This is a genomic window from Streptomyces sp. NPDC006197, assembly GCF_040613865.1.
Taxonomy (GTDB): Bacteria; Actinomycetota; Actinomycetes; order Streptomycetales; family Streptomycetaceae; genus Streptomyces.
Map to the genome: position 1 here is coordinate 1 of NZ_JBEXSZ010000039.1, position 55167 is coordinate 55167.

A 55167-nucleotide genomic window follows, 5' to 3' on the forward strand; every position below is an offset into this window, starting at 1 on the left:
TCGCTGAAGGAACCAGGATCGAGCAGCAGCTCGATGCGCTCACGCGCCGTCAGCTTGCCCTTCGCGTGCTGCGCCTCGGTCGCGCGCTCACTCGGGCCACGCAGCGCCTGCTCGCGCAGGACGTGCAGCTCGGCCACTCGGCCACGGGCGTCAGCGGGCTCGCTCGGGATCTGGTCCACAACGGTCATGTACCGACCCTACGAAGTCGCACAAGAAAACCCCGCCGTCGACTCCGTACAGTCTCGCGTGTCGAATCCTGGTGGGGCCGGACAGAACTCACACCCGTCCGGCCCGAGTCAACAGCCAGGTACCCCTCGTGTTTGTAGGGGTCCCACATAGACCTAGAGCAGAACCTCGCAACCATGGGTCGCACCCCCGGTGCCCGGGGTGATCCGCAGCCGCAGCGAGGACCCGGTGGCGAGGACCTCCACCGAGGGGTCGTGGCGGACCACCCGGCGGACCGGACGGTTCCACACCAGCTCCAGCGGCTGCCCCGTGCGCAGCGGCTCGGAGACCCTCAGGTCCAGGACGGAGCGGCGGCGCCGGACGAGGACGCTCGCGGGAGCGGTGACCGTGAGCGGTCCCACCGTACCGGCCTGCCAGAGGTTCGCGGCGGTCAGCCCGAGCGACGGGACGGCGATCGCCTGCCGCTCGGCGGTGTTGTCGAGAACGTGCAGCCAGTCGGGGTCGGCGGCGCGGGCGGCGAGCGTCCGCGGGGAGGCACCCGGCATCAGGAGGTACACGTACGAGGCGGCGACCGGGTCGGCGCCGTGGTCCAGCCAGAGGGTCTGGTAGCGGCGGGTCCGGCGCTCGGTGGAGCTGGTGGTGTTGATGTCGCTCCAGGCGCCGGTGCGGTCCTCGCGCAGGGTGCGCAGGTTCTCGGCCCCCTGTGGGAAGACCCAGCCGCCGTGGCCGTCCAGGTGCGCCCAGCCGTCGCCGGTGGTGAGCTCCGCCGCTCCGTTCTCGCCCAGGTTGCGGTTGTCGACGACCGTCTCGACGGGCACGCCGTCGGTCGCGGTGATCCCGGCGCCCAGGCAGACGACCGCGTCCGCCGCGCAGAACCAGGACTTGCGGGCCTCCAGGGTGGAGCCGAGGCCCTTGAGGTGCTGGCCGACGGCCGCGTACTCGCCGTCGGTGGTCCCGCCGACCCAGCGGACGGCGGGCCGGGGGGCGCCCCACTCGCCGCCCGCCCGGTCGGCGAGCCGCTTGGTGGAGACGGTGGTGCCGGGGAGGCGGTACGGGTCGACGGTGGGCCAGAACCAGTCGGTGTACTGGTCGCCGAGGTCCGGGGTCCACCAGGAGAGCATCCCGGCGCCGGTGTGCCAGCCGCGCGGGTTCTCGCCGTTCCCGCACTCGTAGTACGTGATCCGGTTCGAGGCCATGGAGAGGTTGGCGGCCCAGCCGGGGCGGCGGTGGACGGCCCGGTCCATGGCGGGGAAGAGCCGGTGGCCGGTGGGTTCGGGGGCGGCCGGGACGGGGGCCGCGGCCACGGCGTGCAGCCGGGCGAGGTCGGCGACGCCGAACTGGCGGGCGGCGAGGATCGGGGAGACCGTGTCGCGCTCGATCCACCCCTTCACGCGCGCGTGCCACCGGTCCCGCTCGGCGGCGGACGCCCCGCCCGCGAGGAGGGCGATGGCCGCGATGACGCCCTGGCCGTGGAAGTGGTCGGAGCGCATGATCCGCCGGTCGTCGTTCCTGAGGTATCCGCGGCTGATGGCGCGCCCGTTGACGCTGTCCATCATCAGGCCGTCGTAGATGAAGGGCGCGTAGGCCTTCTCGACGCTGTCGAGGACGATCTGCCGGTTCGGGTCGGTGACGGCCCAGCTGGAGCCGGCGAGGAGGGTGAAGAGCCGGCCGAGGCCGTCGAGCATGACCTGCCCGTAGGTGCCGGAGTAGGCGACCCAGGTGTGCTGGACGAAGGAGCCGTCGGCGTAGAGGCCGTCGCCCTGGGTGACGTACGGGAAGACGGGCGAGAGGGCGTCGCGGGCGAGGGCTATCTTGGCGGGGTTCGCGCCGAGGACGCCCCGCAGGGCGACCGAGCGGCAGAGGTCGACGCGGTTGGCGCCGGTGGAGGTGCCGGTGTAGCTCCGCAGGACCGAGTCGGGCACGAAGTGGTCGACGGCGGCGCAGGCGGCGGCGACGCGCTCGGCGCCGAGGCGGGGGTGGAGCGCGGCCACGATGTCCATGAGGAGGCGGGGGCTGCCGATCTGCCACTCCCACCAGTTGCCGTAGCGCGGGGCGCCCGCCCGGTAGACCGTGGCGGAGAGGTGGTCGAGGCCGCGCAGCACGTCGGCGAGCAGGCTCTCGTCGCCGGTGAGGCCGGTGCCGGGCTGGACGTACGCCTGGGTCATGGTCCACAGGCGGCCGTAGCTCTGGGAGATGCCGGCCGGCGGGTCGAAGGGGGCGTCGGGCCAGAGCGAGGCGGTCGTGGCGGACATGCCCGCGCGGAAGGCACGCGCGAGCGTGCCCGTCTCGGCGAGCCGGCCGGCGTAGGGCTCGGCCCCGGCGTCGAAGCCGGAGCCGAGCTGGAGGTCGAGCCAGCGGAGCCGCAGGGTCTCGAACTCGTCGGCCGGGTCGGCCGCGTGGGCGGTGGTGGGGACCAGCGCGAGGGCGGCCGCGGCGGCCGTGGTGCTCAGGAAGGTGCGGCGGGACCAGAGGGGCAGGGACACGGGAGCCTCCCGGGGGAAGTGGTGGAGACCGGTCGGCGCCCGGTGTAACACCCTGTTTCCGACGCAATCAATGAGCACGGCAGCACCTGGGGGCAAGCGCTTGCTGTCCGTCAGCTCCCGCAGTGGAAGCGGGCGCTCCCCCAGTCCGCATGGTCGTTGCCGTTCCCGTCGCCGCCGTCGCCGACCACCAGGTCGACGTAGGAGGCGCCGGTGACGTCGGCGGTGAGCGACCAGGCCGGGTCGGCGGCCCTGAGGACCGGGGACTTCGCCTTCTCCGCGCCGTCCGCGAGCACGCTGAACTGGACGCTGCCGCGGGTGGTCTGGACGTCGTCCACGCCGACCTCGGCGGTGAGCGAGGTGCACCGGCCGCCGAGGTAGTAGCGGACCTTCGCCGGGGCGTGGGTGCCCAGGCCCTTGGCGTACGTCACTCCGCCGATCCGCAGCGGGGAGCCGTCGCCGGCGCCGGTCTCGCCGTTGGAGAGGTCGCGCTCGACGGGTCCCCAGCCGTTGGCGGCCGAGGTCCAGTCGAGGTCGCTCGCCCAGCTGTCGGCGGTGGGCGGCGGGGGCAGGGTGCGGACGGTGGTGGCGGCGGTGAGCTTCCGGGGCCCGCCGTCCACGCCGTACGCGACGGAGGCGCCCAGCGGGTACGGCCGGTAGGCCGCGTCCACCGGCGGGGTCACCTGCCAGGTGGCGGTGGCCTGCGCGCCCGGGGCGACCGTGCCGAGGGCGACGGGCGCGGCGGGTTCGGCGGTCCAGCCCTCGGGGAGGGTCAGGACGGCCTGGGCGCCGGTGGCGTCGGCGGCCTCGTCGTTGGCGAAGGTGGCCGTGACCCGGTTCGGCCGGCCGGGCTCCAGGGTCTCGGGCGCGGTGACGGTGAGCGTGCCGCAGGCGGCACGCTCGGCGGCCGGGCCGAGGTCGGTGACGGTGAAGCCGTCGAGGACGAAGTCGGCACCGTCCGGGGCGTCCCCGCGCTTGCGCAGGCCGGTCCAGGTGTCGCCGCAGCCGGCGGTGACGGTCTCGGCGAAGTGCCCGGTGGTCCTCTGCTGCCCGAGGGGCGAGCGGCGGGTCTCCACGGAGGTGCCGTTCACGCGGTCGTAGCCGGTGACCCACTCGTACGCGCCCGCGTGGCTGGACTGGTAGTCGTACTCCACGCGGTAGCTGTGACCGTCCTCCATGGGGACGGTCCAGGGCGCGGTCCGGTAGACGAGTCCGCTGTTCTCGTCGTGGGACTTGAGGCTCTCGGCGCCGCCGATGACGTCGTCGATCGCCTTTCCGTTCCAGCCTGCCTGGGTGTACGGGGCGTGCAGCTGGGCGATGTGGGTGCGGGGGTCGGTCGTGCCGCCGGCGTCGCCCTTGAGGAAGGGGCCCCAGCCCTGGTCGACGGCCTCGAAGTCCTCGTACGCGACCGTGCCGGCCTTCGTCGCCGGGGCGTTGGCGACGATCCGCACGTCGTCGATCCGGACGCTCGCCGCGCTGCCGCTCGCGGCCTGGACGCGCAGCGGGACGGAGCCGTCGGCGGGGGCGGTGAAGGTGACCTTGGCGCGCTGGAAGCGGGTGCCGTTCCAGTCGGAGGCGGCGACCCGGTCCTCCAGTGCGGAGCGCTCGACGGTGACCGCCCGGCCGCCGGCGGACAGGGTGGTGGGGCGGGTCTTCCCGGGCTCGACCTCGATGAGGGCGGAGGCGGTGTACCGCTTGCCGGGGGTGAGGCCGGTGATCTGCTGCCGGACGGAGGCGGTGGCGGTGCCGCTGAGCCTCGCGCTGTTGCGGCCCTGGTCGTCGGTGTCGCGGGCGACGGTGCCGGCCTTGGTCCAGGCGCCGAGCCCGGCGTCGTTGAAGCCGGGGTCCTTCACCGGGGTGCCCTGGCCCCACTGCGGGGCGGTCTGGGCGGGGGCGCTGTCGGGGTAGAGGACGTAGGGCTGTCCGGCGGCGGCGTCGAGGGTGATCCGTCCGCCGGAGGGGCGCACGGTGGCGGTCTTCACGCGTCCGTTGTCGGTGAGCTTGTACACGGTGTACGCGCGCGTGCCGCCGGGGACGGCCCAGCTGGTCGTCCCGCCGGTCCTGTTGTAGTGGTAGAGCTTCTTGCCGCCGTCCCAGGGGAGCAGGTAGCTCTCGCCGTCGAGGACCTTGCGGCCGTTCTCGTAGAAGGTGCGGCGGCCGTTCTCGACGGTGCCGCGGACGCCTCCGGTGAAGGTGATGTCGTCGCCGTTCCAGCGGGTGATCTTCTGCTGCTGGAGGTACTTGGCGGGCAGGTTCCGCTGCCAGATGTTGGCGGAGAAGGCGTTCCAGTCGGTCTCGCCGGTCCAGCCCTCGAAGTCGACGAGGGCGGTCTGGCCGAGGACCGGGTGGTTGTTCCAGACGTCCTTCTCTCCGTTGCGGATGAAGCGGATGATCTGCGAGTTGAGGCCCTTGTTGGTCGCGCCGCCGTAGTCGAGGTCGTTGGCCCAGTGGGACCAGAGGGAGGCCCGCTCGAACTTCTCGGACCACTCGGTGGCGACGTTCCAGCCCTGGGCCCGGACGGCCTGCATCGTCTTGTCGGCGATCCAGCCATGCGTGTAGTAGACGTCGATGTAGAGCATCGACAGGTTGGGGTCGGTCTCGTCGCGGAGCTCCTTGAAGCGGCGGGCGAGGTCGCCGCTGTTCACGTCCCGGCGCTGGTCGATGTAGTAGCTCTGGTTGAGCCAGTTCCAGCCAGGTTTCGTCTTGTCGACGAGGGTCTCGCTGAAGTGGTGGGCCTCGGGGTACGACTCGGTGGCGTTGACGTGGACGCCGAAGCCGGCGCCCCACTTCTTGCCCTCGCGCAGGAGGGTGTTGAGGTCGGCGAGGCCGCCGGCCCGCTTGTTGTAGTTGCCGCCGTAGTCGGGGTGGGCGGAGTCGTGGCCCTCGGAGCCGTACCCCTTGAGCAGCGCGAACTGGCCGAGTCCGTCGGTGGAGAGCGAGATCCGCTTGACGTCGTCGAGGGTGCGCAGGAAGGGGTGGGTGGCCTGGGAGGCGAAGTTGAAGGGGATGTGGGCGACGACCCGGTTCGGCGTCCGGTCGCTGCCGGGGGCCTTGATCCCGATCGTGCGGAAGGCGACGGCGCCGTCCTGCCAGTCGGTGGTGCCGTCGCCGTTGGCGTCGGGGGTGACGACGACCTTCGCCCAGGGCAGGTCGTCGCCGGTCTCGGGCTGCGGGGCGCCGGCGCCGCGGTAGGTCCACTGGCCGGACCAGACTCCGACGCGGGTCTCCGTGCCGCTCCTGCGGGCCTGGTGCCAGAAGCGGGCGCCGTCGCGGGCGGAGGCGCCGGAGGGCTTGTCGTAGCTGGAGTTGGACTCGACGGCGGCGGCCAGCCGGCCGGTGTTGACGATCGCGTAGCTCGCGCCGACCGGGGCGGTGTCGGCGGCGGTGGCGTCGGTGACCTTCGCGAAGACGTCGGCGGTGCGGGTGGAGTCCGGGTCGAGGCGGGTGAAGGCGGTCGCGGCGCCGGTGTCCGAGGAGCCGACGGAGACCAGGTCGTGGCCGGGGATGTCGATCGTGCCGACGCGGAAGGTCTCGGTGTCGCGGACGGCGGTCACCTTGAAGGTGGTGGTCCGGTCGTCGACGCCGAGGCGGGCGTCGATCTCGACGCCGGGCAGGTCGGGGAAGACGAGGGTGTACGCGGCGGACGCGGCGGTCAGGACGGGGGCGCCCTTGGCCTGGACGGCGTGGGCGGTGCCGTTGAGCACGATCTGCGTCACCGGGGCCGTACTCCCGAGGAGGCGGGCTCCGCTCGCCCGGTCGGTGTACGACAGGACGCGGGGGAAGTCCTCGGCGACGGCGACGGAGAGCCGGTCGGAGCCGATGACGGCGCCGGTGGCTGTGGCGGCGGTCTCTTCTTCGGCGAGGGCGGGTCCGGACAGGGCGAACACGGTGGCCGACGCGGCGGCGAGCGCGCAGACCGCACGGATTCTTCGCGGGCTTCGCGGGCTTCGCGAGTGAGGGAGGGACATGCGCACTAGTTGGCCCCGCCCCGGCAGCACCGTCAACGAGATCGTGCCGCGCGGGCCCCTCCAGTCCAAGAACCCCCTCCGGTTAGTCCAAGTGACCGCCGGAGGGGGCGCTTTGGCAGCGGTACGGGTCAGCAGCCGCCGCAGTTGTAGAAGGTCACGTCCCAGTGGTTGCCCTCGTCGGCGTAGACGTTGCCCGCGCCGGACTTCCACTGCGGGGCTCCGTCGCCGCGCAGCCCGATGTAGGTGAAGGTGTTCTTGATGTAGCTCCCGAGGCAGGTGTACTTGCTGAAGTCCAGCTTGTAGCCGTTCCAGTGCGAGTACGTGCCGCTCGCGTGGCCGACCTCGGTGCCGCCGGTGATGTTGAGGGCGCAGCCGCTGGCGCTCTTGAGGGTCTGGGCGCCCTGGGCGGTGGCGAGGTTGAGCTGCTCGAAGGACGTGCAGGTGGAGTTGTAGCGGTCCGAGCAGTTGCCGGACGAGGACCAGGTGATCCCGGAGGAGCGGAACATCGAGGTCGCGGTGGAGTGGCTGATCTTGGTGACGGCGTGGGCGTCGGTGGCGGTGGTGAGGGCGCCGAAGCCGGGGGCGAAGAGGGCGCCCAGGACGAGGGCGACTGCGGTGAGGACGGAGCGGAGCTTCACGGGGGTTCCTCCTGCGGGTGACCGTGACGACTGGGGACGGCTGTGCAGGTGGTGCTCGTCGCGCAGGGAGATGGTGCCGCAGTTCTACGCGCGTCCGCCAGAGGGCGTCGGTGTCGGTGGGGCGCCGTCCGGATGAACGACTTCCACAGATGTTGAATGTTGAACGGAATGGGGTTACAGTCGTTCTCGTTGAAGGTTCAACAAACACCGACAAGGAGCATGTCATGGGTCTCTTCGGCCGCAAGAACACCGAGTCCGCCGTCGCCACCGCCACCCTCCCCGTGGACCCCGCCCTCGCCGCCCTGACCGGCGACTACACCATCGACCCGGCGCACAGCAGCATCGGCTTCACCGTCCGTCACGCGATGGTCACCAACGTCCGCGGCACCTTCGCCGAGCACGAGGGCGCGCTGAAGCTCGACGGCTCGAACCCGGGCGCCTCCACCGCCTCGATCGACGTCAGGATCGCCTCCATCGACACCGGCATCGGCGACCGCGACGGCCACCTGCGCAGCGGCGACTTCTTCGACGCCGAGCAGTTCCCGCTGATGTCCTTCCGCTCCACGGAGGCGGCGCAGCTGGGCGGCGACAAGTACCGGATCACCGGCGACCTGACCATCAAGGACGTCACCAAGCCGCTCTCCATCGACCTGGAGTTCAACGGCACCGCGACGGACGTCTACGGCAACGAGCGCGTCGGCTTCGAGGGCTCCGCCGAGATCCTCCGCTCCGAGTGGGGCCTGACCTGGAACGCGGCCCTGGAGACCGGCGGCGTCATGGTCAGCGACAAGGTCAAGCTGAACTTCGACATCTCCGCGATCAAGAACGCCGCCTGATCCTTCCGCCGGCCCCGTCCGGCCCCGTCCGGCCCGCCGGACACACGAGCGCGCCCGCCCTCCGCAGCAGCGGAAGGCGGGCGCTCGGCGTTTTCGGGGGCCGGGCCCGTCAGACGGCCTTCGCCGCCTCGACGACGGCCGGGATCAGGCGGTTGTTCTCGGGGGCGCCCGGGCCGGACAGGAAGCCGAAGCGGCGGCGGGCGTAGCTGTAGGCGAGGCCGGTGGCCGGGTCGGCGAAGGCCTGGGAGCCGGGGGCACCGCTGTGGCCGATCGCGGTGGGGCCGAGGGACGGGTGGCGGGTCGCGAGCGGGACGAAGCCGAGGCCGAAGGCGTTCTCCGAGCCCGTGACGAGGTCGGTGCCCTCGGAGTGGATCCGGGCGAACTCGGCCAGGGTCTCGGGGGCGAGCAGCGGGGGCCGGCCGTCGAGCTCGCCGGCGATCGCCGCGTACATCCGGGAGAGGCCGCGGGCGGAGCCGATGCCGCCGCCGGAGAGCGGCGCCTGCGCGCGGACGGCCCGGGAGTTGGCGTACCCGACCATGTCGAACGGCGGATCGGCGTGGAGGTTGAACGCGATCGCCGTCAGGCTGTCCGGGGCGACCGGGTTCGCGTCGAGGAACGCCTGCTCGGCGGGGGTGGGCCGGGCCGGCAGGGCCGTACGGAAGCGGGGTTCGAGCTCCTCAGGCAGGCCGAGGTAGTAGTCGAGGGCGTACGGGGCGCGGACCCGCTCCTCGAACAGTTCCCGGATCGTCCGGCCGGTGGCCCGGAGCACCACCTCGCCGACCAGGGCGCCGATGGCCAGGGCGTGGTAGCCGTGGCCGGTGTCCGGCTCCCAGAAGGGGCGCTGGCCGGCGAGGCGCGCGGCGATCAGGCGGTCGTCGGCGAGTTCCTCGGGCGAGAGGCCGCCGTCGGCGCCGATCACCCCGGAGCGGTGGGCGAGCAGCTGCCGCAGGGTGATCTTCCCCTTGCCCTCGGCGGCGAACTCGGGCCACCAGGAGGCGACTTCGCGGTCCAGTTCGAGGACGCCGTCCTGGACGAGGAGGGCGGCGACCAGGGCCATGGCGCCCTTGGAGGAGGAGTAGAGCCCGAGCAGGGAATCGCCGTCGACGCCGTCACCACCCCAGAGGTCGACGACGAGCCGGCCGTGGTGGTGGACGGCGAGCTGGGCGCCGCCGTCCCGCGCCTCGTCCGCGGCGATCCCCGCGAACACCTCCCGCACGGACTCGAATCCGGGCTCCACCGTGCCGTGGACGTCGGCCATGGTCGCTCTCCCCTTTGCGTGTCGCTGTCGCGGTCGAACAACAGAACGACCAGGGGAGCGTTTTCCTTCCCGCGCGGGGGAGTTCGGCTCGATTCCGCCCGCCTCTCCGAAGGGCACCCGAACCCGCTGGCCGGCGCCGTTGTCAGTGGTGGCCGTTAGCGTCGTCGGCATGGAACTCCGCATCGACAGCGCCGTGTTGTCCGACGCCGTGGCCTGGGCCGCGCGCGTCCTGCCGACCCGCTCCCCCCTGCCCGTCCTCGGCGGCCTGCTCCTGGAGGCGGCGGACGGCCGGCTGCGCGTCTCGGGCCTGGACCACGAGGCCTCGGCCCGCGTCGAGATCGAGGCCGACACGGTCGTCGAGGGCCGGGCCCTGGTCCTCGGCCGGCGTCTGCTCGACATCTGCAAGGTGCTCCCCCGGGGCGCCACCGAGCTCGCCGTGGAGGGCGCCCGACTCTCGGTGACCTCGGGCGACGCCCGCTTCGGCCTCTCCCTGCTGCCGCTCGACGACTACCCCGCCGCGCCCGCGCTGCCCGAGGTGCGCGGGCTGGTGGACGGGGACGCCTTCGCCGCGGCGGTCGGCCAGGTCGCCGTGGCCGCGGGCCGGGACGACTCGCTGCCCGTCCTCACCGGGATACGGCTGGCCCTGGACGGCACCACGATGACGCTGGCCGCCACCGACCGCTACCGGTACGCGGTCCGCACCCTGGAGTGGAAGCCGGAGGCCGGTGCCGACGCGGAGGGCGCGGACGTGGTCGTCCCGGCCCGTCGCCTCACCGAGATCGCCCGCTCCCTCGCGGGCGCGGGCCCGGCCCGCCTCGCCCTCGACTCCGGCTCCCTCGGCTTCGAGAGCGCCGGCACCCGCACCACCACCCGCCTGCTCGACGGCCGGCTCCCCCACCACGACAAGCTCTTCGCCCTCGGCGAGCACGCCCTCGCGGTCACCGAGCGGGCCCCGCTGACCGAGGCCGTCAAGCGGGTCGCGGTCGTCGCGGAGGGCGACAGCCCGGTCCAGCTGGCCTTCTCCCCCACCGCCCTCCACCTCCAGGCGGGCTACGAGGACGACGTGGCCTCCCAGCGCCTCCCCGCCGCCCTCACGGGCGCGGAGTCCCTGACGGTCGCCTTCAACCCGGGCTACCTCCTGGACGCGCTGAACTCCCTGGACGCCCCCGAGGTCCACTTCCACCTCCTGGGCCCGGGCCAGCGCGCCCTGCTCACCGACGGCCCGCAAGCGACCCACCGCCACCTGCTGATGTCGGTGAAGCCGCTGGTCTAGCGGCCGTCCGGCAGCTCCAGCGCCTCCACAACCGGCGTGCCGGAGCAGGCTGTTGGGGCTATCCTGAGCGCCGCAGCGCACAGTGCCACAAAGTTCATACGCCGACATCATCAGGGGGATTCTTGTCGACGCACGCGGCGACAACGCCGACCGAGCAGGTGCCCTTCGTACTGGTCGCCGGCTTCGCCGGTTCGGGGAAATCGGAGGCGGGAAAGCTCCTCTCTCTGGCCACCGGCTGGTCGCTTCTCGACAAGGACACCCTGACGCGCCCCCTCACGGAATCCTTGCTGTCGGCCCTCGGCGGGGACCCCGACGACCGACAGACGCCTCTGTACGGGGAGCAGGTGCGCCCACTCGAGTACGACTGTCTGATGAAGACCTGCTGGGAGAACCTGGAGCACGGCGTCCCGGTCATCGCGGTCGCTCCCTTCCTCAAGGAAGTCGCCGACACGCAGTGGACCGCGCGGCTGCTGCGCCGGTGCAACCGGATCGGCGCAGCAGCCGAGATCCTCTGGGTGGACAGCGACGAGGCTTCGATGCAGGAGCGCCTGACCGCCCGCAACGCCCGGCGGGACACCTGGAAGCTGGCCAACTGGCGCGAGTACCTCGGCACGATCACGCTCGACCATCGCCCGGTGCGGGAGCACCTCCTCATCGACAACCGGGTCACCTCGCCCACACCGCTGGCGGAGCAGGTCGAGGCCGCCGCGCTCACCCTGACCTCTCGCCACGGAAGAGGCCCGGCATGACGACACCCATCGGCGGAGTGCTCCTCTTCGGTCCTCCGGCGGCCGGAAAGGACACCGTCAGCGCCGCACTGCACGCGCTCGACCCGCGGTTCTCCCAGCTGGTGAAGGTGAAGGTCGGCTCGGGGCGCACCGCTGGATACCGCATGGCCTCCGAGGCCCGACTCGCCGAGCTCCGTCGCGCGGGCCGGATCGTCCTGGAGACCGAGCGCTACGGGAACACGTACGCCGTCGACCGTGCCGACCTCGACGCCCTGCGGTCCGCGGGGGGCGTGCCGGTCGTGCACGTCGGCAGTCTCACGCACCTGAGGTCGTTCCTGGGGGCGGTGAACGAGCCGTGGCTGCGCGTCCTGCTGTGGCTGCCCCGGGACGAGTGCGCGCGCAGATCGGCCGGGCGGGGCGACCGGGACACCCATGACCGCCTGGCCGTCTGGGACACGACTCTCGAGGACCTGGCGGCCTCCAACCCGGACGACGCACCCTTCGATCTCCTGCTGCGCACGGATCTACGGCCTCCGGAAAGCACTGCGGCCCTCGTACGGGAGGCTTTCACGGCGCGGCCGACGCGACCGGCGAACGGAAGGGAACTCGTCGACTTCCTCCGCCAGAAGGGGTCGAACGGCGGCTGAGGGGCTGGGGGACCCGGAAGGATCAGGCGGAATCCGTGCACAGGAGTCCCTGGGGGAGAGACTCGTGATCAACAATCTCAGAGCCCTGGCCTCGGCCGTGGGCATGGCGCCCACCGAAACCGACGGCCGGGATCTGCTCGTACGACAGCTCGACGTGGACGGGCCGCTGCATCTGGACCGTGTCTCGGCGGACCGGCTCGAACTGGTCCACGTCGATGCGGCAGGAATCGTGGCGGTCCGCTCGTGCGTCATCGAGGAACTCGTCCTGGACCACTGCGCGGCGGACGCCATCCTCATCACCAACTCGAGGATCGGCCGGCTGACCGTCCGGAACGCCCCGGCCGGTTGCGAGATCTCCCTCATCGATTCGACCGCGGACGTGGTCGACGTGCACTCCTGCGGACCGCTCAAGGTGCACAACGTCCGGGTCGCCGAATCCGTCCAGATCGCCGCTGTGCGCGGAGACGTACGGCTCAGGGGCCTGCGGACGTCGGCACTCTCCCTCCGCAGCCAGGCCACGTCGGGCCGGCGGGGCCGCCCCGACGTCCACCTCGAGAACGTCCGCGTGACGGAGACGCTCGTCTTTGACGACCTGTGGCTCTCCTCGCTCACTCTCCAGGACATCGACGCCGCCTCGCTGGAGCTGCGCCGGGTCCGCCTGGACACTCCGCTGGCCGGCACCGGGGTCCACTGCCGGGACTTCCTGCGCATCAACGGCATGGTGGTGGCCGGCGAGGCCGGTTGTCTGGAGGAAAGCGACGTCCGGGGCATCGTCGAGGTGAAGGGCGTGCGCCGGATCGCCGCGACGGTTCCTCGACAGCGCCCGGCGCAGGGGGAGGCTTCCGTGCCCGACAGCGGCCCCGCGGCCGCCGAACCTCTGGAACTGACGTTCCGGTCGTCCACCGTGCGCCGGGTCCGCGTATCGGCCGAGGACGGAGTGCCGCTCGTCGTCGGCCTGGACAACTCGGTGGTGACCGAGGCCCTGTCCCTGCCGTCGGGCCCCGCCAGATTCCGGCTCGCCGGTGACTCGACCGTCCAGGAAGTCGACCTGGGCAACGCGGTCTTCCGGCGCGCCGCCCATGTCAACGGCTTTCTGGAGCGCATGTTCACACGCGTGACGGCCAACTCGCTCGAGGCAGTGCGGGCGACACTGGCACGTCAGCGCCGCACCGCCGAGGCGGACGAGCTGTACTACCGGATCCGCCAGCGCGAAACATCCCAGGCCCCGTTGCTCCAGCGGCTGGTGGGGCACGGTCTTCTCGGAGGTGTCTTCGGCTGGGGCGTCCGCGCGCGCAACCCCGCCCGAGCCCTCGTACTCGGCGTCCTCGCCACCGCCGTGGGCCTGCGCCTGACGGATGCGCCACCGGGCCTGGGGTCGGAATCGCTCGTGGACGCCTCGGCGGCCGTGAAGTCACTGGTGATGGCCTGTGCGTTGTGGCTCAACGTCGGCGTGGGCGCCCCGTCCGAGGTCGAGACCTATGCGTGGACGGCGACGGCGGTGTGCTTCACCATCGGCGGGCTGGTCTTCTCGACGCTGACGGTCGGCATCGTGATCCGCAAGCTGGTCCGGTAGTACGTGCTCAGGCCCGCCCCTCAGTGCCCGGCTCCTCGCAAGGACCTCAACGCCTCGGCGAGATCGACCGGCCGGTCCGATTCCGGCCTCCACCGCTCCAGCGTCTCCGCTGCCGCTCGTACGGTCCCGGCGGGCAGCCCGGCCTCGGCAAGGAGATCCGCCGCGTCCGCCAGGTCTGGGGCCCAGCGCCAGGCGCGCGCTGCGGTCTTCGGCAGGTAGTCGGTCTCCACGAGGTAGCTGCTCGTGCGCCGTCCCGCGATGCGAAGGAGCTCATCCGTGACGCCGTACGCGTCGGCGGCGCCGTACGCCAGGGCGGCGACCAGGCGGGACGTCTTCTGGTAGGTCGAGTAGACGAGCTTCAGGACGGAAGCCTGGCCGAGCTCCTCCCCCACCACACGCGCCTCGACGTCGGTACCGTCGAAGAGGCCGGCGACCCGCTCCACGGACGCGGCCTGCCCCGAGAGGTAGAGGAGGGGAGACTTGCCGCCCACCGGGGGCGACCCCACGATGGCTCCGTCCACCACGGCCACGGGTGCCAACCGGGCGGCGACCGCCGAGACCCGCTCCGGTGCGAGGGGGTTCGCCTCCACGAACACCGTCCCTTCCGCCGGTCCGTGGCGGGCGACGAGGTCCGCGACCGTTTCGGCTCCTCCCGGCGCGCAGAGGGACAGGATGACGTCGGCCCGGCGTACCGCCTCCACGAGCGGCACCCCCTCCAGACCCGCCTCGTCCGCACGGCGCCGCGTGGCATCGCTGCGGCCTTCAGGGCACCAGAGCACGGTGATCCCTCGCGAGCGCAGCTGGGCTCCGACGGCCGCCCCCATGCTGCCGGGGTGTAGCAGTGTGACGACGGGCGTCATCGTGATCTCCCATGTCCGGACGTACGAGTGTGTGGTGGGCGGGGTCCCGAGGCCGGCCGGTCAGACGACCACGGCGACCTTGAGTCTTCCGGGTACGCGCCGTGCATACAGCTCGTACGCGTCGGGGGCCGCCTCGAAGGGGATCTCGTGGGTGATCAGCCGGGCCAGGAAGTCCGTGTGGATCTCCACCAGGGCCCTGGCCTTGGTGAGGTATTCGCGCCACGGCGGACCGACCGAGCTGACGAGCGCGACGTTCCTCCGAAAGGCCTCTTCCAGCGGGAGGGTCGCGCCGGGTCCCGGCACTCCCATCACCAGCACCGTGCCCCGCTGCCTGACGAGCCGGATCGCGTCGGAGACGGTGTCCTGCCCGTGCCCCACGATCTCGACGACGATGTCCGGGGGCTCGCCCGGATCGGCCGCGGACAGGTCGCCCGCCATGGCCTCGAAGTGGCGCTGCGAGCCCCAGGTGGCGGCCTCCGGTTCAGGGACGGGGTCGACGGTGGACACCTCGGCGCCCCGCAGTCTCAGCAGCCAGGCGGTCAGATGGCCAAGCGCCCCGAAACCGATGATCAGGACCTTCTTTCCGGACACGTCCCCGAGGCGCTCTACGGCGTAGACGACGGTGCAGAGCGGTTGGGTGATCGCGGCGACGGCCGGTGGCACGCCGTCCGGGACGACCACGGCCGCGTCGTCCGACGCCACGAACAGTTCCTGCACTCCCCTGTCGTTGCGCGGGATGCCGACGATCCTGCTGCCGACCGGCAGACGGTCGCTGCGGCTGTGCACCACGCGCCCCACGGCCTCGTGCAGAGGGAACCCGGGATCGGCCGGGAAGCCGGACCACTCGGACCCGTCCCAGCGTGGGATGTCACTGCCGCACACGACTCCGGCTTCGAGGCGTACGAGTGCGGCCCCGGCTTCGAGGTCCTGCGGGCCGGGCGCGTCGAGTGCGACGGCTTCGAACGTCCTCGGGCCGGTCAACCGGTGTGCTCTGTAGGTGGCCATGCGGCCCCTCCCCCTGTGAGCGGCATCGTCTCCGGGAGCCTACCGGCTAGAAGCCGCCGCCCCCGTCGAATCCGCCGCCTCCGCCGAAGTCGCCGCCGCCGCCGAAGTCGCCGCCGCCCCCGAAGTCGCCGCCGCCGAAGTCGCCCGAGCCGAAGTCGCCGCCGCTGAAGTCGCCGCCCTGGAAGTCCCCGAAGTCGTCGCCGCCGTACTCGGAGGCGTACGCCGGGGTGGCGAGCATGGAGCCGAGCATGGTGCCCACGAGGAGGCCTGGGAGCATGCCGCCGCCGAAGTAGCCGCCGGCCCAGGGGCCGTAGGCGGGGCCCGCCTCCCAGTAGGGGCGGCGGCCGGTGTCGGTGTCGACGGTGCGGGCCACGGGGTCGAGGCCGTCGTCGAGGCGGGCCGCGTCGGCGGCGCAGACCGGGACCTGGCGGGGTGCGCCGCCGGGCGGGATCCAGGTCCGGTCCTCGGCGGCGGGGCCGTGGCGGGGGTCGAAGAAGCACGGGGGCCGGCGCTCGGGGAGCGGGCGGGACTCACGGCGGGCGGCCAGGACGGCGAGGGAGAAGCGGCCCTCCTCCAGGGCCTGGGTGACGCCGCGGACGTCGTGCGGGCGGGCGGCCGAGGCCATGAGGGACTTGGCCCTGTCGTACGAGTCGAGGGCGCGCTCGTAGTCGCCGCGCATGGCGTCGTCGGCGCCGCGCTCGGCGGGGTGGAAGTCGAGGCGATCGAGTTCCTCGCCGAAGGCGGTGATGTCCTCGTCGACGACGACCCGGAGCCGGTCGAGGGCGGCGCGCTCCTCGGCCTCCTTGCGGAGCCGCTTGCGGCGGACGACGGCGTAGGCGCCCGCGCCGCCCGCGACGACGACCGCGCCGAGGACGGCGAGCCCGGCGACGGGGACTCCGGAGTCCGTGCCGACGGCGCCCCAGGAGGAGGGGGCGGAGCCGCGGAGGGCGGGCAGGGCCTGGTCGACGAAGTCGTTCAGCTCGGCGGCCGCGTCGACGCCGGGCTGCCGTACGGAGGTGACGAGGTTGTCCACGGCGTCGCGGGACATGACCGCGTGGTCGGCGCGGGCGTCGAAGCCGTTGCCGAGGCGGATGGCGTACAGGCCGGTGATCCCGGTCCGCGTGCGCAGGTTCTGGAAGAGGTTCTCCGGCGGGAACTGCGCGTTCGCGGGGAGGACCGCCACGAAGAGCGGCTTGTCCGCGTCCTTGATCTTCTGCGCGAGGGCCTTCGCGTCGGCCGTGGAGAGCTGGCCGGCGGCGCCCGGGTCGACGTAGACCGGGCCCTGTCTCAGGGCGGCGGCCGCGTCGGACACGCCCGTGGCCCTGGCGCCCGCGGTGGGCGCCAGGACCAGAAGCAGGAGCAGGAGCAGCCCGCCGAGGGCCGATCCCGTGGACATCGCCCTGGTCCTCATGGTTCGACGCTACCCGAACCGGACCCAAGGGGATATATGGGGACTATTCTGCGGGATCGACCCCCGCGCGCAGCAGTCCGTACGTGAAGGCGTCCTCCAGGGCCTGCCAGGACGCGGCGATGACGTTCTCGCCGACGCCGACCGTGGACCACTCGCCGTTGCCGTCGCTGGTGGTGATCAGGACGCGGGTCGTGGACTCGGTGCCGTGGCGGCCCTCCAGGATGCGGACCTTGTAGTCGACCAGCTCGAACTTGGCGAGCTGCGGGTAGATCCGCTCCAGGCCGATCCGGATCGCCTTGTCGAGGGCGTTGACCGGGCCGTTGCCCTCGGCCGTGGCGACGATCCGCTCGCCCTTGGCCCAGAGCTTCACGGTCGCCTCGTTGGCGTGGGTGCCGTCGGGGCGGTCCTCGACGATCGCGCGCCAGGACTCCGTACGGAAGTAGCGGCGGGCCCGGCCCTCGGCCTCCTCGCGGAGCAGCAGCTCGAAGGAGGCGTCGGCGGCCTCGTACGTGTAGCCCTTGAGCTCGCGCTCCTTGACGCGCTCGACGACGCGGCCGACGAGCTCGCGGTCGCCGCCCAGGTCGACGCCGAGCTCCTTGCCCTTGAGCTCGATGGAGGCGCGGCCGGCCATGTCGGAGACGAGCATCCGCATGGTGTTGCCGACCAGCTCGGGGTCGATGTGCTGGTAGAGGTCGGGGTCCACCTTGATCGCGGAGGCGTGCAGTCCGGCCTTGTGGGCGAAGGCGGAGACGCCGACGTACGGCTGGTGGGTGGAGGGCGTGAGGTTGACGACCTCGGCGATGGCGTGCGAGATCCGCGTCATCTCGGCGAGCGCGCCCTCGGGGAGGACCCGCTTGTCGTACTTGAGCTCCAGGGCCGCGACGACGGGGAAGAGGTTGGCGTTGCCGACCCGCTCGCCGTAGCCGTTGGCGGTGCACTGGACGTGGGTGGCGCCCGCGTCGACGGCGGCGAGGGTGTTGGCGACGGCGCAGCCGGTGTCGTCCTGGGCGTGGATGCCGAGGCGGGCGCCGGTGTCGGCGATGACGGTGGCGACGACGGCCTGGACCTGGGCGGGGAGCATGCCGCCGTTGGTGTCGCAGAGGATGACGACGTCGGCGCCGGCCTCGTACGCGGCGCGGACGACGGCCTTGGCGTAGTCCGGGTTCGCCTTGTAGCCGTCGAAGAAGTGCTCGCAGTCGACGAAGACCCTGCGGCCCTGGGAGGTCAGGTGGGAGACGGTGTCGCGGACCATCTCCAGGTTCTCGTCGAGGGTGGTGCGCAGGGCGAGCTCGACGTGCCGGTCGTGCGACTTGGCGACCAGGGTGATCACCGGAGCGCCGGAGTCGAGGAGCGCCTTGACCTGCGGGTCCTCGGCGGCGTTGCCGCCGGCCCTGCGGGTGGCGCCGAAGGCGACGAGCTGCGCGTTCTTGAACGCGATCTCCTGCCGGGCGCGGGCGAAGAACTCCGTGTCGCGCGGGTTGGCGCCGGGCCAGCCGCCCTCGATGAAGCCGACGCCGAACTCGTCGAGGTGCCGGGCGATGGTCAGCTTGTCCGCGACGGTGAGGTTGATGCCTTCACGCTGCGCCCCGTCGCGCAGTGTCGTGTCGAAGACATGGAAACTGTCGTCGAGGCGCGATCCCTCGGCGTTCTCCGTGGTCATGGCTGTGATGGCTCCTGTCGGATGTGGCTCCGGAAGGTATGGATCCACTTGCCCCCATTCTCACGCGTCGTCCGCTTCCGGCGTGGGTGGGGCCGGAAAACGAAAAAACCCCTCGCGGGTGCGAGAGGTCTGCGCGCGGGTCTGGGGCACGGTGTCCACTGCCGCGGGGGTCGTTCCGCGATTCAGCGGCCACTGCGGACCGGCGCGCTGCTGCCGATAATCATCGTGGTAGCAAGCACGCCGGAAGTCTGACACAGGTCCGGTATCAACGGGACGGCGATCTCACGATACGGGCAGTTGATCTCGCGGCCGCTCGGAGCGGGCGGCGCCCACCCGGCCCAGGTCGATGTCCCGGGTCTCCCGCATCGTGAGGTAGACGACCAGGGAGACGGCCGCGCAGCCCGCGACGTACCAGTAGAAGCCCGACTCGACGCCGGCGTCCTTGAACCAGAGCGCCACGTACTCGGCGGTGCCGCCGAAGAGGGCGTTGGCGATGGCATAGGGCAGGGCGACGCCGAGGGCGCGGATGCCGGTCGGGAAGAGCTCGGCCTTCACGCAGGCGTTGATGGAGGTGTAGCCGGTGACGACGACGAGCGCGAGGAGGGAGAGGCCGAGGGCGGGCCAGAAGGAGCCGGCGTGCTTGAGCATCGTGAGGATCGGCACGGTGAGGAGGGTGGAGCCGAGCGCGAAGGTGATGAGGAGCGGGCGGCGCCCGATCCGGTCGGAGAGCCGGCCGGCGAGGGGCTGCAGGCCGGCGAAGACGATCAGGGCGCAGAAGGAGACCAACGTGGCGGTCTGCTTGGGCAGCCCGGCGGAGTTGGACAGGTACTTGGTGAGGTAGGTGGTGTACGTGTAGTAGGCCACGGTCCCGCCCATGGTGAGCGCGATGACGAGGAAGGCCTCGCGCCTGTGCGCCCACAGGGCCTTGAGGGTGCCCTGCTGTCCCCGGGCGACGCCGGAGTCGGCGGTCTCCTCGTACACCTCCGTCTCCAGCATGGTGCGGCGCAGGTAGAAGACGACGGCCGCGCCGAGGGCGCCGACGACGAACGGGATGCGCCAGCCCCAGGCGTGCAGGGCGTCGGCGGACAGGGTGTGCTGGAGGACGAGCAGCAGGCCGAGGCCGAGGATCTGTCCTGCGGTCATCGACACGTACTGGAAGCTGGAGGCGAAGCCGCGGTGCTGCGGCGCGGAGGCCTCGGTGAGGTAGGTGGCGCTGGCCGCGTACTCGCCGCCGACGGAGAGGCCCTGGAGGAGGCGGGCGACGAGGAGGACGGCGGCGCCGCCGTACCCGGCGACGGAGTACGTCGGCGCGATCGCGATCAGTACGGCGGAGGCGGACATCAGCGTCACGGTGAGGGTGAGCGCCGCCTTGCGGCCCTTGCGGTCGCCGACCCGGCCGAGGAGCCAGCCGCCGACGGGGCGCATGAAGAAGCCGACGGCGAAGATGCCGGCGGTGTTCATGAGCTTGGCGGTGTCGTTGCCCTCGGGGAAGAAGGCTCCCGCGAAGTAGGTGGCGAAGCTCGCGTACACGAACCAGTCGAACCACTCGACCATGTTGCCGGCGGAGCCGACCCAGATCTTCTTCCAGTGCTCTCGTCCCATGGGCAGGACCGTGCCGGAGAGCGCGCCGGGTCATCAAGGCCGCAGCGCACAACGATCGGGTGTACTTACGTGCGTTGCGGTCGCGCGAGCAGGTCCTGTTCGATGAACTCCCGTACGTGCGCGATGACTTGCCCCCGTCCCGTGCCCGGGAGGCCGACGGCGACGTGCACGCTGAAGCCGTCGAGCAGGGCCCGCATCCGGGTGGCGAAGCGGTCCGGGTCGATCGCGCGGAACTCCCCCCGCGAGACCCCCTCGGCGAGGATCGCGACCAGGTCCCGGTGCCAGGCCCCCTCGATGGCGGCCTGCCGGGCGCGGGCGTCGGCGTCGGCGTTCTGCGACCGGTTCCAGACCTCCAGCCAGAGGGTCCAGTGCGGGTCGCGGGGCCCGTCGGGCACGTACACGTCGACGTACCCGTCGAGCCGGTCGCGTGCCGTTCCCTGCCGGGACAGCAGGGCGCTGCGCTCGGCCCCGAGCCGCCCCTCGCTCCACTCCAGGGTCTGCAGCAGCAGCTCGTCCTTGGTGCGGAAGTAGTAGAGGAGGTGCCCGCTGCTCATCCCCACCTGCCGTCCGAGCCCGGCCATGGTGAGCCCGTCGAGCCCCCGCTCGGCGATGGTGTCCATGGCCGCGGCGAGCACGTCCTCCCGGGGCGGGGCGGCCTGGTTGCGCCGACGGGGGTGGGAGGGGGTGGGGGTGGGGTTGGGGTTGCTGCTCTGACTCACTCGTACGTTCTACAGGATGCGGCCGTCGGGCCCGCGCCCGAAGGCGTGCAGCATGACGTCGGCGAGGTCGGCCCCGGGCACGGCGGCGCGCAGCTCGGCGAGGACGGGCGGCAGGTGCTCGTCGGCGATGACGCCGAGGTGCTCCTGCCGGAGCCCGCGGATCACGTCGACGACCTCCGGCCGCAGGGTCATCCAGCCGCGGGAGTTGCGTATCTCGGCGTCGACCTGGTCCATGAACCAGCGCATGACGGCGTACGGGATGTCGTGGTCGTCCTTGCCGGGGGTGAGACAGACCGTCGGCTCCCGCCCGGGGTCCTCGTCGGGGACGATCGCGAGGACGAGCGTGCGCTGCCCGCTGACCTGGTCGAGCTCCAGGTACCAGGCGTCGTCGGGCACGGAGTACATCGTGGTGATCGCGTAGTCACCGTCGGGGTGCGGGATGGGCATGGCCGCACGCTCTCACCCGGCGTGCGGCCGCGACCAGCGGTTTTCTCAGACCTTCGGCTGCTGCTGCGTGATGCAGTGGATGCCGCCGCCGCCCGCGAAGATCGTCCGGGCGTCGACCAGGACGACCTCGCGCTCCGGGAAGAGGCGGCGGAAGATCTCGGCGGCCAGTTCGTCGTGGGGGTCGTCGAAGGCGCAGAGGACGACGCCGTCGTTGCACAGGTAGTGGTTGATGTACGAGTAGTCGACCCAGTCGCCCTCCTCGTCCTTGAGGACGGTCGGGGCCGGGACCTCGATGACCTCCAGGGCGCGGCCCTGGGCGTCGGTCTGGCCGCGCAGGATGTTCACGTACATCCGGGAGCGCTCGTAGTCGGGGTGGGCCGGGTCCTGCTGGCTGTGGACGAGGACCGTGCCGGGGCGGGCGAAGGCGGCGACGATGTCGACGTGGCCCTGGGTGCCGTAGAGGCCGTAGTCGCCGGTGAGGCCGTGGGGCAGCCAGATCGCCTTCGTCGTGCCGAGCTTGGCGTGGATCTCCTGCTCGACCTGCTCGCGCGTCCACTCGGGGTTGCGGCCGGAGCCGAGCTGCACGGTGTCGGTGAGGAGGACGGTGCCCTCGCCGTCGACGTGGATCGCGCCGCCCTCGTTGACGAGGGGGGAGGAGAGCACGGGGACCCCCGCGACGTCCGCGACATGGCGGGCGATCTTGGAGTCGTGCTCCCAGCGGGCCCAGTCCTGGGCGCCCCAGCCGTTGAACACCCAGTCCACGGCGGCGAGTTCGGTGCCGTTCGTGACGAAGGTCGGGCCGATGTCCCGCATCCAGGCGTCGTCGAGCTCGCGCTCGACGAGGTCGACGTCCGGGCCGAGGAGGGCCGCGGCCGACTCCGCGTCGCCGGGCGCGACGACCATCGTGACGGGCTCGAAGCGGCGGACGGCGCGGGCGACCGACGCCCAGGCGGTACGGGCCTCGGCGAGCTCCTCCTCGTTGGTGAAGGTGGGGTTGGGGCTGGGCCAGGCCATCCAGGTGCGCTCGTGGGGGGTCCACTCGGCGGGCATGCGGTACGAGGTCATGGGTCGGGTCCTAGAGGAAGTAGAGGCGGTTGAGGGAGACGGACTCGGCCGCCTCGGAGCGGATCGGAGAGCCGTCGAGCGAGACGAGGCCCGTGCGGTCGTCGACCTGGACGTCACCGACGCGGGAGTTGAACCGCAGATCGGCGGGGCCGATGCCGCGGGTGCCGCGCACGGCGACCCGGCGGCGCCGGGTCGGCATCGCGTCGGAGCCGAGGTCGACGGCGGCCTGGGCGACGAACGCGACGGAGATGTCGGCGGGCGTGGCGCCGTGCGCGCCGAACAGCGGTCCGAGGACGAGCGGTTGGCAGGTGTCGGTGGCGGCGTTCGGATCGCCCACGACCCCCCACGCGGGGAAGCCGTTCTTGATGACCATCTGCGGCTTGGCGCCGAAGAACTCCGGCCGCCACAGCACGATGTCGGCCATCTTCCCGACCTCGATCGAGCCGATCTCGTGGGCGAGGCCGTGGGCGATCGCCGGGTTGATGGTGAGCTTGGCCATGTAGCGCAGCACGCGCGCGTTGTCGTCGTGCGCGCCGTCGCCCTCCATGGGTCCGAGCTCGGCCTTCATCTTCCCGGCCATGGCGAAGGTCCGGCGTACGGTCTCGCCGGCCCTTCCCATCCCCTGCGCGTCGGAGGAGGTGATCCCGATCGCGCCGAGGTCGTGCAGGACGTCCTCCGCGCCCATCGTCCCGGCCCTGATCCGGTCGCGCGCCATGGCGGCGTCGCCGGGCAGGTCGGTCTTCAGGTCGTGGACGGAGACGATCATCCCGTAGTGCTCGGCGACGGCGTCGCGGCCGAAGGGGAGCGTGGGGTTGGTGGAGGAGCCGATGACGTTCGGCACGCCCGCCATCTTCAGGACGTTGGGGACGTGTCCGCCGCCGCAGCCCTCGATGTGGAAGGCGTGGATCGTGCGGCCTTCCAGGACCTTGAGGGTGTCCTCGACCGACAGGCACTCGTTCAGGCCGTCGGAGTGCAGCGCGACCTGGACGTCGTGCTCCTCGGCGACCCGCAGCGCGGTGTCGAGGGCCCGGGTGTGGGCGCCCATGTCCTCGTGGACCTTGAAGCCCGACGCCCCGCCCTCGGCGAGCGCCTCCACCAGCGGCGCCGTGTCGGAGGAGGAGCCGCGGGCGAGGAAGCCGATGTTGACCGGCCAGGCGTCGAAGGCGTTGAAGGCGTGCTTGAGCGCCCAGGGCGAGTTGACGCCGACGCCCCAGACGGGGCCGAACTCCTGGCCGATGATGGTGGTGACGCCGCTGGCGAGCGAGGCCTCCATGATCCGCGGGGAGAGCAGGTGGACGTGGGTGTCGACGGCTCCGGCGGTGGCGATGAGGCCCTCGCCGGAGACGATCGAGGTGCCGGTGCCGACGACGACGTCGACCCCGTCGAGGGTGTCGGGGTTGCCGGCCCGCCCGATGGCGTGGATGCGGCCCTCGCGGATGCCGACGGACACCTTGCGGATGCCCTGCACGGCGTCGATGACCAGGACGTTGCTGATGACGACGTCGCAGGTCTCGCGGACGGCCGCGGCCTTGAGGTGGAGTCCGTCGCGGGCGGTCTTGCCGAAGCCGGCGAGGAACTCGTCGCCGGGCTTCTGGGAGTCGGACTCGACGCGGACGACGAGCCCGGAGTCGCCCAGGACGACACGGTCGCCGGCGCGCGGGCCGTGCACGGATGCGTACTCGTACGGGTCCATCAGTTGCCCTCCTCGTCGGACGTGACTCCCAGGTAGCCGCAGGCCGCCGCGCGCCGCAGGGCCTCTTCCTTCGCGCCGGGCGCGTCCAGCGGGCCGTCGACCAGGCCCGCGAAGCCGATGGCGACGCGGGCGCCGCCGATCGGGACGAGCCCGACCTCGGCCTCGCCGCCCGGGTCGAAGCGGAAGGAGGCTCCGGCCGGGATGGCGAGGCGCATGCCGTAGGCGGCGGCCCGGTCGAAGTCGAGGCGCGGGTTGACCTCGAAGAAGTGGAAGTGGGAGGTGACGCTCACGGGGACCGTCGCCGTGTTCCGCACGGAGAGGGTGAGCGCCGGTTCGGACTCCGGGTGCCCGGGGCCGGGCAGCAGCGCGCCCGGGGCCTCGGGGCCCAGGCCGCCCCCGCCGATCGGGTCGGTGACGACCGCGAGCCGGGAGCCGTCGTCGAAGACGGCTTCGACGTGGATCTCCGTGACCACGTCGGCGACGCCGGGCAGGACGTCGTCGGGGCCGAGGACGGAGCGGGCCGCCTCGATCGCCTCGGCGAGTCGCTTGCCGTCGCGGGCCGCCTCGCAGACGGTGTCCGCGATGAGCGCGGTCGCCTCGGGCACGTTGAGCCGCAGGCCCCGGGCCCGGCGTGCCCGGGCGAGCTCGGCGGCGCCGAAGAGCAACAGCCGATCACGTTCCGTGGGGGTCAGTCTCACGCCCCAAACACCTCCTGCAATTCCGACACGTTTGAGCGACACTCTAAATGTTGAGAAGCGAGCTTCCAAGCATTGACGTCGCCGACAGGCGTAGGTCACATTGAGCGCCGCTCTAAAACTGTCCCCCTCACCCCCGCAGGGAGTCCTCATGCCGATAGAACAGCGCGGAGTCGACACCATCCCCGAGGCGGAACGCACCAGCGGCCCCCGCGACCTCGTCTCGATCCTGCTCGGATCCAACCTCTGTCTGGGGGTGATCGTCTTCGGCTGGCTGCCGGTCTCCTTCGGGCTCGGCTTCTGGGCCTCGGTGACCTCCGTCGTCACCGGCACCCTCGTCGGCGTCGCGGTCACCGCCCCCCTCGCGCTCGTGTCCCTCCGCACCGCGACCAACCTCTCCACCTCCTCCGGCGCCTTCTTCGGCGTCCGCGGCCGGCTCGTCGGCTCCGTGGTCGGGCTGCTGCTCTCGCTGGGCTACACCGCGCTGACCCTCTGGATCGGCGGCGACGTGATGGTGGGCACGCTCGCCCGCCTCGTCGGCCTGCCGACCGGCGGCGCCGTCCACGCCCTCGTCTACGCGTTCCTCGCCGCCTGCACGGTGGTCGGCGCGGTGTACGGCTACCGGCTGCTGCTCCGGCTGAGCAAGGCGCTCGCGATCGGCATGACGGTGCTCCTCGCCATCGGCCTGTTCGCCTACGCCGGGGACTTCACCACGGCCGCCGTCCCGGACACCCCGTACCTGCTCGGCTCCTTCTGGCCGACCTGGCTGCTCTCGGCCGTCGCGGCGGGACTCAGCGGACCGGTCGCCTTCATCACCCTGCTCGGCGACTACACCCGGTACGTCTCCCCCGAGCGGTACAGCGCGAAGACCGTGTGGCGGGCCACCTGCCTGGGCCTGACCGTCGGCCTGCTCGTCCCCCAGCTCTTCGGCACGTTCACCGCCCTGGCGGCGCGCGGCGGCCTGGACTACGCGGGCCCGCTCGTCGCCGCGTCCCCCGTCTGGTACCTCGTACCGCTGCTGATCGCCGCCACCGCCGGCTCCGTCGGCAACGCCGGGCTGATGCTGTACTCGATGGGCCTCGACCTCGACGCGATCCTGCCGAAGGCCACGCGCGCGCGTGCCACCCTCGTCGTCGCGGCGGTGGCGACGGCCTTCGTCTTCGTCGGCCACTTCGCCTCGGACGCCCAGACGGCGATGACCTCGTTCGTGCTGCTGCTCACCGCGATCGGAACCCCCTGGGCGGTGATCACCCTGATCGGGCACGCCCGCTGCGGCGGGACGTACGACCCGGAGGCGCTCCAGGTCTTCAACCAGCGCTCGCGCGGCGGGATCTACTGGTTCTCGGCGGGCTGGCACCCGCGCGCCACCGTCTCCTGGGCGGTCGGCGCGGCGGTCGGCCTGGCCGCGGTGTCGACGCCGCTCTACGAGGGGCCGCTGCTCGCCCTGACGGGCGGGATCGACTGCAGCTTCGTCTTCTCGGGAATCGTGGGCGGCGCGCTGTACGCCGTCCTGACGCCGAACAGGGCTCCCGCGACCGTGACGGCCCCGGAAGCCCTGGCGGCGACGGAGTAGCGGCTACGGAGTAGCGACCACCCCCACCGGCTTACTTGCCGAGCTCGTGCATCCAGCCGTGCACGTCCTCGGCCTTGCCGGTCTGGATGGCGAGCAGCGCCTCGCGCAGCTTCATCGTGACCTCGCCGGGCTCGCCGCCCGACTGCTGCCACTCGCCCCGGGCTGACTTGACCAGTCCGACCGGGGTGATGACGGCGGCGGTGCCGCAGGCGAAGACCTCGGTGAGGGTGCCGTTCTCGGTGTCGGCCTGCCACTGGTCGATGGAGACGCGGGCCTCCTCGGACTCGTAGCCGAGGTCCTGGGCGACCTTGAGGAGCGAGTCGCGGGTGATGCCGGCGAGCAGCGAACCGGTGAGGGTCGGGGTGACGATCTTGTTGCCGTACACGAAGTACAGGTTCATGCCGCCGAGTTCCTCGACCCACTTGTGCTCGACCGCGTCGAGGTAGCAGACCTGGTCGCAGCCCTTGGCCGCCGCCTCGGCCTGCGCGAGCAGGGAGGCCGCGTAGTTGCCGCCGGTCTTGGCGTCGCCGACGCCGCCGGGGACGGCGCGGACGCGGTCCTCCGAGGCCCAGATGGAGACGGGCTTCACGCCACCCGCGAAGTAGGGGCCGGCCGGCGAGGCGATGACGACGAACAGGTACTCGTTGGCCGGGCGGACGCCGAGGCCGACCTCGGTGGCGATCATGAACGGACGCAGGTAGAGCGAGTCCTCGCCGCCGTGCGCCGGAACCCAGTCCTGGTCCTGCCGGACGAGCACGTCACAGGCCTCGACGAAGGTCTCGACCGGCAGCTCGGGCATGCCGAGGCGGTGGGCGGAGGCCTGGAAGCGGCGGGCGTTGGCGTCGGGCCGGAAGGTGGCGACGGAGCCGTCGGGGCGGCGGTAGGCCTTCAGGCCCTCGAAGATCTCCTGCGCGTAGTGCAGGACGTTCGTGGCCGGGTCCAGGGAGAGCGGGCCGTACGGGACGAGCTGGCCGTCGTGCCAGCCGCGGCCCTCGGTCCACCGGATGGTGACCATGTGGTCGGTGAAGTGGCGGCCGAATCCCGGGTTGGCCAGGATCGCCTCGCGCTCCGCGGCGGACAGCGGGCTGGAGGAGGGCTTGAGCTCGATCGTGGGCGTCGTCATGAGTGCGTGTCCTTCACCGGTTGTGATGGGGAGGACCGCGCGCGAACGCCGTCGACGGGGACTGTCGTCCCTGACGGTCGGCGTCCGGGCATGCCCGTATGCCGCGGCCCCACGTTCGATTATCGCTCGCGGGGACCGGTGCGGAAAACGGGTGCGCGCGGTCCGGGGTTCGGGGGGGCGCCCCGCGGCCGCGCATGGGACAGCCGCCGGGCGCTGGTGCGACCCGGCGGCTGCTGTCTGATGTCAGTCGGCGCGGGTCAGCTCGCTACTCGCGCGGCGAGCGCGTCGCCGATCTGGTCCGTCGTGCGGAGGGAGTCGCCGCGCTCGGTGAGGTCGGCCGCGACGGCCTCCTCGACCCGGGCGGCCTCGGCCTCGTAGCCGAGGTGGCGGAGCAGGAGGGCGACGGAGAGGACGGTGGCCGTGGGGTCGGCCTTGCCCTGGCCCGCGATGTCCGGCGCGGAGCCGTGGACCGGCTCGAACATGGACGGGAACTCGCCGCTCGGGTTGATGTTGCCCGAGGCGGCGACGCCGATGCCGCCGGAGACGGCCGCGGCGAGGTCGGTGATGATGTCGCCGAAGAGGTTGTCGGTGACGATCACGTCGAAGCGGGCCGGGTCGGTGACGAGGAAGATCGTCGCGGCGTCGACGTGCAGGTAGTCGGTGGTGACCTCGGGGTACTCCTGGGCCACCTTGTTGAAGGTGTCCGTCCAGAGGTGGCCGGCGAAGGTCAGCACGTTGTTCTTGTGGACCAGGGTCAGCTTCTTGCGCGGGCGGGCCTGGGCGCGGGCGAAGGCGTCCCGGACCACGCGCTCGACACCGAAGGCGGTGTTGACCGAGACCTCGGTGGCGACCTCGTGCGGGGTGCCCTTGCGGATGGTGCCGCCGTTGCCCGTGTACGGACCCTCGGTGCCCTCGCGGACCACGACGAAGTCGATCTCGGGCTGCCCGGCGAGCGGGGTGGCCACGCCGGGGAGCAGCTTCGAGGGACGCAGGTTCACGTGGTGGTCGAAGGCGAAGCGGAGCTTCAGCAGGAAGCCGCGCTCCAGGACGCCGGACGGCACCGACGGGTCGCCGATGGCGCCGAGCAGGATGGCGTCGTGCTTCTTGAGGGAGGCGAGATCGGCGTCGGTGAGGGTCTCACCGGTGGCGTGGTAGCGCTTGGCGCCGAAGTCGTACTCCTCGGTCTCCAGCTTCACGTCCTGGGGAAGGACGGCCGCGAGGATCTTGAGGCCCTGGGCCACGACCTCCTGGCCGATGCCGTCGCCGGGAATGACTGCGAGATTGATGCTGTGAGACATGTCGGCACCCTACTCTTCGTCCCATCGTCTGACACGTTCCGTCCGCCATGTGGACGAAGCGCCATGTCGCGGGACGGGGTCAGAGGCGGGATCAGTGACCGGTGGAGCCGCCGTTGTCACGGCGGTCGAGGGCGCGCTGGAGGGCGGCGGCAGCGTTCTGGCGGGCCTCGTCACTGGGACGGTTGACGGAGTGGCGGACGCGGCGGGCGGTCTGAGCGGCCATGAGGGATCGACTCCTTGAGATCAGTGGTGATCCGGACGTGCGGAGATCAGTGGTGATCGAAGGCGCCGGAAGGGGCGGGGAGCGCCGCCACAGGGGTTGCCTGCACGGGGCGTCGCGCTCTCGACCGCCATTCGCCTGATGAAGCGAGACGTTCGGCTTCTACAAAGCTAGGGCAGGCGCCCTCATCTGTCTCCACAATTACTCGGACTTCCTACTATCTGAGACGGCGATCAACCCTCCGTGTCGCGCGGCTCGCCTATCTAGGTTGCATTCCTACCTAGGTAGTGATCAGATGTGCGCATGGCCGCAGACCGAAGATCCAGCTGGCTCAAGGGAGTCCTCGACCTGCTCGTCCTCTCCTGCCTGACCGATGGAGAGAGCTACGGGTACGAGATCGCGAAGGCGCTCGACGGGGCGGGCCTGGGCGAGATCAAGGGCGGGACGCTCTATCCCGTACTGAACCGCCTGGAGCAGGCCGGTCTGGTGGAGGCCGAGTTCCGCGCCGCCGAGCGCGGGCCCGGGCGCCGCTACTACCGGCTCACCGACCCGGGCCGGGCACACCTCACGGCCGAGAGCGAGGCCTGGTCGGAGTTCCACCGGGCCGTACGGACGCAACTGCACGCAGGGGGAACCGCACCATGACCACCGACGCCTACTTCGCCGAGCTGACCGACGCGCTGCGCGCCGCGGGGGTGCCCGAGGAGCAGATCGCACGGACGACCGACGAGCTGCGCGGGCACCTCGCGGAGACGGGGACCTCACCGGAGGAGGAGTTCGGACCGGCCGAGGGCTTCGCGGCCCGGCTGGGCGGACCCGCCCCGACCCCCGGGGAGCCGGACGGGGCGGCGGAGCGCTGGACGTGGACCGCCGACCTCTTCAACGACCGCCGGATGCTGGACGTCCACGGCGCCCAGGGCTGGGAGGTGGAGGGCCTGGACTCCCTCGGCCGCTTCGTCTGCCGCCGGGCGCCCGGGGTCGCGCTCGCCTGGGAGTACCGCCGCGAGGTGATCACCGGCCGCAGGCGGGCCCGTGTCCTCGACGAGCTCACGCCGGAGGGCTGGGAGCTGTGCGGCGAGTGGCTGGTGTACGGCTACTTCAAGCGGCCGCGCGCGGCGACGGCGGGACCGGCGGGCGCCGTGGAGGCGCCGCCGGCCGCCCCGCGCCGGTGGCTGTTCCTCAGCCGCCGGGGCAAGGCGGTGCTCGCGGTGTGGTGCCTCCTGGTCGGCGGCGCGATGACCTCGTTCCTCGTCGGAGGGATCGGGGCCTCCGGGCTCGCGATCACGGTCGCCGTCGCTTCGTCGCTCTCCGCCGCGTACACCTCCCACCTGGAGACGGCCGCGGGCCGCGCCCGGAAGAAGACCACCGAACGGCGCTGACGCGTCCTCACATCACGTCGCCGTCCCGCCAGTCGAAGACCAGCGGGGCGGCGGGGTCCGGCAGGGCCCGGTCGCCGGCGGGGCGCAGGAAGACGAAGCCCTCCTCCTCGGCGAGGCGGACGATCCCCCCGGGCCCGAGCGCTTCGAGGCGCCCCTCCCAGACCCGCCAGCCGCGCGCCCGGTAGAGCGCGGCCCCCTCGTCGGAGGCGCCGAGCGCCCCGAAGGCGTACGCCCCGTCGATCACCCGCTCCAGTCCGGCCATCACCGCGCCGCCGAGCCCCTGACGCCGGCGGTCCTGCCGGACGGCGACCCCTTCCACGTATCCGACGCGGTGCGAGCGGCCGCGGTGGAGCGCCCGGCGCTGCACGACGGCGCCGTGGGCGGCGACGCCCCGCTCGTCCTCGATCCAGGCGTGGACGCCGCCGAGGGTGTGGTCCCAGTCCTCGTCGGAGAAGTCGCCCGCGAAGGCGGTGTCGAGCATCTCGCGTACGGAGCGGAGCCGGGCGGTGCCGAGTTCATGCGTGGGCGCGATCCTCACGGTCATGCCCCACCCTCCCACACTCACCTAACCCCTGACTCGCCATTGACAGGTTAGCCCCGCCCCTGATTGGGTCACTCCATAACCAGTGAGCGACGACTGAGGGGTTAGAACGATGTCCGTGCTGCCGACCCACCACCGCACCGTCACCGTCCGGGGCCACGAGATCGCCTACCGCGAGGCCGGACCGGCCGACGCCCCCGTACTGCTCCTGCTGCACGGCTTCCCCACCAGCTCGCACATGTTCCGCGACCTGATCCCCCTGCTCGCCGACCGGTACCGGCTGATCGCCCCCGACCACCTGGGCTTCGGCCGCAGCGCCGCGCCCTCCGCCGCCGACTTCGACTACACCTTCGCCGGGCTGGCCGCGCTCACCGCCGAGTTCACCGAGGCCCTCGGCCTGGACCGGTTCGCGCTCTACATCCAGGACTACGGCGCCCCCATCGGCCTGCGCCTCGCCCTCGCCCACCCCGAGCGGATCACCGCGATCGTCACCCAGAACGGCAACGCCTACGAGGAGGGCCTCGGCGCCGAGGCCTGGGCCCCGGTCCTCGCCCTGATCGAGGAGCGCACCCCCGAGACCGAGGAGCCGGTCCGCGCCATCCGCTCCCTGGACGGCATCCGGTGGCAGTACGAGACGGGCGTCCCCGCCGCGTACCGGGACCTGCTCAGCCCCGACGCCTGGCACCACGACGCGGCCCTGATGGCCCGCGAGGGCCAGGACGACATCCAGCTGGGCCTGATCGCCGACTACGGCTCCAACTTCGCCCTCTACCCGGCCTTCCAGGAGTACTTCCGCACCTCCCGGGTCCCCCTCCTCGCCGTCTGGGGCGAGGGCGACCAGGTCTTCGTCCCCGCCGGCGCCGAGGCCTTCCGCCGCGACCTCCCGGACGCCGAGATCCACCTGCTGCCCACGGGCCACTTCGCCCTGGAGACCCACGCGCCGGCGATCGCGGAGCTGATCGGCGACTTCCTCAAGCGTCACGCGGGGGAATGAGAACCGCCCCCGTCCTGGATTGGGGGGCCAGGAGGGGGGCGGTGATCAGGGGCCGCTCACGCGGCGGGGGCGTCAGCCCATGTGCGGGTAGCCGTACTCGGTCGGCGGGACCAGCGTCTCCTTGATGGCGCGGGTCAGCGTCCAGCGCATCAGGTTCTGCGGGGCGCCGGCCTTGTCGTTGGTGCCGGAGGCGCGGCCGCCGCCGAAGGGCTGCTGGCCGACGACGGCGCCGGTCGACTTGTCGTTGATGTAGAAGTTGCCCGCGGCGAAGCGGAGCTTCTCCATCGTGTACGCGGCGGCCGCGCGGTCGCCGGAGATGACCGAGCCGGTGAGGGCGTAGTCCGAGACCGACTCCATCTGGGTCAGCATCTCGTCGTACTTCTCGTCCTCGTAGACGTGGATCGCGAGGATCGGGCCGAAGTACTCGGCCTTGAAGACCTCGTTCTCCGGGTCGTCGCAGACGATGACGGTCGGGCGGACGAAGTAGCCCACCGAGTCGTCGTAGGTGCCGCCGGCGATGATCGTGCAGCTCGGGTCGGCCGCGGCACGGTCGATCGCCGCCTTGTTCTTGGCGAACGAGCGCTCGTCGATGACGGCGCCGATGAAGTTCGACAGGTCGGTGACGTCACCCATGGTGATGCCGTCGACCTCGGCCGCGAACTCCTCCTTGAAGCCGTCGTTCCAGATCGACGCCGGGACGTAGGCGCGGGAGGACGCGGAGCACTTCTGGCCCTGGAACTCGAAGGAGCCGCGGGTCAGCGCGGTCTTCAGGACGGCGCGGTCGGCGCTGGGGTGGGCGACGACGAAGTCCTTGCCGCCGGTCTCGCCGACGATCCGCGGGTACGAGCGGTACTTCTCGATGTTGTTGCCGACCGTCTTCCACAGGTGCTGGAAGGTCTTGGTCGAGCCGGTGAAGTGGATGCCGGCCAGGTCGCGGTGGTTCAGGGCCACCTCGGAGACGGCGATGCCGTCGCCGGTCACCAGGTTGATGACGCCCTTCGGCAGGCCGGCCTCCTCCAGGAGCTCCATGAGGAGCACCGCGGAGTGGGTCTGCGTCGGGGACGGCTTCCAGACCACCACGTTGCCCATGAGGGCGGGGGCGGTGGGCAGGTTGCCCGCGATGGCGGTGAAGTTGAAGGGGGTGATCGCGTAGACGAAGCCCTCCAGCGGGCGGTGGTCCAGACGGTTCCACACGCCCGGGGAGTTCGCCGGCGGCTGCTCGGCGAGGATCTGGCGGGCGTACGCCACGTTGAAGCGCCAGAAGTCGACGAGCTCGCACGGGGTGTCGATCTCGGCCTGCTGGGCGGTCTTGGACTGGCCGAGCATGGTGGACGCGGCCAGCGTCTCGCGCCACGGGCCGGCGAGCAGCTCGGCGGCGCGCAGGATGATCGCGGCGCGGTCGTCGAAGGACATCGCGCGCCAGGCCGGGGCGGCGGCCAGGGCGGCGTCGATGGCGTCCTGGGCGTCCTGCTCGGTGGCGCCGCGGAAGGTGCCGATGACGGCCTGGTGGTTGTGCGGCTGGACGACCTTGAACTCCTCGCCGCCGCCCATGCGCTTCACGCCGCCGATGGTCATCGGCAGCTCGCGCGGGTTCTCGGCCAGCTCCTTGAGCTTGGTCTCCAGACGGGAGCGCTCGGGGGAACCGGGGGCGTAGCTGTGCACCGGCTCGTTGACCGGAGCGGGGACCTGGGTGACAGCGTCCATGAGTCTCGTAACTCCTTGTGAGAGGTGGGCTCAGCCCTTGGTGAGGATGGAGCGGACGAAGAAGAGGAGGTTGGCCGGCTTCTCCGCGAGGCGGCGCATGAAGTAGCCGTACCAGTCGGTGCCGTACGCGGTGTAGACGCGCATGCGGTGGCCCTCGGCGGCGAGCCGGTTCTGCTCCTCGCTGCGGATGCCGTACAGCATCTGGAACTCGTACTCGTCCAGCTTGCGCCCGGCGCGGCGGGCCAGCTCCTGGCCGATGGAGATCAGGCGCGGGTCGTGCGAGCCGATCATCGGGTAGCCCTCGCCGTCCATCAGGATCTTCATGATCCGGACGTACGCCTTGTCGATCTCGGGCTTGTCCTGGAGGGCGACGGAGGCGGGCTCCTTGTAGGCGCCCTTCACGATCCGGACGCGGGAGCCGTTCGCGGCGAGGCGACGGGCGTCGTCCTCGGTGCGGAAGAGGTAGGCCTGGATGACGCAGCCGGTCTGCGGGAAGTCCTTCCGCAGCTCCTCGTGGATGGCGAACATCGAGTCGAGGGTGGTGTGGTCCTCGGCGTCCAGGGTGACGGTGGTGCCGATCTCGGCGGCGGCCGCGACGACCGGGCGGACGTTCGCGAGGGCCAGCTCGTGGCCGTTCTCCAGGGACTGGCCGAACATCGACAGCTTCACGGACATCTCGGCGCGGGGGCCGAGGCCCAGCTCCTTGAGGCGGCCGATGAGCTCCAGGTAGGCGTCCCGGGCGGCGTACGACTGCTCGACGGTGGTGATGTCCTCACCGACGACGTCGAGGGTGACCTCCAGGCCGCGGCCGCTCAGCTCGGAGACGATCGGGACGACGTCGTCGACCGTCTCGCCGGCGATGAAGCGGGCGACGACCTGCTTGGTCCCGGGGGCGGCCGAAACGAGACGGCGCATCTTGTCGCTGCGCGACGCGGCGAGGATCACGGGACCCAGCACGGGGACCTCCAGAAGGACAGGGTGACGAAGAATGCCGTACCCGCTCATTCGAAAGAAAACGGGAACAGCACGAAGAACCACCGTGAAACCTATGGATCGCTCCGATCGTCCGCCATCTACAGCTGTCACGCATCCGTGCACGACGTCTCATACACATGTCTGAGAGGGTGCGAGAATGGCGCTGTGAAGGGCGATTACCAAGAACTGGTGGACGAGATCTCGGCGCTCCTCGGCGCCCCGGCGACGCTGGAGAACCGCGATTTCGGCCTGATCGCCTTCGGCGCCCACGACAGCGACGACGACACCGCGATGGACCCCGTCCGGACGCGGTCGATCCTGACCCGGAAGTCGACCCCGGCGGTCCGCGCCTGGTTCGAGGGCTTCGGCATCACCCGGGCGACCGGCCCGGTCCGCATCCCGGCCGCCCCGGACGCCGGCGTCTTCCGGGACCGCATCTGTCTCCCCGTACGCCACCGGGGCGTCGTCCTCGGGTACGTCTGGCTGCTCGACGCCGAGCCCGGTCCCACGCCCGCCCGGCTCACGGCCGCGATGGAGGTCGCCGCCCGGATCGGCGACCTCCTCGCCGACGAGGAGCGCGCGGACGCCGACCTCTCGCGCGAGTTCGCCGCGGCCCTGACCGCCGGGCGCGGCTGGCAGAGCGACATGGCCGTCGCGGCGCTACGGGCGGCCCTGGGCCCCAGCGCGGACGGCCTGCACACCGTCGTCTGCGTGACCCCCTGGCAGGGCGAGGCCCCTTCGGTCCGGGCGGTCCCCGCCGCGGCCGCGGTCGCCACGGTCCCCGAGGGCGAGTCCCTCGCCGTCCTCGTACGGCTGCGCACCGCCGAGGACCTCTCCCCCGCCCACGCGGCCGCCGACCGGCTGCGGGCCGCCGCCCCGGCCGGCATCGCGTCCCCCCGCCGGGGCCTCGCGGAGCTCGCGGCGGCCTGGCGCGAAGCCAACACGGCGGCCCGTGCCGCCACGGCACAGCCGACGCTCGGCCCCGTCGCGGAGTGGACCGGCATCGGCCCGTACCGCCTGCTCGCGGCGCTCTACCACCCCGAGGTCGACCCCGTCGTCGCCCCCCTGCTCGCCCCCGCCCACGCCGAACTGGCCCGCACCGCCGAAGCGTTCCTCGACAACGCGGGCCAGGCGGGCCGCACGGCGGCGGCCCTGGGCATCCACCGCCAGACCCTGTACTACCGGCTGTCCCGGGTCGAACAGCTCACGGGCCTGGACCTGGACGCCGGCGAGGACCGGCTGCTGCTCCACATGTCCCTGAAGTCCGCCCGGCTCTGACGCCCTGCTCTGACGGCCTGCTCTGACGGCCGGCTCCGACCCCCAGGCTCCGGCCGCCGCCAGGCTCCGACCGCCTCGCTCGACCGCCCGGTTGCCACCGCCGAACGACCGCCCCTGCGAGCCGGTTTATAAGATCTCCCCATGACCACGGGGAGTTGGGCGGCGGCGCCGACGCGGACGGAGCGACTGCTGTACGAGGCGGGGGCCCGCGGCGACCGGGCGGCCGTCCTGGCCGTCCTCGGCGGGGCCCGCCTCTACGTGCTCCAGGCCCGGGTGCACGCCGACGCCCCCGGGTACGTCCCGCCCCTCCCCTCCCAGCGCGACAAGGCCGCCCGGCGCACCGTCGTACCCGTGCTGACCGAGGGCATGCTGCCGCCCTGGCACCCCGACTGGGTGTTCCAGCAGACCACGCTTCCCCGGCTCGCCGCCGCCTGGCAGCACGACCGGTGGTGGCTCGCGGTCAACCCGGGCACCCCGTACGAGGCCGCGCTCCCCGCCCGGGCCGCCGACCGGCGGGCCTGGCAGGAGGCGGGCGCGCGGGGCGGCGGACCCACCCGGCTGCGGCTGCTCACCCACGCCGGAGAGCAGCTGCACGGACCGGTCGCGCACGCCCTCGCGCTCGGCGCGCACCTCGCCGTGCTCAACGGCCTGGTGTGGAACGGGCTCCGCGCCCAGTACGAGGACTACCCCTCCGACGTCGCCCGGCTGCGCCACCCCTGGGCCGTCCACCACCGGGCGGGCTTCCGGGACACGCTGCGGACCCTGATCGCCACCCGGCTCGTCGGCCGGGTCCCCGAGTCCGTCCTGGGGATCAGGCGCACCCTGACCGCCCGGCTGGGCGCGGCGCCCAGCGGCGAGCAGTGGGCGGCGGCGGTCGGCACCGCGTCCGAGCGGGACGACCGCTACGGCGAGGACCCGGCGGAGGCCAGGGAGTTCCTGCGCCGGATCACCCACTACGAGGAGCGGTTCCGCGCCGACGGCCTGCTGCCGCCGGACGGCCGGGTCGACACCCTCGCCGCCTTCGACCACGGCCGCGCCGTGAACGTCGTACGGCTCGCGCTCGGCGCCCGGTACTGCGATCCGCAGGAGGCCGAGGAGTCCGTCCTGAGGGTCCTCGAAGCCGCCCGGCGGGTGTACGGCTCCTGGGAGGAGTTCTCGCTCGGCTACGTCCTCGCCCGGCTGATCCACTTCGACGAGGGCGACCCCGAGCCGATGTACCAGGAGTCGCTCGCCCTCCACCGCGCCCTCACCCAGGACCCTTCGAGCCCCTACCGGAACATCCCGTGGTCATGAGCCCCCGCCGCAAGCCCGCGCCGCCGGGCGCCTCCTGGACCCCGCCGTCCGAGACCGAGCAGCTGCTCCACGAGGCGGGGCTGCGCGGCGACTTCGCGGAGCAGATCCGTGTCCTCGCGGACGCCGAGCTGTTCATCGGCGCCCTCAAGTCCGACGTGGACGCCCGCCCGGACAACGTCTACTGGCCGCCCCAGCAGCTGCCGAAGGGGCTCGTCGCCCGGGCGCTCCTCACCCGCGGGATGCTGCCGCCCTGGCATCCGGAGTGGGTGTTCCACGCGGTCACCCTCCGCTGGGTCGCCGAGTTCGGCTGGTCCGACCACCGTCTCCTCCTCGCGGTCAACAGCGGCACGCCCGCGCAGCTGCTGCTGCCCACCACGCCCGAGCACCGCGCGGGATGGCTGCGCGCGTACGCGGAGCGGGAGCGGGGTTCGGGCGACCGGCTGGTGGCCCTGCGCCACGGGCCGCTGCACGGGCCGCTCGCCTTCGGCCTCGCCTGTGGCGGTCATCTGGCCTTCGGCAACGGCGTCCCCTGGAACGACGTCGGCTCCGTCTACATGGGCTACACCCACGAGCTCGACACCCTCCGCGAAGGCTGGGGCGTCACCGACCGGGCCGGCTGGCGCAAGCAGCTCGACGCGCTCCTCGACGGGCGCAACAGCCCGCCCGAGCCGGACTTCGCCCTCCGGGTCCGCGAGGAGCTGCGGCTCGCACGCGGTGCGGTGCCCTCGCCCGACGAGTGGCGCGAGACGGCCGCGGGACACGCCCAGGACCTGGGCGCGGGCCCGGCGGCGGTGCGGCACATCGAGGAGCTCGTACGCCGCATCGTGCGCTACGAGGCCCGGTTCCGGGCCGAGGGGCTGCTGCCGCCGGAGGGCCGGGTGCGCAGGACGGTCGCGTACGACTACGGGCGTGCGGTGAACCTCACCCGCTGGGGCCTGTCGGCCCGCTTCTGCGCGCCCCCCGAGGCCGAACAGGCGATCGTGCACGCGGGGGCGCTGGCCCGGTCGGCGTACGGGTCGTGGGAGGAGTACTCGGCGGGGTACGCGCTGGGGAGGGTGCTGCGGTTCGACGGGGAGGAGTACGGACGGTTCCACGAGCAGAACGTGGCCGCCCACCGCGCCCTGACGGCGCACGAGGGCAGCCCCTGGCGCAACATCCCGTGGCGCTGAGCCGGTCCCGTCACTCCCCCATCAGGACCTTGAGCCCCTCCGTGAGGTCGTCCGCGCTCGGCGCGGTGTCCGGGTCGACCATCCACTGGATCATGACCCCGGTCGCCAGGGCCTGGAGCAGCAGTCCGGCCACCCGGGCCTTCTCCGGGTCCGCCTCCGGGTCGATGCCGAGCATGCCCTCGGCGATGCCGAGCCGGCCCTCCCGCTGCGGCTCCTTGATCGCCTCGCGCAGCTTCTCGTCGTCGTCGAGGCGGGTGACGACCTCGGTCTGGAGCTTCCAGACGGGGCGGCTGGCCTCGGCGGCGCCGATGAGCCGGGCCCAGACGGCGTGGAAGCGCTCGTACGGATCGGCCGGCAGCTCCGGGGCGCCGCCGTCGCCCTCCGGGCTGACCCGCTCACCCCACTCCTCGGTGACGGCCAGGAAGGCCTGCTGGAGCAGGGCGTCCTTGGAGCCGTAGTGGTAGCCGATGGAGGCGAGGTTGGTGCCCGAGGCGGCGACGATGTCGCGCGCCGTGGTGCGCCCGTACCCCTTCTCCAGGAGGCAGCGCTTGGCGCCTTCGAGCAGGTCTTCCTTGTGTCCCATGACAGCACTGTACCCGGCCGCTAGACGCTTGTGTAAGACGAGTGTCTAGTGACCGGGTACGAGAGGCGTGCGTCAGATCAGGTTGACCGAGCGGGCCGAGGCCGCGCCGATCTCCTCCGCGATCTCCGCGAGCACCGGGGCCGGCAGCGTGTCGTCGACGGTGAGCACGACGAGCGCCTCGCCGCCCTCCTCCGCGCGGGAGACCTGCATGCCGGCGATGTTCAGACCGGCCTCGCCGAGGATCCGGCCGACCGTGCCGACGACGCCCGGGCGGTCCTCGTAGCGCAGCACGACCATGTGGTCCGCGAGCGCGAGGTCCACGTCGTAGTCGCCGACCGCGACGATCTTCTGCAGGTGCTTCGGGCCCGCGAGCGTGCCGGAGACCGAGATCTCCTGGCCGTCGGAGAGCGTGCCGCGCACGGTGACCATGTTGCGGTGGTCGGGCGACTCGGAGCTCGTCGTCAGACGCACCTCGACACCGCGCTCCTGCGCGAACAGCGGGGCGTTGACGTACGACACGGTCTCGTCGACCACGTCCTCGAACACGCCCTTGAGCGCCGAGAGTTCGAGCACCTTCACGTCGTGCTGGGTGATCTCGCCGTAGACCTCGACGTCGAGGCGGGCCGCGACCTCGCCCGCGAGCGCGGTGAAGATCCGGCCGAGCTTCTCGGCGAGCGGCAGACCCGGCTTCACGTCCTCCGCGATGACACCGCCCTGGACGTTGACCGCGTCCGGGACCAGCTCGCCCGCGAGCGCCAGGCGCACCGACCTGGCGACCGCGATGCCGGCCTTCTCCTGGGCCTCGTCCGTGGAGGCGCCGAGGTGCGGGGTGCAGACGACCTGGTCGAGCTCGAAGAGCGGGGAGTCCGTGCAGGGCTCCTTCGCGTACACGTCGAGGCCCGCGCCGGCGACCCGGCCCTCCTTGATCGCCGAGTACAGCGCGGCCTCGTCCACGATCCCGCCGCGCGCGGCGTTGACGATGCGGACGGAGGGCTTGACCTTGTGCAGCGCCTCGTCGCCGATGAGACCGATGGTCTCCGGGGTCTTCGGCAGGTGGACGGTGATGAAGTCGGCGACCTCCAGGAGCTCGTCCAGGGCCAGCAGCTTCACCCCCATCTGGGCGGCGCGGGCCGGCTGCACGTAGGGGTCGTACGCGACGATCTTCATGCCGAAGGCGGACATGCGCTGGGCGACCAGGACGCCGATGCGGCCGAGGCCGACGACACCGAGGGTCTTCTCGCTGAGCTCGACGCCCGTGTACTTCGAGCGCTTCCACTCGCCGTTCTTGAGCGCGGTGTTGGCCTGCGGGATGTTGCGCGCGGTGGCGACGAGCAGGCCGCAGGCGAGCTCGGCCGCGGTCACGATGTTCGACGTGGGGGCGTTCACGACCATCACGCCGGCCTTGGTGGCGGCGGAGACGTCGACGTTGTCCAGTCCGACACCGGCGCGGGCGACGACCCGCAGCTTCTCGGCGGCGGCGATGGCCTCGGCGTCGACCTTGGTCGCGGAGCGGACCAGGATCGCGTCCACATCGGCGATGGCGGGGATCAGCTCGGCCCGGTCGGCGCCGTTGCAGTGCCGGATCTCGAAGTCCGGTCCCAGGGCGTCGACGGTGGCGGGCGACAGCTCTTCAGCGATGAGTACGACAGGTTTCGAGCTCACGTGAGTCCTCACAGGTCCAGTGCGGACGGCCGTCCCGACGGCCGCAGGCGGTGGAGGGGGCTTGCCGCGTGAAAGCGCACGACGCTGTGGGCCTGACGCGTATGTTGTTGAGAAGTGTAGTGGTGCACCGGCGCACTTCATGCGCCTCGTTGGAAGGATCACCCGTCCGTGGTTGGACGGGGTGTCCAACGATGCGGGAAGGGGCCGGACGGTGTGTCCGGCCCCCACCCGGAAGGCTTACGCCTCCTCGTCGTTCACCCAGCTCATGAGCTTGCGCAGCTCCTTGCCGGTGGTCTCCAGGAGGTGGTTGGCGTCCTGGGTCTTGTACTCGTTGTACTTCTTCAGACCGCCGTGGTACTCGGCCATCCACTCCTTGGCGAAGGTGCCGTCCTGGATCTCCGCGAGGACCTTCTTCATCTCGGCCTTGGTGGCGTCGGTGATGATCCGCGGGCCGGTGACGTAGTCGCCCCACTCGGCGGTCTCGGAGACCGACCAGCGCATCTTCTCCAGGCCGCCCTCGTACATGAGGTCGACGATGAGCTTCAGCTCGTGCAGGCACTCGAAGTAGGCGATCTCCGGCTGGTAGCCGGCCTCGGTCAGGGTCTCGAAGCCCGCCTTGACCAGAGCCGCGGTGCCACCGCAGAGGACGGCCTGCTCGCCGAAGAGGTCGGTCTCGGTCTCCTCGGTGAAGGTCGTCTTGATGACGCCGGCACGGGTGCCGCCGATGCCCTTGGCGTACGACAGGGCCAGCGCGAAGGCGTTGCCGGTGGCGTCCTGCTCGACGGCCGCGATGCACGGGACGCCGCGGCCCTCCTCGTACTGACGGCGGACCAGGTGGCCCGGGCCCTTCGGGGCGACCAGGGCGACGTCGATGCCCTCGGGCACCTTGATGAAGCCGTAGCGGACGTTCAGGCCGTGGCCGAAGAAGAGCGCGTCGCCCTCCTTCAGGTGGTCCTTGATGGACTCCTCGTAGACCTGGGCCTGGATCGGGTCCGGCGTCAGGATCATGATGAGGTCGGCCTCTTCCGCCGCCTGGGCGACGGAGACGACCCGCAGGCCCTGCTCCTCGGCCTTGGCCTTGGACTTCGAGCCCTCCTGCAGACCGACGCGGACGTCGACACCGGAGTCACGGAGCGACAGCGCGTGGGCGTGGCCCTGGCTGCCGTAACCGATCACCGCGACCTTGCGGCCCTGGATGATGGACAGGTCGGCGTCGTCGTCGTAGAACAGCTCGGCCACTGGATTCTCCTTGAGGTGCTGGTGTTGCGTCCCACCGTACGGCGGGGAGCGGGAGGAAAGTTTTCGGGTCTCGTCAGTCGGACCGCCGGTCGGACCGGCGGTCTCGCGCGGTTGACGTCAGGCGCTGCGGTCGAGGGCCCGCAGGGACCGGTCCGTGATGGACCGGGCACCACGCCCTATGGCGATCGTGCCGGACTGCACGAGCTCCTTGACGCCGAACTGCTCCAGCATCTTGAGCATGGCGTCGAGCTTGTCACTCGAACCGGTGGCCTCGATGGTGACCGCCTCGGGCGAGACGTCCACGGTCTTGGCGCGGAACAGCTGCACGATCTCGACGATCTGGGAGCGGGTCTCGTTGTCGGCGCGGACCTTCACCAGGACGAGCTCGCGCTGGATCGCGGCGCTGGGCTCGAGTTCGACGATCTTCAGGACGTTGACCAGCTTGTTGAGCTGCTTGGTCACCTGCTCCAGGGGCAGGTCCTCGACATTGACCACGATGGTGATGCGGGAGATGTCGGGGTGCTCGGTGACGCCCACGGCGAGCGAGTCGATGTTGAAGCCGCGGCGGGAGAACAGGGCGGCGATCCGGGCGAGGATGCCGGGCGTGTTCTCGACGAGAACGGAGAGCGTGTGCTTGGTGGACATGTCTGGGTCTCTTCCTTTTCGCTCTGCGCGCTCAGTCGTCTTCGCCGTCGCCGAAGTCGGGGCGGACGCCCCGCGCGGCCATGACCTCGTCGTTCGAGGTGCCGGCGGCGACCATCGGCCAGACCTGCGCGTCCTCGTGGACGATGAAGTCGATCACGACCGGACGGTCGTTGATCGCGTTGGCCTCGGCGATGACCTTGTCCAGGTCGGCCGGGTCCTCACAGCGCAGGGCGACGCAGCCCATCGCCTCGGAGAGCTTGACGAAGTCCGGGACGCGCGTGCCCTTGTTCGCCTGGATGTCGTCCGGGCCGGAGTGCAGGACCGTGTTGGAGTAGCGCTGGTTGTAGAACAGCGTCTGCCACTGCCGCACCATGCCCAGGGCGCCGTTGTTGATGATGGCGACCTTGATCGGGATGTTGTTCAGGGCGCAGGTGACCAGCTCCTGGTTGGTCATCTGGAAGCAGCCGTCACCGTCGACCGCCCAGACCGTGCGGTCGGGCATGCCGGCCTTGGCGCCCATCGCCGCCGGGACCGCGTAACCCATGGTCCCCGCGCCGCCGGAGTTCAGCCAGGTGGCCGGCTGCTCGTAGTTGATGAAGTGCGCGGCCCACATCTGGTGCTGGCCCACGCCGGCGGCGAAGATCGTGCCCTCGGGGGCGAGCTGGCCGATGCGCTGGATGACCTGCTGCGGCGACAGCGAACCGTCCTCCGGCAGGTCGTAGCCGAGCGGGTAGGTCTCGCGCCAGCGGCTCAGGTCCGACCACCAGGCGGTGTAGTCGCCCTTGTTGCCCTCGCTGTGCTCGGCCTGGACGGCCTGGACCAGGTCGGCGATGACCTCGCGGGCGTCACCGACGATCGGGACGTCGGCGGCGCGGTTCTTGCCGATCTCGGCCGGGTCGATGTCCGCGTGGACGATCTTGGCGTACGGGGCGAAGCTGTCGAGCCTGCCGGTGACGCGGTCGTCGAAGCGGGCGCCGAGGGCGACGATCAGGTCGGCCTTCTGCAGCGCGGTGACGGCGGTGACGGCACCGTGCATGCCCGGCATGCCGACGTGCAGCGGGTGCGAGTCGGGGAAGGCGCCCAGCGCCATCAGGGTGGTGGTGACCGGGGCGCCGGTCAGCTCGGCGAGGATCTTCAGCTCGGCGGTGGCGCCGGCCTTGATGACGCCGCCGCCGACGTACAGGACCGGCCGCTTGGCGGCGGTGATCAGCTTCGCGGCCTCGCGGATCTGCTTGGCGTGCGGCTTGGTCACCGGGCGGTAGCCGGGCAGGTCGGTGTGCGGCGGCCAGCTGAAGGTGGTCTTCGCCTGCAGCGCGTCCTTGGCGATGTCGACCAGGACCGGGCCCGGGCGGCCGGTGGAGGCGATGTGGAAGGCCTCGGCGATCGTCCGCGGGATGTCCTCGGCCTTGGTGACGAGGAAGTTGTGCTTGGTGATCGGCATCGTGATGCCGCAGATGTCCGCCTCCTGGAAGGCGTCCGTGCCGATCGCCTTCGAGGCGACCTGGCCGGTGATCGCGACGAGCGGGACCGAGTCCATGTGCGCGTCGGCGATGGGGGTGACCAGGTTGGTCGCGCCGGGGCCGGAGGTCGCCATGCAGACGCCGACCTTGCCGGTCGCCTGGGCGTAACCGGTGGCGGCGTGGCCCGCCCCCTGCTCGTGGCGGACGAGGATGTGACGCACCCGCTGCGAGTCCATCATCGGGTCGTAGGCGGGGAGGATCGCGCCGCCGGGGATGCCGAAGACGGTGTCGGCGCCCACTTCCTCGAGAGAACGGATGAGGGACTGCGCACCCGTGACGTGCTCGACGGTGGTGGCGGGCGTCGCGCCGTTACGGGGCCGCGGCTGCGGATGGTGCCCGGTGGCCTGCTCGGTCATCAGCATCTCTTCTCGAGGCAGAGGGTTTTTGCGAGGTGTTTTGCGGGGTTTTGCTGCGTTTTTGGGATGAGCCGGTGCAACAAAAAACCCCTCGTGCCGTGAGGCAAGCGAGGGGAGCGCGTCGGGTGCGTTCTCAGCGGGGCCTACAGGGCCCTGCTTCAGCCGACGCGCTTTCCAAGTACGAGAATTCGGGTGCGCATGGCACTGACCCTCCCTCTCCGCCCTCGTCACTGTCAAGTGGGTGGGACAGGCGTCTCAGCATTTGGGCGAATCGGGGGACGGTTTCCGACACGGACGGGGACCGCTCCGGGCAGCGGGTACTCGTCCCGTACGAGGGCCCTGCGCAGCCGGTACTCGTCGAGCGGGCCCGAGAAGGCCATGCCCTGGGCGTGGCTGCAGCCCATCGCGCGCAGGGCGATGACCTGCTCCGGGACGTCGACGCCCTCGGCGACGGTCTGCAGGCCGAGCTCGTCGGCGATGCGCAGCACCCCGCGCGTGATCTTGCGGAGCCGGGCCGACTCGACCACGCCTTCGACGAGGCCCCGGTCCAGCTTCAGTATGTCCACGGGGAGCCTCCGCAGGGCGTTGATCGCCATGTGTCCGCTGCCGAACCCGTCGAGCGCGATCCGCACCCCGAGCCGGCGCAGCGTGATCAGGCGCTGTTCCAGCTCGTCGAGCGAGGTCCGGGGGTCGCTGTCGGCGAGCTCGACGATCAGCGAGCCGGACGGCAGCCCGTGCCGGGTGAGCAGCGACTCGATCGAGCCGAGCGGCAGCGAGCGGTCCAGGAGGCGCCGGGCGGAGAGCCGGATGGAGACGGGCGTACGGTGGCCGGTTCCCGCCCGCTCGGCGGCCTGCTTCACGGCTTCCTCCAGGAGCCAGCGGCCGAGCTCGGCGGTGCGCTCGCCGTCGTCGGTGACGCGGAGGTACTCGGCCGGGGTGAAGAGGATGCCCTGGCTGGAGCGCCAGCGCGCCTGGGCGCTGACGGCGGAGATCCGGCCGGTGGCGAGGTCGACGACCGGCTGGTGGAGCAGGGCGAACTCGCCGTCGTGGAGGGCTGTGCGCAGCCGGGCTGCCAGCTCGGTCCGCCGGACCACCTCGGCCTGCATCTGCGGGGCGTAGAGCTCGACGCGGTCCTTGCCGGCGGCCTTGGCGCGGTACATGGCCAGGTCGGCGTTGCGCAGCAGGTCGCCGGCCTCCATGCCGGGTTCGGCGAAGGCGACGCCGATGGAGGCGGCGACCCGCACCTCGTTGCCCCCGTCGACGCGGTAGGGCTGGGAGAGGGTGAGCCGGAGCCGGTCGGCGATCTCCTGGACCTGGTTGCGGCGGGCCGTCCGGTCGCGGCCGCCGTCGCCGAGGATGAGGGCGGCGAACTCGTCGCCGCCGAGCCGGGCGGCGGTGTCCCCGGCCCGTACGGAGTCGTGGAGGCGGCGCGCGGCCTGGACGAGGAGGTCGTCCCCGGCCTGGTGGCCGAGGCGGTCGTTGACCCCCTTGAAGCCGTCGAGGTCGATGAAGAGCACGGCGGCGCCGGGGTCGGAGGAGCGGCGGCCGCCGAGCGCCTGGCGGACCCGGCGGGTGAACAGGGCCCGGTTGGGCAGGTCGGTGAGCGGGTCGTGCTCGGCGTTGTGCTGGAGCTGGGCCTGGAGGCGGACCCGTTCGGTGACGTCCCGGCTGTTGAAGATCAGGCCGCCCTGGTGCCGGTTGACGGTCGACTCGACGTTGAGCCAGTCGCCGCGGCCCGAGCGGAAGCGGCACTCGATGCGGGTGGTGGGCTCCTCGGCCGGCGAGGCGGCCAGGAAGCGCCGCACCTCGTGGACGACGGCTCCGAGGTCCTCGGGGTGGATGAGGGAGGCGAGCTCGGAGCCGATGAGCTCGTCGGCGTCGCGTCCGTACACGCCGGAGGCGGCCGGGCTGACGTAGCGGAGCGTCCCGGTGGGCGCGGCGATCATGATGACGTCGCTGGAGCCCTGCACGAGTGACCTGAAGTGGTTCTCCTTCTGGGCCAGTTCGTGGGTGAGGGCGATGTTGTCGAGGAGCATGATGCCCTGCCGTACGACGAGGGCGAGGACGACCGTGCAGCCGGTGAGGACGACGACGCGGTCGACCCGGCGTCCCTCGACGACGTTGTAGAGGATGCCGAGGGTGCAGACCGCCGCGGCGAGGTACGGGGTGAGGGCGGCGAGCGAGCCGGCGAGCGGGCGGCTGTGGAGCCACGGGCCGCGCGCGGCGGCCGCGGCGTCCGGCGGGCGGCGCACCCCCCAGGGGGCGTAGGCGAGCAGCAGCGAGCCGGCGAACCAGCCGGCGTCGAGGAGCTGGCCGGAGGCGTAGTTCTCGCGGAGCAGGGGCGAGGTGAACAGGGCGTCGCACAGCACGGTCAGGGCGAGCGCGGCGATCGCGGTGTTCGTCGCGGAGCGGTTCGCCTGCGAGCGCCGGAAGTGCAGGACGAGGACCATGCTGACGAGCACGATGTCGAGCAGCGGGTACGCGAGGGACAGCGCGGCCTGGGCGACGGACTCGCCCTCGAAGTGCGCGGTGCGGGCGAGGGCGAGGCTCCAGGAGAGCGTGAGCAGGGAGCCGCCGATGAGCCAGGCGTCGAGCCCCAGGCACACCCAGCCGGCCCGGGTGACGGGCTTCTTGGCGAGGACGAGGAGGCCCACGACGGCGGGCGGCGCGAAGAGTAAGAAGCAGAGGTCGGCGACGGAGGAGTCCGGCACGTCGGTGCGGAGCACGACCTCGTACCAGCCCCATACGGCGTTTCCCGCGGCTGCCATAAAGGAGGAGAACGCGAAGAGCAGCCAGGCCGGGCGGGCGCCGTCGTGGTGCGCGCGCCCGTAGAGGAAGCAGGAGACGGCGGCGGTGAAGGCGGCGGCGCTGAGCCCGAAGTCGCCCATGAAGAGCGCCAGTCGGGGGGAGCCCCAGCCGAGGGAGGCGCCGGTGGTGTAGCCCGCGCAGACGAGTCCGAGGGCGATCTGGGCGACGGCCCCGCCGAGGCGGGGGCGCTCGGGGTCCGGGTGGCCGGAGCCTCCGCCGACGGGGCGGCGCGTGATGACCGCCCCGGGCGCGCTCACGGGATCCTCCGGTGCCGCGCCGCCGCACCCGGCCGCGTCGTGCGGCCGCGCCGCCGGTTCGCCGACACCCCCGGGGGCGTGCCCGTCACAGCCGTGGGCATCGGGGCCTTGGACCTCGCGGTCGCGGGCCTCAAGGTCGTGGGCCTCGCGATCGTGGGCCTCAAGGTCGTGGGCCTCGCGATCGCGGGCGGCGAGGTCGGGGGGCTCAAGGTCGCGGGCCTCGCGGGCGTAGGCCTCGCGATCGTGGGCCTCAAGGTCGCGGGCCTCGCGGTCGGGGGCGTCCCGTCCGGTGTCCCGCGGCGTGGTGGCGCGTGACACCCGGTCCGGCGCCGCCTGGTCCGGCACCGAGTGCGCGAGGCCTCCGGCGAGGCGTGGAAGGCTCGCCGGCAGCGGCGTCGCCGCGTCGGATCGTCGGTCCTCCGGCCGTGCTTCACCCGTCGCCCCCCTCGGAATCTGATGACCCGTCACTTCGCTCCCCAGCGTCAGCCCGTACTCGACGCAGTCCCCCGCCACGGGACGATACACCAGGACCGTCACTCAGGGACAGGGGTGCAGTACTCTCCGTGACGATCACGGAGCTTGCACGCGGTGCGTGTCGGGGCGCACGTCACCCGGCCGGCCGAACGCGATCCCCCGGTCAGCCGGTGGTGAGGAGGACGTTGGCCAGCTCCTCGCCCGCCGCGAACCGCCGCAACTGTCCCGCGATGAGCCGCTTCGCCCTCGGCATGAAGGCCGAAGTGGAACCTCCCACATGGGGACTGATCAGGACACCGGGAGCGTGCCACAGAGGGTGTCCGGCCGGCAGCGGTTCGGGGTCGGTGACGTCGAGCGCCGCCGTGATCCTGCCGCTCTCGACCTCCTTGAGCAGCGCGTTCGTGTCGACGACCGGGCCTCGGGCGACGTTCACGAGGAGCGCCCCGTCCTTCATCCGCCCCAGGAACCCGGCGTCGGCGAGATGCGTGGTCGCGGGCGTGAGCGGAGTGGAGAGCACGACCACGTCCGCCTCCGGCAGCAGCGCCGGCAGGTCCGCCAGGGCGTGCACCGGGCCGCGCTCTGTGGTGCGCGCGGAGCGTGCGACGCGCGCCACCCGCGCGCACTCGAAGGGCGCGAGCCGGTTCTCGATGGCGGCGCCGATCGATCCGTACCCGACGATCAGGAGGGACTTGTCGGCGAGCGCCGGGTAGAAGCCGGCGCGCCACTCCTCGGCGTCCTGGCCGCGCACGAATCCCGGGATGCCCCGCAGCGAGGCGAGGATCAGGGCGAGCGTCAGCTCGGCGGTGCTGGCCTCGTGGACGCCCTTCGCGTTGCAGAGGGCGACCCCGGGCCGCAGCGAGCCGATGCCCGGCGTGACGTGGTCGATGCCCGCGGACAGGGTCTGCACGACCCGGAGGGAGGTCATCCCGGCCAGCGGCCGTACGGCGATCTCCGAGCCCTTCATGTACGGGACGACGTAGAACACGCAGCGCGCCGGGTCGGCGGGGAACTCGGGACCGCCGTCCCAGAAGCGGTAGTTCAGGCCCGGCCCGTCCGGTGCGGGGAGCCCCTCGATCTCGTCCGCCGGAACGGGAAGCCACACGTCAGCGGTCGTGTCTTCGAATCTCATGACCGGGAGGCTATGCGAAGAATCCGGCGCGTCATTGGTTACTTTGGGGGACGGCACAGGGAGGGGTACCGGCAGGTGGAGCGCAGGACTATCGGGGCGACGGCGCTCGACGTGGGTGCGATCGGCCTGGGGTGCATGCCGATGAGCTGGGCGTACAGCCGTTCGCAGCAGCGGGGGGACCGCTCCCTGCGGACCGTGCACGCGGCGCTCGACGCCGGGGTGAGCCTGCTCGACACCGCCGACATGTACGGTCCGTTCACCAACGAGCTCCTTGTGGGGCGGGTGTTGAAGGAGCGGCGCTCCGAGGCCTTCGTCTCGACGAAGTGCGGACTGCTCGTCGGCGACCAGCACGTGGTCGCCAACGGCAGGCCGGGGTACGTGCGCCGGGCCTGCGACGCCTCGCTGCGGCGGCTCCAGACCGATGTGATCGACCTCTACCAGCTGCACCGGGCGGATCCCGAGGTGCCGGTCGAGGAGACCTGGGGCGCCATGGCCGAGCTGGTGTCGGCGGGCAAGGTGCGGGCGCTCGGCCTCTGCGCCGTCGGGGCGCGGGCGGTCCGGCGCGGAGCCGATCTGCATGAGGGAACGATCCGTCAACTGGAGCGGATCCAGCAGGTCTTCCCGGTCGCGGCGGTGGAGGCGGAGCTCTCGGTGTGGTCGCAGGAGGCGCTGGTGCGGCTCCTGCCCTGGTGCGCGGCGCGCGGGGTCGGCTTCCTGGCGGCGATGCCGCTGGGCAACGGCTTCCTGACCGGGACGCTGACTCCGGGCGGCGGCTTCGAGCGGGACGACCCGCGGGCCCGGCACCCCCGGTTCACGGCCGAGATGATGGCGGCGAACCAGCCCATCGTGGCGGGGCTGCGCCGGGTGGCCGCGCGGCACGGCGCTGAGGTCACGCCCGCGCAGGTGGCGCTCGCGTGGGTGCTGGGCCTCGGGCGGCACGTCGTGCCGGTGCCGGGGGCGAAGCGGGAGCGGTGGGTGGTGGAGAACGCCCGTGCGGCCGCGCTGCGGCTGACGGCGGAGGACCTGGCGGAGATCGCGGCGCTCCCGGCACCGCGCGGGTCCTGGGACTGAGCGCGCCGCGGGGGCCTAGGGGGTGTCTTGCCGATCAGGCCGGATCAGGGAGCGGTGTCTGGTGCCGTGGATCGCAAGGCGGAGGAGGGAGGCAACGCGGAGCGTTGTCGACTGACGACAACGCGGCGAGGCGCGGTGCCAGACACCGCGAGCCCGGCCTGATCGGCAAGACACCCCCTAGGGCGTGTCGGCAAAGGCCCCGCGAGGACGGGCCCGGTGGTCGGGAACCTGATCGGGTGAGCGGTGTATCAAGGGTGTAGGGAGACCGCTCGACTCGTCGAAGGGGGACCGGCCCATGCGCCGTCCTGTCGTGCAGAAGGCCCTGTGGGGCGCCGCCGTGCTGGTGCTCGTGGCCGGCTGCTCCTCCGGAGGGACCGGGGAGCGGCCGGACTCGGCTCCACCGACATCGACCCCGCCGTCCGTCTCCGCGTCCGCGCGCCCCTCCACGGCCGCTTCCCCGTCCGCCGCCGGCCGGGTGTCCGTGGCGGGCACGCTCACCCAGGGGCTGAAGTCGCCCTGGGGGCTCGCGGAACTGCCCGGCGGGGACCTCCTCGTCTCCTCGCGGGACGAGCGGACGATCACCCGGGTCGACGGGCGGACCGGCGCGAAGACCCAGCTCGGCGAGGTGCCCGGGGTGGTGCCGGGCGGTGAGGGCGGACTGCTGGGGCTCGCGGTCCGGGACGGCTGGGTGTACGCGTATCTGACGGCCGCCTCGGACAACCGCGTCGTGCGCATGCGGTACGGCGGCGGGGCGGGCGACCGGCTCGGTCCGCCGGATCCGGTGCTCACCGGCATCCCGAAGGGCTTCGTGCACAACGGCGGACGGATCGCGTTCGGGCCGGACGGGATGCTGTACGCGGGGACGGGCGAGACGGGCCGGACCGGTCTGGCCCAGGACCGGTCGTCGCTGGGCGGGAAGATCCTGCGGATGACGCCGGAGGGCCGCCCCGCGCCGGGCAATCCCTTCCCCGGCTCGGTGGTCTACTCGTACGGCCACCGCAACGTGCAGGGGCTCGCCTGGGATCCGGAGGGCCGGCTGTGGGCGGCCGAGTTCGGGCAGAACACCTGGGACGAGCTGAATCTGGTGCAGCCGGGGCGGAACTACGGCTGGCCCGAGGCCGAGGGGCGGGCCGGGCGGGCCGGGTTCGTGGACCCGGTGGCCCAGTGGCCGACCTCGGAGGCGTCCCCGAGCGGCATCGCGTACGCGCGGGGCGCGATCTGGATGGCCGGGCTCAGGGGCGAGCGGCTGTGGCGGATCCCGCTCTCCGGGGCGGAACGATCCGGGGAGCCCGAGGCGTTCCTGAAGGGTGAGTACGGGCGCCTGCGGACGGTCCTCGCGGCGGGCGGCGACCGGCTCTGGCTGGTGACCAGCGAGACCGACACCCGGGGGACGCCCGGGCCCGGGGACGACCGGATCCTCCGGCTGGAGGTGAGGTGAGGAGGCGGTGGTCGTGTTCGGCGGACTGGACGAGTTCTTCGCGCCCTCGCGCAGGCACATCGAGGAGGAGCGGCGCAGGGAGGCCCTGACCAGGGAGGACCCGGGAGACGCGGACCCCGCGCGCGGTCCGGTGGACCTGGCCTCGGGCCGGGTGACGATACGCCTCCCCCGCCCGCCGGAGATCTCCGGCGCGGCGGGGGACGCGGCTTCGGACGCGGGATCAGAGGGGCGTGTCGAGGAGGTGCAGGCGGTGGGCCAGGGCGGCGGCCTCGCCGCGGCCGGCGACGCCGAGCTTGGCGAGGATGTTGGAGACGTGGACGCTGGCCGTCTTCGGTGAGATGAACAGCTCCTCGGCGATCTGGCGGTTGGTGCGGCCGGCCGCGACCAGCCGGAGCACGTCCTGCTCCCGGGGCGTCAGGCCGAAGCTGTCGTCCCCGGGCTCCGCCGGGGCCGGGGCCTGCTTCTCGGGGGCGAGGGAGAGGCGGGCGCGGGCGGCGAGGAGTTCCACGTCCTCGCGGAGCGGCCGGGCGCCGAGGCGGACGGCGGTGGCGTGGGCCTCGCGGAGCAGGGCCGCCGCCTCCTCCCGTCGGCCGCCCTCGACGAGCAGGGCGTCCGCGAGGCGCCGACGGGCGCGGGCCAGCTCGTAAGGGCGTTCGAGGGGCTCGTAGGCGGCGACGACCTCGGCCCAGCGGGCGGCGGTCTCGCGGCCCTCGGCGCGGGCGAGCTCCTCGGAGACCTGACGGGAGCAGGCCTCCCAGACCGGGGCCGGGGCGGCGAGCTCGCGGACGCAGCGGCGGACCAGGGCGAGCGCCTCGGCGCGGCCCTCCTCGGCGGCGGGCAGTCCCCGGCTGTCGGCCTCGGCGGTGACGGCGGTGAGGACGAGAGGCCAGCCGTAGCGGTGGGTGCCGGGCGGGAAGCCGGTCTCCGCGGTGGCGGCGAGCTGGTCCCGTACGTCCGCGAGGCGTCCCTCGGCGGCGGCGATGGCGATCGCGACCTGCGCCATGGGCAGGGTGTACTGCGGGATCGGGTCGCGGGTGCCGTAGCGCGTGCGGGCCTCGGCGAGATGCTCGGCGGCCCTGGCCGGCTCGCCGCGGAAGGTGGCGAGGTGGGCGAGCTGGAGCAGGGCCGTGCCGCCCGGCTTGGTGCTGCTCGCCCCGGAGCGGAGCAGCTGCTCGGCCTCCTCCTTGCCCCGGTCCCACTCGCCGAGCGAGAGGAGCGACTCGGCGAGGTTGGCGCGGATCCAGCCCGCGCTGTCGACGAGCCCGCGGGAGCGGGCCAGTTCGATGCCGGCCACGGCGATCTCCACGGCCTCGGCGGAGCGGCCGAGCGCCTCCATGGAGGAGGAGAGGTTGATGTGGGCGCGGGTGGCCTCGTGGAACTGGCCGAGGGCGATGGTCCGTTCGCGCGCCTCGTGCATCGCGGCGAGGCCGCCCTCGGCGTCTCCGGCCGACACCAGGAGGGTGCCGAGGGTGATCCGGGCGTTCAGCTCGATCGGCTCGGCCTTGACGAACCGCGCGTACTCGACGGCGCGTTCGGCGGCGGCGAGCGCCTCGGGGCCGGGGTTGCGGAGCATGCCCCAGCCGGCCGCGCCGGCCAGGACGGTGGCGTGGACGGCGGACGGCGGGAGGCCCTTGACCAGTTCCTGGGCGCGGGCGATCTCCGGCCAGCCGTCGCCCCGGCCGAGGTTGGACTGGAGGCGGGACGTCTCCGTCCAGAACCAGGCGGCGCGCAGGGGGTCGTTCTCGTCGCCGTCGAGGATCCGGAGCGCCGTCCGGCAGATCTTCACGGCCCGCTCCCGCTCTCCGCTGAGCCGGGCGGCGACGGCGGCCTCGGCGAGCAGGTCGAGGTAGCGCAGCGAGGTGGTCTCGGGGTCGCAGCCGCAGGCGGGGTACGCGTCGGCGTAGTCGATGGGACGCAGGGACTCGCGCGTCTCGGCGGGCACCTTGTCCCACAGCTCCATGGCCCGCTCCAGGAGGCTGAGCTGCTCGGCGTAGGCGTGGCGCTTGCGGGTCTCGACGGCGGCCCGGAGGACGGTGGGCAGCGCCTTCTCCGGGGCGTGCGCGTGGTACCAGTACGTGGCGAGCCGGGTGGTCCGCTCGTGGGGACGGACGAGTCCGGGGTCGGCTTCCAGGGCTTCGGCGTAGCGCCGGTTGAGGCGGGAGCGTTCGCCGGGCAGCAGGTCGTCGCTGACGGCCTCGCGGACGAGGGAGTGGCGGAAGCGGTAGCCGTCGCCGTCGGGGACGGCGAGGAGGATGTTGGCGCCGACGGCGGCCCGCAGGGCCTCGATGAGTTCGTCCTCGGGGAGCCGGGCGACGGCGGCGAGCAGTCCGTACTCGACGGTGGAGCCGCCCTCGGCGACGATCCTGGCGACGCGCTGGGCGGCTTCGGGGAGCGTCTCGACCCGGACGAGCAGGAGGTCGCGCAGGGAGTCGCTGAGCTGGCCGACGGCGCAGCCGGCCTCGTGGGAGACGACGAGCTCCTCGACGAAGAAGGCGTTGCCGTCGGAGCGTTCGAAGACCTCTTCGACGAGTCCGGGGTCGGGCTCGGCGGCGAGGATGCCGGTGAGCTGGCGGTGCACCTCGGTGCGGGTGAAGCGGGAGAGTTCGATGCGGCGGATGGTGCGGAGCCGGTCGAGCTCGGCGAGGAGGGGGCGCAGCGGGTGGCGGCGGTGGATGTCGTCGGCGCGGTAGCTGGCGACGACCACGGTCCGGCCACTGCGCAGGGTGCGCAGGAGGTAGGTGAGCAGGTGCCGGGTGGAGGCGTCGGCCCAGTGCAGGTCCTCCAGGACGAGCACGATCGTGCGGTCGGCGGCGAGCCGTTCCAGGAGGCGCACGGTCAGTTCGAAGAGCCGGGCGGTGGAGTCCTCGTCGGAGGGCTCGTGGCTGCCGGGGTCGCCCAGTTCGGGCAGCAGGCGGGCGAGTTCGCCCTCGTGGCCGTCGGCGGCGGCGGTGAACTCGTCGGGGAGGCGGCGGTGGAGCGCGCGCAGGGCGGCGGCGAAGGGCGCGAAGGGCAGGCCGTCGGCGCCGAGTTCGACGCAGCCGCCGAGGGCGGTGACGGCGCCCCGGTCGCGGGCCGTGTCGAGGAACTCCTCGATGAGCCGGGTCTTGCCGACGCCGGCCTCGCCGCCGATGAGCAGGGCCTGGGGCTCTCCCGCGCCCGCGCGGGAGAGCGCCTCGGTGAGGGCGGTGAGTTCGCCGGCGCGACCGACGAAGACGGGGCTGACTGACCTGGTCTCCACGGCGCCGAGCATCGCACAGACTTCCGTGCCGTCGCTCATACGGGGGTCACGCGGCCCGGACGAAGCGACCGCGACCGCCGTCGGCCGTCCGCTCCTCCGCGGCGTGGCCTCCGAACCGGTGGCCGAAGAGACGCAGGCCCCGCCCGGCGCCGGCGGCATCGGCGGCCTCGCGGACCAGCCGCTGGGCGGCGGCCTCGCGGACGAGCTCGGCGTGGTTCATGCGCTGGATTTCGTACTCGAACATCGTGTGCTCCCTGGGTTTCCCGGTTTCGGTGTCGCTCTCTTGCGATGCCTCTACTTTCGTTTCCCAGGGGGTGCCGTCACATCGGGCGAGTGCCGCATGTTCGGGGTACGGGGGTCCTTAGAGGTCCTAACAGAAGCCACTGATGGTGTGACTGTCAGCTTGGATGCTCGTTGGGCCGTTCGTGGCGAAGAGGAACTCCCGGCCGTGGATCG

The 55167-nt window shown here is 72.3% G+C and carries 45 protein-coding genes and 1 pseudogene; 16 read left to right on the forward strand and 30 right to left on the reverse strand.

The window, feature by feature from the left end:
- From ABZ318_RS15020 to ABZ318_RS15035, 4 genes and pseudogenes are all read right to left on the reverse strand, one after another.
- Window positions 1–188 (reverse strand): annotated as a pseudogene (locus tag ABZ318_RS15020) (methylmalonyl-CoA carboxyltransferase); the annotation flags it as partial.
- A gap of 153 nt (window positions 189–341) precedes the next feature.
- Window positions 342–2663, reverse strand: coding sequence for a polysaccharide lyase 8 family protein (locus tag ABZ318_RS15025; RefSeq protein WP_356902925.1), 2322 nt, complete (start codon window positions 2661–2663; stop codon window positions 342–344).
- A 116-nt stretch (window positions 2664–2779) separates the two neighbouring features.
- Window positions 2780–6634, reverse strand: a complete 3855-nt coding sequence (locus ABZ318_RS15030) for an endo-alpha-N-acetylgalactosaminidase family protein (protein WP_356902885.1) — start codon at window positions 6632–6634, stop codon at window positions 2780–2782.
- A gap of 128 nt (window positions 6635–6762) precedes the next feature.
- Entirely contained in the window at window positions 6763–7272 is a 510-nt protein-coding gene (locus ABZ318_RS15035) for a hypothetical protein (RefSeq protein WP_356902886.1), read from the reverse strand.
- Between the two features lie 224 nt (window positions 7273–7496).
- Between ABZ318_RS15035 and ABZ318_RS15040 the strand changes: the two genes are divergently transcribed.
- On the forward strand, window positions 7497–8108 hold the full coding sequence (locus tag ABZ318_RS15040; protein ID WP_356902887.1) for a YceI family protein: 612 nt from the start codon (window positions 7497–7499) through the stop codon (window positions 8106–8108).
- A 109-nt stretch (window positions 8109–8217) separates the two neighbouring features.
- On the opposite strand, the gene ABZ318_RS15045 is transcribed toward ABZ318_RS15040, so the two are convergent.
- A complete protein-coding gene (locus tag ABZ318_RS15045) occupies window positions 8218–9366 on the reverse strand; it encodes a serine hydrolase domain-containing protein (protein ID WP_356902888.1) in 1149 nt (382 codons plus the stop codon).
- A gap of 169 nt (window positions 9367–9535) precedes the next feature.
- Between ABZ318_RS15045 and dnaN the strand changes: the two genes are divergently transcribed.
- From dnaN to ABZ318_RS15065, 4 genes are all read left to right on the forward strand, one after another.
- A complete protein-coding gene (gene dnaN / locus ABZ318_RS15050; protein ID WP_356902889.1) occupies window positions 9536–10639 on the forward strand; it encodes a DNA polymerase III subunit beta in 1104 nt (367 codons plus the stop codon).
- 122 nt (window positions 10640–10761) lie between these two features.
- On the forward strand, window positions 10762–11388 hold the full coding sequence (locus tag ABZ318_RS15055) for an AAA family ATPase (RefSeq protein ID WP_356902890.1): 627 nt from the start codon (window positions 10762–10764) through the stop codon (window positions 11386–11388).
- A complete protein-coding gene (locus ABZ318_RS15060) occupies window positions 11385–12014 on the forward strand; it encodes a guanylate kinase (RefSeq protein WP_356902892.1) in 630 nt (209 codons plus the stop codon). The genes ABZ318_RS15055 and ABZ318_RS15060 overlap by 4 nt, the downstream gene beginning before the upstream one ends.
- 64 nt (window positions 12015–12078) lie before the next feature.
- Window positions 12079–13587, forward strand: coding sequence for a hypothetical protein (locus ABZ318_RS15065; protein WP_356902893.1), 1509 nt, complete (start codon window positions 12079–12081; stop codon window positions 13585–13587).
- A gap of 20 nt (window positions 13588–13607) precedes the next feature.
- On the opposite strand, the gene ABZ318_RS15070 is transcribed toward ABZ318_RS15065, so the two are convergent.
- The 10 genes from ABZ318_RS15070 to ureA all read right to left on the reverse strand — a co-directional run bounded on the left by ABZ318_RS15070 (window position 13608) and on the right by ureA (window position 24747).
- On the reverse strand, window positions 13608–14447 hold the full coding sequence (locus ABZ318_RS15070; RefSeq protein WP_356902894.1) for a DUF1932 domain-containing protein: 840 nt from the start codon (window positions 14445–14447) through the stop codon (window positions 13608–13610).
- Window positions 14448–14507: 60 nt separating this feature from the next.
- Window positions 14508–15452 carry a zinc-binding dehydrogenase gene (locus tag ABZ318_RS15075; RefSeq protein WP_356902895.1) on the reverse strand — a complete coding sequence of 315 codons (945 nt, stop codon included), beginning with the start codon at window positions 15450–15452 and terminating at the stop codon, window positions 14508–14510.
- A 46-nt stretch (window positions 15453–15498) separates the two neighbouring features.
- The gene (locus tag ABZ318_RS15080; RefSeq protein ID WP_356902896.1) at window positions 15499–16863 is read right to left on the reverse strand and encodes a hypothetical protein; all 1365 of its coding nucleotides are present in this window, start codon (window positions 16861–16863) and stop codon (window positions 15499–15501) included.
- Between the two features lie 43 nt (window positions 16864–16906).
- Window positions 16907–18523 carry a citramalate synthase gene (cimA, locus tag ABZ318_RS15085; protein ID WP_356902897.1) on the reverse strand — a complete coding sequence of 539 codons (1617 nt, stop codon included), beginning with the start codon at window positions 18521–18523 and terminating at the stop codon, window positions 16907–16909.
- 282 nt (window positions 18524–18805) lie between these two features.
- Window positions 18806–20125 (reverse strand): MFS transporter, encoded by a 1320-nt coding sequence (locus tag ABZ318_RS15090; RefSeq protein WP_356902898.1) that lies wholly within the window; start codon window positions 20123–20125, stop codon window positions 18806–18808.
- A gap of 65 nt (window positions 20126–20190) precedes the next feature.
- On the reverse strand, window positions 20191–20745 hold the full coding sequence (locus ABZ318_RS15095) for a TetR/AcrR family transcriptional regulator (protein ID WP_356902926.1): 555 nt from the start codon (window positions 20743–20745) through the stop codon (window positions 20191–20193).
- 108 nt (window positions 20746–20853) lie between these two features.
- Window positions 20854–21291: a hypothetical protein gene (locus ABZ318_RS15100; protein ID WP_356902899.1), complete on the reverse strand. Its 438-nt coding sequence runs from the start codon at window positions 21289–21291 to the stop codon at window positions 20854–20856.
- Between the two features lie 45 nt (window positions 21292–21336).
- On the reverse strand, window positions 21337–22356 hold the full coding sequence (locus tag ABZ318_RS15105) for an agmatine deiminase family protein (RefSeq protein WP_356902900.1): 1020 nt from the start codon (window positions 22354–22356) through the stop codon (window positions 21337–21339).
- A 10-nt stretch (window positions 22357–22366) separates the two neighbouring features.
- The gene (locus ABZ318_RS15110) at window positions 22367–24049 is read right to left on the reverse strand and encodes an urease subunit alpha (protein WP_356902901.1); all 1683 of its coding nucleotides are present in this window, start codon (window positions 24047–24049) and stop codon (window positions 22367–22369) included.
- Window positions 24049–24747, reverse strand: a complete 699-nt coding sequence (gene ureA / locus ABZ318_RS15115; RefSeq protein ID WP_356902902.1) for an urease subunit gamma — start codon at window positions 24745–24747, stop codon at window positions 24049–24051. Before ureA ends, ABZ318_RS15110 begins: the two co-directional genes overlap by 1 nt.
- Window positions 24748–24895: 148 nt before the next feature.
- Between ureA and ABZ318_RS15120 the strand changes: the two genes are divergently transcribed.
- Entirely contained in the window at window positions 24896–26317 is a 1422-nt protein-coding gene (locus tag ABZ318_RS15120) for a cytosine permease (protein WP_356902903.1), read from the forward strand.
- Between the two features lie 31 nt (window positions 26318–26348).
- On the opposite strand, the gene ABZ318_RS15125 is transcribed toward ABZ318_RS15120, so the two are convergent.
- From ABZ318_RS15125 to ABZ318_RS15135, 3 genes are all read right to left on the reverse strand, one after another.
- Complete coding sequence (locus ABZ318_RS15125; RefSeq protein WP_356902904.1) at window positions 26349–27440, reverse strand: branched-chain amino acid aminotransferase; 1092 nt, start codon at window positions 27438–27440, stop codon at window positions 26349–26351.
- Window positions 27441–27697: 257 nt separating this feature from the next.
- Complete coding sequence (locus ABZ318_RS15130) at window positions 27698–28738, reverse strand: 3-isopropylmalate dehydrogenase (protein ID WP_356902905.1); 1041 nt, start codon at window positions 28736–28738, stop codon at window positions 27698–27700.
- A 91-nt stretch (window positions 28739–28829) separates the two neighbouring features.
- Window positions 28830–28961: a hypothetical protein gene (locus tag ABZ318_RS15135; protein WP_256961924.1), complete on the reverse strand. Its 132-nt coding sequence runs from the start codon at window positions 28959–28961 to the stop codon at window positions 28830–28832.
- A gap of 300 nt (window positions 28962–29261) precedes the next feature.
- On the opposite strand from ABZ318_RS15135, the gene ABZ318_RS15140 reads away from it, so the two are divergent.
- The gene (locus ABZ318_RS15140; RefSeq protein WP_356902906.1) at window positions 29262–29603 is read left to right on the forward strand and encodes a PadR family transcriptional regulator; all 342 of its coding nucleotides are present in this window, start codon (window positions 29262–29264) and stop codon (window positions 29601–29603) included.
- The gene (locus ABZ318_RS15145; RefSeq protein ID WP_356902907.1) at window positions 29600–30337 is read left to right on the forward strand and encodes a hypothetical protein; all 738 of its coding nucleotides are present in this window, start codon (window positions 29600–29602) and stop codon (window positions 30335–30337) included. The genes ABZ318_RS15140 and ABZ318_RS15145 overlap by 4 nt, the downstream gene beginning before the upstream one ends.
- A 7-nt stretch (window positions 30338–30344) precedes the next feature.
- Here the strand turns inward: ABZ318_RS15145 and ABZ318_RS15150 are convergent, their stop codons facing one another.
- A complete protein-coding gene (locus tag ABZ318_RS15150; RefSeq protein WP_356902908.1) occupies window positions 30345–30881 on the reverse strand; it encodes a GNAT family N-acetyltransferase in 537 nt (178 codons plus the stop codon).
- Window positions 30882–30990: 109 nt separating this feature from the next.
- Between ABZ318_RS15150 and ABZ318_RS15155 the strand changes: the two genes are divergently transcribed.
- Window positions 30991–31872 carry an alpha/beta hydrolase gene (locus ABZ318_RS15155; RefSeq protein ID WP_356902909.1) on the forward strand — a complete coding sequence of 294 codons (882 nt, stop codon included), beginning with the start codon at window positions 30991–30993 and terminating at the stop codon, window positions 31870–31872.
- A gap of 72 nt (window positions 31873–31944) precedes the next feature.
- On the opposite strand, the gene pruA is transcribed toward ABZ318_RS15155, so the two are convergent.
- Together pruA and ABZ318_RS15165 are read right to left on the reverse strand one after the other, a co-directional pair.
- Window positions 31945–33576, reverse strand: coding sequence for an L-glutamate gamma-semialdehyde dehydrogenase (gene pruA, locus ABZ318_RS15160; protein WP_356902910.1), 1632 nt, complete (start codon window positions 33574–33576; stop codon window positions 31945–31947).
- A 30-nt stretch (window positions 33577–33606) separates the two neighbouring features.
- Complete coding sequence (locus tag ABZ318_RS15165) at window positions 33607–34533, reverse strand: proline dehydrogenase family protein (protein WP_356902911.1); 927 nt, start codon at window positions 34531–34533, stop codon at window positions 33607–33609.
- A 183-nt stretch (window positions 34534–34716) separates the two neighbouring features.
- Between ABZ318_RS15165 and ABZ318_RS15170 the strand changes: the two genes are divergently transcribed.
- From ABZ318_RS15170 to ABZ318_RS15180, 3 genes are all read left to right on the forward strand, one after another.
- Window positions 34717–35829, forward strand: a complete 1113-nt coding sequence (locus ABZ318_RS15170; RefSeq protein ID WP_356902912.1) for a helix-turn-helix domain-containing protein — start codon at window positions 34717–34719, stop codon at window positions 35827–35829.
- Between the two features lie 141 nt (window positions 35830–35970).
- Complete coding sequence (locus tag ABZ318_RS15175) at window positions 35971–37122, forward strand: DUF1266 domain-containing protein (RefSeq protein WP_356902913.1); 1152 nt, start codon at window positions 35971–35973, stop codon at window positions 37120–37122.
- The gene (locus ABZ318_RS15180) at window positions 37119–38291 is read left to right on the forward strand and encodes a DUF1266 domain-containing protein (protein WP_356902914.1); all 1173 of its coding nucleotides are present in this window, start codon (window positions 37119–37121) and stop codon (window positions 38289–38291) included. The genes ABZ318_RS15175 and ABZ318_RS15180 overlap by 4 nt, the downstream gene beginning before the upstream one ends.
- Window positions 38292–38301: 10 nt before the next feature.
- Here ABZ318_RS15180 and ABZ318_RS15185 read toward each other — a convergent pair whose 3' ends face one another.
- The 6 genes from ABZ318_RS15185 to ABZ318_RS15210 form a co-directional block, all read right to left on the reverse strand.
- Window positions 38302–38874: a TetR/AcrR family transcriptional regulator gene (locus tag ABZ318_RS15185; protein WP_356902915.1), complete on the reverse strand. Its 573-nt coding sequence runs from the start codon at window positions 38872–38874 to the stop codon at window positions 38302–38304.
- A gap of 72 nt (window positions 38875–38946) precedes the next feature.
- Window positions 38947–40536 carry a phosphoglycerate dehydrogenase gene (serA, locus tag ABZ318_RS15190; protein WP_356902916.1) on the reverse strand — a complete coding sequence of 530 codons (1590 nt, stop codon included), beginning with the start codon at window positions 40534–40536 and terminating at the stop codon, window positions 38947–38949.
- Window positions 40537–40773: 237 nt separating this feature from the next.
- The gene (gene ilvC / locus ABZ318_RS15195; RefSeq protein WP_123455533.1) at window positions 40774–41775 is read right to left on the reverse strand and encodes a ketol-acid reductoisomerase; all 1002 of its coding nucleotides are present in this window, start codon (window positions 41773–41775) and stop codon (window positions 40774–40776) included.
- A gap of 117 nt (window positions 41776–41892) precedes the next feature.
- Window positions 41893–42420, reverse strand: coding sequence for an acetolactate synthase small subunit (gene ilvN, locus ABZ318_RS15200; RefSeq protein ID WP_030222540.1), 528 nt, complete (start codon window positions 42418–42420; stop codon window positions 41893–41895).
- Window positions 42421–42451: 31 nt separating this feature from the next.
- Window positions 42452–44302, reverse strand: a complete 1851-nt coding sequence (locus ABZ318_RS15205) for an acetolactate synthase large subunit (RefSeq protein WP_356902917.1) — start codon at window positions 44300–44302, stop codon at window positions 42452–42454.
- A 227-nt stretch (window positions 44303–44529) separates the two neighbouring features.
- A complete protein-coding gene (locus tag ABZ318_RS15210; protein WP_356902927.1) occupies window positions 44530–47262 on the reverse strand; it encodes an EAL domain-containing protein in 2733 nt (910 codons plus the stop codon).
- 177 nt (window positions 47263–47439) lie between these two features.
- Here ABZ318_RS15210 and ABZ318_RS15215 point away from each other — a divergent pair, with 177 nt between their 5' ends.
- On the forward strand, window positions 47440–47676 hold the full coding sequence (locus ABZ318_RS15215) for a hypothetical protein (protein WP_356902918.1): 237 nt from the start codon (window positions 47440–47442) through the stop codon (window positions 47674–47676).
- 322 nt (window positions 47677–47998) lie between these two features.
- Here ABZ318_RS15215 and ABZ318_RS15220 read toward each other — a convergent pair whose 3' ends face one another.
- Complete coding sequence (locus ABZ318_RS15220) at window positions 47999–48964, reverse strand: 2-hydroxyacid dehydrogenase (RefSeq protein ID WP_356902919.1); 966 nt, start codon at window positions 48962–48964, stop codon at window positions 47999–48001.
- A 75-nt stretch (window positions 48965–49039) separates the two neighbouring features.
- Here ABZ318_RS15220 and ABZ318_RS15225 point away from each other — a divergent pair, with 75 nt between their 5' ends.
- From ABZ318_RS15225 to ABZ318_RS15235, 3 genes are all read left to right on the forward strand, one after another.
- Window positions 49040–50035 carry an aldo/keto reductase gene (locus ABZ318_RS15225; RefSeq protein WP_356902920.1) on the forward strand — a complete coding sequence of 332 codons (996 nt, stop codon included), beginning with the start codon at window positions 49040–49042 and terminating at the stop codon, window positions 50033–50035.
- Window positions 50036–50330: 295 nt separating this feature from the next.
- Window positions 50331–51473 (forward strand): PQQ-dependent sugar dehydrogenase, encoded by a 1143-nt coding sequence (locus tag ABZ318_RS15230; protein WP_356902921.1) that lies wholly within the window; start codon window positions 50331–50333, stop codon window positions 51471–51473.
- 13 nt (window positions 51474–51486) lie between these two features.
- Window positions 51487–51810, forward strand: coding sequence for a DUF6191 domain-containing protein (locus ABZ318_RS15235; RefSeq protein WP_356902922.1), 324 nt, complete (start codon window positions 51487–51489; stop codon window positions 51808–51810).
- On the opposite strand, the gene ABZ318_RS15240 is transcribed toward ABZ318_RS15235, so the two are convergent.
- Window positions 51694–54750, reverse strand: a complete 3057-nt coding sequence (locus tag ABZ318_RS15240; RefSeq protein ID WP_356902923.1) for an AAA family ATPase — start codon at window positions 54748–54750, stop codon at window positions 51694–51696. The genes ABZ318_RS15235 and ABZ318_RS15240 overlap by 117 nt on opposite strands.
- Window positions 54751–54757: 7 nt before the next feature.
- Window positions 54758–54955, reverse strand: a complete 198-nt coding sequence (locus tag ABZ318_RS15245; protein ID WP_356902924.1) for a hypothetical protein — start codon at window positions 54953–54955, stop codon at window positions 54758–54760.
- Window positions 54956–55167 lie beyond the last annotated feature (212 nt).

What these genes read in the sequence shown, in the direction of transcription:
- ABZ318_RS15110 (WP_356902901.1), bottom strand. Translation starts at nt 24,049, where the DNA reads ATGGACCCGTACGAGTACGCATCCGTGCACGGCCCGCGCGCCGGCGAC.
- ABZ318_RS15070 (WP_356902894.1), bottom strand. Translation starts at nt 14,447, where the DNA reads ATGACGCCCGTCGTCACACTGCTACACCCCGGCAGCATGGGGGCGGCC.
- ABZ318_RS15240 (WP_356902923.1), bottom strand. Translation starts at nt 54,750, where the DNA reads ATGAGCGACGGCACGGAAGTCTGTGCGATGCTCGGCGCCGTGGAGACC.
- ABZ318_RS15095 (WP_356902926.1), bottom strand. Translation starts at nt 20,745, where the DNA reads ATGGACACCATCGCCGAGCGGGGGCTCGACGGGCTCACCATGGCCGGG.
- ABZ318_RS15220 (WP_356902919.1), bottom strand. Translation starts at nt 48,964, where the DNA reads ATGAGATTCGAAGACACGACCGCTGACGTGTGGCTTCCCGTTCCGGCG.
- ABZ318_RS15155 (WP_356902909.1), top strand. Translation starts at nt 30,991, where the DNA reads ATGTCCGTGCTGCCGACCCACCACCGCACCGTCACCGTCCGGGGCCAC.
- ABZ318_RS15205 (WP_356902917.1), bottom strand. Translation starts at nt 44,302, where the DNA reads ATGCTGATGACCGAGCAGGCCACCGGGCACCATCCGCAGCCGCGGCCC.
- pruA (WP_356902910.1), bottom strand. Translation starts at nt 33,576, where the DNA reads ATGGACGCTGTCACCCAGGTCCCCGCTCCGGTCAACGAGCCGGTGCAC.
- ABZ318_RS15145 (WP_356902907.1), top strand. Translation starts at nt 29,600, where the DNA reads ATGACCACCGACGCCTACTTCGCCGAGCTGACCGACGCGCTGCGCGCC.
- ABZ318_RS15100 (WP_356902899.1), bottom strand. Translation starts at nt 21,291, where the DNA reads ATGCCCATCCCGCACCCCGACGGTGACTACGCGATCACCACGATGTAC.
- ABZ318_RS15245 (WP_356902924.1), bottom strand. Translation starts at nt 54,955, where the DNA reads ATGTTCGAGTACGAAATCCAGCGCATGAACCACGCCGAGCTCGTCCGC.
- ABZ318_RS15030 (WP_356902885.1), bottom strand. Translation starts at nt 6,634, where the DNA reads ATGTCCCTCCCTCACTCGCGAAGCCCGCGAAGCCCGCGAAGAATCCGT.
- ABZ318_RS15140 (WP_356902906.1), top strand. Translation starts at nt 29,262, where the DNA reads ATGGCCGCAGACCGAAGATCCAGCTGGCTCAAGGGAGTCCTCGACCTG.
- ABZ318_RS15230 (WP_356902921.1), top strand. Translation starts at nt 50,331, where the DNA reads ATGCGCCGTCCTGTCGTGCAGAAGGCCCTGTGGGGCGCCGCCGTGCTG.
- ilvN (WP_030222540.1), bottom strand. Translation starts at nt 42,420, where the DNA reads ATGTCCACCAAGCACACGCTCTCCGTTCTCGTCGAGAACACGCCCGGC.
- ABZ318_RS15180 (WP_356902914.1), top strand. Translation starts at nt 37,119, where the DNA reads ATGAGCCCCCGCCGCAAGCCCGCGCCGCCGGGCGCCTCCTGGACCCCG.
- ABZ318_RS15135 (WP_256961924.1), bottom strand. Translation starts at nt 28,961, where the DNA reads ATGGCCGCTCAGACCGCCCGCCGCGTCCGCCACTCCGTCAACCGTCCC.
- cimA (WP_356902897.1), bottom strand. Translation starts at nt 18,523, where the DNA reads ATGACCACGGAGAACGCCGAGGGATCGCGCCTCGACGACAGTTTCCAT.
- ABZ318_RS15090 (WP_356902898.1), bottom strand. Translation starts at nt 20,125, where the DNA reads ATGGGACGAGAGCACTGGAAGAAGATCTGGGTCGGCTCCGCCGGCAAC.
- ABZ318_RS15060 (WP_356902892.1), top strand. Translation starts at nt 11,385, where the DNA reads ATGACGACACCCATCGGCGGAGTGCTCCTCTTCGGTCCTCCGGCGGCC.
- ABZ318_RS15105 (WP_356902900.1), bottom strand. Translation starts at nt 22,356, where the DNA reads ATGACCTCGTACCGCATGCCCGCCGAGTGGACCCCCCACGAGCGCACC.
- ABZ318_RS15075 (WP_356902895.1), bottom strand. Translation starts at nt 15,452, where the DNA reads ATGGCCACCTACAGAGCACACCGGTTGACCGGCCCGAGGACGTTCGAA.
- ABZ318_RS15175 (WP_356902913.1), top strand. Translation starts at nt 35,971, where the DNA reads ATGACCACGGGGAGTTGGGCGGCGGCGCCGACGCGGACGGAGCGACTG.
- ABZ318_RS15080 (WP_356902896.1), bottom strand. Translation starts at nt 16,863, where the DNA reads ATGAGGACCAGGGCGATGTCCACGGGATCGGCCCTCGGCGGGCTGCTC.
- dnaN (WP_356902889.1), top strand. Translation starts at nt 9,536, where the DNA reads ATGGAACTCCGCATCGACAGCGCCGTGTTGTCCGACGCCGTGGCCTGG.
- ABZ318_RS15150 (WP_356902908.1), bottom strand. Translation starts at nt 30,881, where the DNA reads ATGACCGTGAGGATCGCGCCCACGCATGAACTCGGCACCGCCCGGCTC.
- ABZ318_RS15040 (WP_356902887.1), top strand. Translation starts at nt 7,497, where the DNA reads ATGGGTCTCTTCGGCCGCAAGAACACCGAGTCCGCCGTCGCCACCGCC.
- ABZ318_RS15185 (WP_356902915.1), bottom strand. Translation starts at nt 38,874, where the DNA reads ATGGGACACAAGGAAGACCTGCTCGAAGGCGCCAAGCGCTGCCTCCTG.
- ABZ318_RS15125 (WP_356902904.1), bottom strand. Translation starts at nt 27,440, where the DNA reads ATGACGACGCCCACGATCGAGCTCAAGCCCTCCTCCAGCCCGCTGTCC.
- ABZ318_RS15045 (WP_356902888.1), bottom strand. Translation starts at nt 9,366, where the DNA reads ATGGCCGACGTCCACGGCACGGTGGAGCCCGGATTCGAGTCCGTGCGG.
- ABZ318_RS15130 (WP_356902905.1), bottom strand. Translation starts at nt 28,738, where the DNA reads ATGTCTCACAGCATCAATCTCGCAGTCATTCCCGGCGACGGCATCGGC.
- ABZ318_RS15120 (WP_356902903.1), top strand. Translation starts at nt 24,896, where the DNA reads ATGCCGATAGAACAGCGCGGAGTCGACACCATCCCCGAGGCGGAACGC.